Source organism: Pseudomonas sp. MF6755 (assembly GCF_016405635.1).
Classification (GTDB): domain Bacteria; phylum Pseudomonadota; class Gammaproteobacteria; order Pseudomonadales; family Pseudomonadaceae; genus Aquipseudomonas; species Aquipseudomonas haemolytica.
The window spans coordinates 399,923-454,118 of the sequence record NZ_JAEKDA010000001.1; the positions used below are offsets into that span (position 1 = coordinate 399,923).

Genomic DNA, 54,196 nt, shown 5'->3' on the forward strand with positions numbered 1-54,196 from the left:
GCGCTGTACGTCGCCACCGACACCGGCACGACGCCCACCGAAGCCGACTGGCAGAACCTGATCCCCCACAGCGACGAGGTCATGCTCGACGGCGTAAGCCTCAATTCCAGCGCCATGACGTTGAGCCTGCGCATCGGCGGCCTGCCGGTCATCGAGGTGCACCCCGAGAACGTGCCAGCCTATCGCGTGGAATTGCCTGACGCTGCCTACAGCCTCTACGTACAAAACAGCCTGGAGTTTCCCAGCGACAAGATCCGCCTGCGCTATGAAGCCTTGAACCGCCCGGCCCAGGTACGTCAGCTCGAACTGGCGAGCGGCGCCCAAGTCGTGCTCAAGGAAACCCCGGTACTCGGCACATTCAACGCCGATGACTACGTCAGCCAACGCCTGTGGGCCACCTCCGCCGATGGCACCCAGGTGCCCATCAGCCTGGTGGTCAAGCGTAACCAGCTCGGCCAGCCGACGCCGCTGTACCTGTATGGCTACGGTGCCTACGGCCAGAGCCTCGACCCGTGGTTCTCCCACGCACGCTTGAGCTTGCTGGACCGTGGGGTAGCGTTTGCCATCGCCCATGTGCGCGGCGGCGGTGAGTTGGGCGAAGCCTGGTACCGCAACGGCAAGCAGGAACACAAGCAGAACACCTTCAGCGACTTTATCGCCTGCGCCGAACACCTGATCGCCCAAGGCCTGACCACCTCCAAGCAACTGGCGATCAGCGGCGGCAGTGCCGGCGGCCTGTTGATCGGCGCCGTGCTCAACCAGCGCCCGGAATTGTTCCAGGCGGCGATTGCCGAAGTGCCGTTCGTCGATGTGCTCAACACCATGCTCGACCCGGAACTGCCCCTGACCATCACCGAGTACGACGAATGGGGCAACCCCGAGGAGCCCGAGGTGTATGCGCGCATCAAGGCCTACGCGCCGTACGAAAACGTCAGCGCCCAGGCCTACCCGGCCATGCTGGTGATTGCCGGCTACAACGACAGCCGCGTGCAGTACTGGGAAGCAGCCAAGTGGGTGGCGAAGCTGCGTGACACCTCAACCTCCGATAACCTGCTGCTGCTCAAGACTGAGCTGGGTGCCGGCCATGGCGGCATGAGCGGTCGTTACCAGGGATTACGTGACGTAGCGCTCGAATACGCGTTTGTGTTCAAGGCGCTCGCCTTGCTCTAACCCACTGCGCACGGGCAGTTGCTGAATCGACTGTATTAACCGCCGGGTGTCTTCGGCTTGCTGTCGTTCTGCTGCAGGCCAGGGACTGTCTGGTCCTTGGGCGGTGCCGGCAACACGATGGGCGCCAACGGCGGTGAGCCGTTTGTCTTCGGCGTGGTTGGCGGGCTGACTTGGGGGTACAACGTCGGGGTCGGAGTGCCCGGCGCGCCGGGAGTGGGTGCTGGCGCGACCGGTACGGTTTGCAACTCCTGAGCCTGCGCCGTACCCAATGCGAGCGCGCTCAACACAATGACCGTTAGAATGCTGCACTTCATCGATGGCTCCATGGCCTGACCGGAATGTCGTAAGGCTACTCCCAACCGCGCAAGAATGCCCTTCCCAATGAGATTTCCATGAAACGTTTCGTTCTGCTGGACACCACTCCGATCCCCGACAACGGCGGTGCCTTGTGCCTGTTCGAGTACGGCGAAGATTTCGTCATCAAGATCCAGGGCGGTGACGGCGGCCAGTTGATGAACACACGCATGCACGGCTCCGAAGACGCCCTGGCGGAAATTCCCTGCCGCAAGGTGGCAGGTCGCCCGGGTTCACGCGTACTGATCGGCGGCTTGGGCATGGGTTTTACCTTGGCCGCGGCGCTCAAGCATCTGGGCAAAAGCGCCGAAGTGGTGGTGGCGGAATTGGTACCCGGCGTTGTGGAATGGAACCGTGGGCCGCTGGGAGAAAAGTCCGGACGCCCGCTGCTGGACCCGCGCACGGTGATCCGCCAGGAAGACGTGGCCAAGGTACTGCAGGCCGAGCCACAGGGCTTCGACGCGATCATGCTCGACGTCGACAACGGCCCCGAGGGTCTTACGCAAAAGGCCAACAGCTGGCTGTACTCCGCCGGTGGCCTGGCAGCCTGCGCCAAGGCCCTGCGGCCCAAGGGCGTATTGGCCGTGTGGTCTGCCAGTGCCGATAAACTGTTCAGCGACAAACTGCGCAAGGCCGGCTTCAAGGCCGAGGAAGTCCAAGTGTTTGCCCATGGCAACAAGGGCACTCGGCATACCATCTGGATTGCCGAGAAGGTCAAGAGCTGAGTCACGCCAGGCCAGGCGCCGCAGGTCAAATGTGGGAGGGGGCTTGCTCCCTCCCACATTTGGTACTGCTTCAGTCTCTGGATTTGCGGTAATCGATCACGTACGGCACTTTTTTATCGAGGGTCTTTTCCAGCTCATTACGATCCAGCTGAGTCATACCGCCCAGTTGCCGGGCAGTGAAACCGCTATCGCCAACCTGTGACCCCGGCGCCAGGCCGACCATACGCTTGGCCACGGCCTCGATGGCATCCTTATAGCCCCCCTTCTTGTTCAGGTTGAAAGCACCCAGGTCGATCTGCGTGCGCAGCCAGTTTCCCCAATAGAACTCCAGGAATTCCGGTGCAATCGCACCCTCGGTCGGCTTGCCATAGGCGGCCTTGCGGGTGAAATACACCAGGCTGCGGAAGGTATCGTCCTGCAGGCTCTTGAAGCCCAGGTGCGCCGGCAGTTGCTCCGGTGGCAGGGTCTGGCCCTGGTTGTCCTTGAGCCAGACTTTGCGGGCGGCCTCCATGCGCTGCCAGAAGGTGGCGAGGTTCGGGCTGCTGCTGAAATCGTCGGTGACCTTGACCCACATTTTCAAGCGCGGGCCGGCGCCGGGTGTTTCCCACAGGGTGGTGAAACTGTGATGACCATCGGTCAGGTAAAGCTGGCCGCCGGGGCCGACCACCACGGTCTTCATCTCCTCGGGATAAGTGCCGACCGGGTGCTTGCAGGTGAAGCTGGCAGGCCGCAGCAGCTCGGCGTTCTTGGGCACCTGGTCGGCCTCACCCTGGCCGTTGGTTTCGCAGTATTCGTCGAAAGCCTTGGCGGACTTATCGGCGAACAGCCCCAGGCTGTAGTAGATCTGGTCGAAGCCCACCACGGCCTGGGTAGGGTGCAATTGTTCCAGGGCAACCTCGATCACCTGCCCAGGTTGTGGCGTCGAAAACGCCTGGGCCTGCGCGGTGACAACACAGAGCACAAGCCCGATAGTCCATGAATGCAGACGCATGTATTTAAAATCCTTATCAGTCAGTGCAGCAATCCTAGCGGTCATTTACCGCGCAAGCGGCTAGAATCCACCTTATCCGTGAACCACCAAATAGCCAGGAGCCATGATGAGCTCGACCAACCCGCCCTCCCACACCGCCAAGCTCGACCGTATCCTCGCCGATGCCCAGCGCGACCGGGAAATGGGCTACCGCGACAAAGCCTTGAAGATGTACCCCCACGTGTGCGGCCGCTGCGCCCGTGAGTTCGCCGGCAAGCGCCTGAGCGAACTGACCGTACACCACCGCAACCACAATCATGATGACAACCCCCAGGACGGCTCCAACTGGGAGTTGCTGTGCCTGTATTGCCATGACAACGAACACTCGCGCTACACCGACCAGCAGTACTTCGGCGAAGGCTCCACCAGCAGCCCGAGCATTGCCAAGGCTACGCACAACCCGTTTGCGGCGTTGGCGGGGTTGATGAAGAAAGACAGCTGAATTACGCAGCTTCAAGTTTCAAGCAGCAAGCTACAAGAAAAAGCCATACCGCTTTTACTTGCAGCTTGAAGCTTGCCGCTATACTGCTGCCTTTTTAAAGGCACTCCCGTGGGCAATAAACGCTACAGCTGCATCGGTCTGTATAACCCCAAATCCCCCGAAAACGTCGGCTCCGTGATGCGTGCTGCCGGCTGCTACGGCGTGGCCTCGGTGTTCTACACCGGCGTGCGTTACGAGCGCGCCCGGGATTTCATTACCGACACCAAGAAGGTCCACCACGACATTCCGCTGATCGGTATCGACGACCTGAAAAAGATCCTGCCCCTGGGCTGCATCCCGGTTGCCGTGGAATTGGTGGAAGGCGCCCGGCCCCTGCCGGAATACACCCACCCCGACCGCGCGCTGTATATCTTCGGCCCCGAAGACGGCTCCCTGGACAAAGAGATCCGCGACTGGTGCGAAGACGTGGTGTACATCCCCACCACCGGCTGCATGAACCTGGCGGCCACCGTCAACGTGGTGCTCTACGACCGCCTGGCCAAGGGCAACAACACCCGTTCGGGCCCCAAGTACTGATTTTCCGGGAACATCCGGCACCTGCGCGCAGTCAGCTAGTAACACTTGCCCTTGTTGGAGACAGATCATGAGCGACAGCAAAACCTTGCGACCTATCATCGAAGCGACGCCCTTGAAGACTCAACCGACCCAAAACGTGCACGGCTGGGAACGCATCGGTTCCGTGGCCGGTGGTGTGATGATGGTCGGCAAAGGCCTGCGCCGCGGCGGAATTTTCGGCTTGATCCAGGTGGCGATTGGCGGCGTGGCACTGGCCCGTGGCTTTACCGGGCACAGCTCGCTCAAGGACAAGCTGGAACAAGGCCGCCAGGAAATGAACAGCGTGCGCACGAAGATCGAGCGAGCTGGGGAAGAGTTGAAGAACTTGAAGACCAAGGCCGAGATCGCGGCTGAAAAGGCTGTAAAACCCAACGCCTGACCTAAGTCTTGGACATGTTGGAGATTCAAATGTGGGAGGGGGCTTGCCCCCGATAGCAGAGTGTCAGCAGCATACTTTTTGCTGACCCACCGCCATCGGGGGCAAGCCCCCTCCCACATTTTGAACTGCACATGGCTTGGGATCACCGCAGTAGTTTGCTGTCCAGAACAACTGAAGACTCCCCGATCACACTCTCGGCCAACTGCACGAACTCCTTGGTACTAATGCTGTTCGCCCGCATCACCGCCTGCGCCAGATCATCCAGGGAACGCTTGTTGTGGGTCTTCACGCGGATCTCACGGTCCAGGTCCTGCAACACCAGCACCGCCCGCGCCATGCCCGCAGCACCGATTTGCTCGCCCCTGAGGGTGGTGACCGCCTTGCTCTCCTTGGCCAGCCGTGCCTGGATCGCCGCATAGCGCTCATCGGTGAGGCCACCGGCACGCCGCACCAGTTCAATCGCGTAATACTCCCCCAAACCCTCGCTGATCCAGTCACTGCTGTCGTGGTCGTTAAAGCGCCCGATAGCCTGCACCACTTCGCGGAGCAACGGGCTGCTGCCATTTTCGCTGACCAGTGGCGTGCGGCTGTTGATGTAGATCGAATCGCGCGATGAATAGACGCCGCGGCGCATCGGGTCACCGGCACCGACGATCAACAATTTGGCGGGGTGGCGCGGGAACGCGGCTTCCACTTGGGGCCAGACGAATGTCAGCAGGGTCAGCACATCCATGCGACGCATGCCCTGCCCCTTGGGCGAGGCCACGGTGACTTCGGTTTCACCCAGGCGCAGGCGGCGGCTGCCCAGGTTTCCGGCAAGCATCCAGCCGGTGGGCCGGTCGAACAGGCGGGATACGTTGTCGATACGGAATTTATGCTTGCCAATGCGTGGCCAGGCCGTCTCGACGCTCTTCCAGCCGGTGGGCAGCTCAAACATCAGGCGCGAGACCAATTCAATGCCATCTTGCTGGTCAAGGCGCGCAGCCGGCACCAGGTCTTCACCGCGCAGTAACGCCCAGCCAGGGGTGATACGCGCATCATAAACGCCAGGCTTGCGTGCATGGGACAAGCGCACCCGGTAGGTCAGGCTGGCTTTGTCGGCGCTGGGATGCCACAGGCCACGGCTGCCCGTGACCTGCCATTGGCCGTCGGCCTTGAAGTCGCTGTAGTCACCGTCGCGGCCCAGGTCGAAGTCCAGGCTGCGCACCGCCGAGCCTTGGGACAGGCTGACGCGCACCTCGGCCTGGTCGCTCTGAGGGAGCAGCTTGACGTGATAATCCAGGTCGACTTTTTTCGCGCACCAGCCCGGCCCGCTCAGCGCCAGTACTATCAGGCCCGCTGCCAACTTGGCTGCCACCTTCATACACACTCCTTTGTTCAGCCTGCGCGGAAGATCAGGTAATCCTCCCAGTCGTCCTCGGGCACGCTGCCTTCGCTGAGCATGCGCCCGGACTGGGAAATGCGTTCGTGGTGTACTGCGTCACGGTCGCCGCAGACCAGGTGGTGCCAGAGCGGCAAATCCTTGCGCTCGCTGACCAGGCGGTAGCCGCAGGTCGGTGGCAGCCATTTGAATTGATCGGCCTGGCCCGGGGTGAGCTGGATACAGTCCGGCACCGAGGCCCGGCGGTTGGGGTAGTCGGTGCACTGGCAGGTTTTCAGGTCGAGCAGTTTGCAAGCGATGCGCGTGTAATAGACGCTGTTGTCGTCCTCATCCTCAAGCTTTTGCAGGCAGCACAGGCCACAGCCGTCGCACAACGACTCCCACTCCTCCTGGTCGAGGTGCTCAAGGGTTTTGCGTATCCAGAAAGGTTCGACTTTGGCGGCCATGGCTCTACATCAGTATCGGAAGGTGAAAAGGCCGCCAGTCTAGTGCCCAAGCCCGTTACGGCCAAGCGCTTACGACTGACGGTGTTGCAAGGCTTGTCAGGCTGGGGGGCGGCGCAGTAGCTTTGAGTCCCGGTTTCTTCATCAGGATCTGCCCATGAGCGATAACCCACGCGTTGCCGATTACCCGATCCACACTCAGTTCACCGAGCGCTGGTCGCCCCGCGCTTTTACCGGCGAAAGCATCCCGCAAGAGACCCTGCTGAGTTTCTTCGAGGCCGCACGCTGGGCGCCCTCGGCCTACAATTCGCAGCCGTGGCGGTTTCTCTATGCACGCCGGGACACGCCGGATTGGGAGCGCTTCCTGGGCTTGCTGAATGAATTCAACCGCGGCTGGGCGCAACACGCGTCGGCCTTGGTGATCATCGCCTCGAAAACCGACTTCACGGCGCCAGGCGCCACGGAAGAAACTCCGGCACTGTGGCATACCTTCGACACCGGTTCTGCCTGGGGCCACCTGGCGTTGCAAGCCAGCCTCAGCGGCTGGCACACCCACGGCATGGCCGGGTTTGACCAGGAGCTGACCCGCAAGGAGCTGAAGATTCCACAGGGTTATGCGCTGCATGCGGCTGTGGCCGTGGGCAAGCTGGGCGACAAGTCGAGCTTGCCGGAATATCTGCAAGGCCGTGAAGCGCCGAGCCCACGCCGGCCGTTGAGTGAGCTGGTGTCCGAAGGTGACTTCAGCCTGTAAGCCCTGCGCAAATCCAATGTGGGAGGGGGCTTGCCCCCTCCCACATTTTAGATTTATGCATGGCCCAGGATCAGTACCCGCGCTCGAAATCCACTTCACCGCGCAACGCTTGCTTGGCCTGATACGCCCGCACGTTCTGCACAAACAACGCCACCATCATCGATGGCGAAGTCGGCGCCGAGCTGTGGCCGGTCAACAGCAAACCCCAGGCCGTCCAGAACGGGTGGCGCTGCGGCAGCGGCTCCTGGCGGCACACGTCGATCACCGCACCTGCCAGGTGCCCTTCTTTCAGGGCTTCGACCAGATCGGCGTCCACCACCGCCACGCCGCGCCCGACGTTGATAAACAACGCGGTCGGCTTGAATTGCTTGAACAGCGCAGCGTCGTACAGGTCGTGGGTGTCCGGCGTGTTGGGCAACAGGTTGATCACGTAATCCACCTCGCCCACCAAACGGCCCAACTGGTCGAGTTCGGCCACTTCGAGAAACGGCGCTTGTTCCCGGGCTACGCGGGCGATGCCGTACAGCGTGACGCCAAACGGCACGAGGAAGTCGGCCACGCTCTGGCCAATATCGCCGGTGCCGACGATCAGCACTTTGCGCCCCGCCAGGCTCTGGCCCATGCGGTTGTCCCACTTGCGCTCGACCTGGCTGACCAACCGCGCCAGCACTTCACGCTCGTGGCCAAGCATGTAGGTGAGGACGAACTCGGCCATGACTTGACCAAAAATGCCGACGGCGCGGGTCAGGCGGTAATCGCGGGGCAAGCCATCGGCCAGCAGCGGCGTGATGCCGGCCCAGGTCGATTGCAGCCATTGCGGGTGATGGCCCTGGCGCAACAGGGTCGCCAACAGATCGGGCTGGCCCAGCCATACCGGGCAATCGGCGGCCAGGCGCGAGAGTTCGGCCGAATCGCCGCTGGTCAGTACTTCAAGGTCTGGGGCCGCTTCCTTGAGCAATTGGGCGTAGAGCGGGTGATCCTGTTCAGCAATCAGAACACGCATGGTTCAAACCTTTGAAAAAACAGTGCAGACGGCCGCCCGCATCCTTACGGCCACCGTCCTCTAATACGATTCCATTCAAGCCTGTGCCCTGATGCGGGCACTGATCGATCACATCGGGTCGTTGCGGCGCAGCAGCTCTTCGGGCAAGTGCTCGATGTACTCATCCTCGGCCGGCGGCATTTGCAGGTGGTAGCCCTGCTTGTCGAGGTTTTCCAGCACTACCGCGATGTCTTCGCGCGACAGTTTGCGCTCCGGCGTCAGCACCATGTCGAACGCGTGATGCGCCTTGCCGAAGGCCTCCATCAAGGGTTCAGGCACGCGCTCCAGGGCGTCGCTTTTGAGCACGTAGAGGTACATGCCGTCTTTTTTCTTGCTGCGATAGATCGAGCAAATACGTTTCAAGGCTGTTCTCCGGCATTGGCCAGGCTGTCGAGCAGCGCCTGGCCCATCAACTCGCGGCGCCAGCCACGCAGCGAGTCTGGCAATTGGTAAGGCCCATCGGGGTAGCCGCTTTTGACCAGGGCTTCGAGGGTTTTCTTGCGCAGCATCAGTTCCGGCGCCATGTCCAGGCGCTCGGCGAACGTCTGGCCCAGGGCGCGCAGTTGCTTGATCAGCGCGGCGGCATCTACCGGCAAGGGTTCGGCAACAGCGGGAGGCCATTGGTCCATCGGCACGCTGCCGGTACGCTTGATCAGGTCCAGCAGGAACTGCCCATCCTGGCGCACGGTACGCGGGTGCATGTCTTCGATCTTGCCCAGGGCCGCCAGGTTATCCGGCTGGGATTTGGCCAACGGCCACAACGAATGTTCGCGAATGATGCGATTGCGCGGCAGGTCACGGGCACGAGCCTGCTGCTCGCGCCAGGCGCACAGCTCGCGCAGCACGGCGAGTTGGGCACGGGACAGTTTCCATGCGAGCTTGGCGTCGCGGTACACCTCGTAGGGGTCGACTTCGCGTCGCAGGTTGGCAACAAGCTCCGCACCGTCTTCAAGCACCCAGGCGTATTTGTCGTCTGACAATTGCGGGCGAAGCCGGGTGTAAACCTCAGCCAGGTGCACCGCGTCTTCGGCGGCATAGCTTATTTGCGTCTCGGAGAGTGGCCGCTGTAGCCAGTCCGAGCGGGTTTCGCCCTTGGGCAACTCGATATCCAGCACGGCTTGCACCAGGCGCGAGTAACCCATGGAGAAACCGAGGTTGAGGTAAGCCGCGGCCAATTGGGTGTCGAACAATGGCACCGGCAGGCTGCCGGTCAGGCGCAACAGTACTTCCAGGTCTTCGCTGCAGGCGTGCACTACCTTGATCACTGCCGGGTTTTCCAGCAAGGCGGCCAAGGGTTGCCAATTGTCGATGGTCAGGGGGTCGATCAGGTAAGCGCGTACGCCATCACCAATCTGGATCAGCCCGGCAATAGGATAAAAGGTGTCGACCCGCATGAATTCGGTGTCGAGGGCGACGAATGGCAACTGCTGCCATTCGGCGCAATGCTGGCCGAGGCTATCGTTGTCGCAGATCCAGTGAATATCGATGGCCACACGGCTCTCCCTTGAAGAATGGCGCGCAGTATATATCGCGAAAGGGACTTGCGAGCATCCGCAGTGCACATACCATCATGAAAAGCCTGACAGGAGATGAGGAATATTCCGACGAATGGAATTTATCCTCTCTTACGCAGAACGTAGACACACCACAGCGAGGAGCCCGGCAGGAACTCCTGGTAATTCAGGATTTTGAAACCCGCTTGACGAAACTCGTCCTCTACCGGTGTACCTGCATTCACGGAAACGATCACCGTGTCGCGGCTGACGCGATGAAACTCGCGCAACAACATTAATCGCACATCGCTGCCGGGCACATGACGAAACAATTCCAGGCAGAAAATGCAGTCCACCGCATTCGCCGAAAGGCCAATGGAAAACGCCGAGCCCTGGAACGTTTTGACACGCTTGAGCAGCGTTCCCGGATGATGAGTGCGAGCGTGGTCGAGCATGGCCTGGGAATTGTCCGAGGCCAGGATCACCCGGTTGACGTGCTCGGCCAACACCGGCCAGAACCGCCCCGAACCACACGCCAGGTCAAGGATGAGCCCTGGCTCCCCTGCCACCTTCAGTGCATGACGCACCAGCCGCGCATCCCGCCACGCGGCCAGGCGCTGCAACAGCCTGGGCGGACGCGGATCACCGCAGACCCTGGCATGCTCACGGTCACAGCGCTCAGTGAATTCGATCTCGATGGAGGATGGGGGTTGTGGCGACATCACGGGCTCATGTGAGTAAAACGGTAGTGAACGACCTTGATCAGCAGCTTAACCAGTGCAACGTGAAAAAAAGGTCGAAAGCCCCACCACCGTAAAATCGGTCACGCCTGATGCAGGTACCAACGCCAATCCTGCTCGCCGACCTCGCCCATGAACTGGCGGTATTCCTCGCGTTTGACCGCCAGGTACACGCCGAGGAATTCACTGCCGAACGCATCCCGTGCCCAGCTTGAGCCTTCAAGTGCGCGCAGGGTGGTCAGCCAGTCGGTAGGCAGCAACTCCTTGGCCTGGGCGTAGCCGTTGCCTTCCACCGGGGCGCCGGGGTCGCGTTTTTCGCGGATGCCTCGATGGATGCCGGCAAGGATTGCGGCAGCCGCCAGGTAGGGGTTGGCGTCGGCGCCGCAGATACGATGCTCGATATGCCGGGAGTTGGCCGGGCCACCTGGCACGCGCAGGCTGACGGTGCGGTTGTCGACGCCCCAGGTGGCGGCCAGGGGCGCGTAGCTGTTGGCCTGGAAACGCCGATAGGAGTTGGCGTTGGGGCAAAACATCAGCAATGAATCAAGTAAGGTGCTGAGCATACCGCCCACTGCCTGGCGCAACAGCGGCGTGCCGTCGCCAGCCTCGCTGGCGAACAGATTATTGCCTTGGGCATCGGCCAGGCTGACGTGCATATGCATGCCGGTGCCGGCCAGGTCGTCGAACGGCTTGGCCATGAAACAGGCAGTCATCCCATGCTTGTGGGCCACGCCCTTGACCAGCCGTTTATAGCGCACGGCTTCGTCCATCGCCTGCAAGGCGTCAGTGCGATGTTCGAGGGTGATTTCCACCTGGCCCGGGGCGTATTCGGAGATGGCCGTGCGCGCCGGGATCCCTTGCAGCTTGCAGGCGCTATAGAGGTCGGCGAGAAACGGCTCGATCTGCTCCAGTTCGCGCAGGCCGTAGACCTGGGTCGAGCGTGGGCGATTGCCGTCCGCATCCCGCGCCGGTTGTGGGCGGCCGTTGCTGTCGGGTTTCTGGTCGAGCAGGTAGAACTCAAGTTCCGCCGCCATCACCGGGTAATAACCGTCGGCCTTGAGCCCATCGATGACCTTGGCCAGCAAATGCCGGGGGTCGGCTACAGTGGCGGGTAAACCTTCGGTGGGGTGCATGCTGACTTGCACCGCAGCGGTTGGGATCAAGCGCCAGGGCATGCGCTGCAAGCTGCCGCTGATCGGGTAGGCACGGCAGTCGATATCGCCTACTTCCCACACCAGCCCGGAGTTTTCTACGTCATCACCATTGATACTCAGGCCGAGGATGGTGCTGGGCAGTGGCCGACCACTTTCGTATACCGCCAGCAGCTCGTCGCGGTGCAGCAACTTGCCGCGCGGTACGCCGTTGTTATCGAGAATAAACAGCTCGAACATGTCGATATCGGGGTTCTGCTCAAGGAACATCTGGGCTTCGTGCAGGCTGGCAAAAATACTCATGGGGATTTCTCATACGTTTGGGTCAGGCAGATGCGCGCAGACGCGCCATCCATGGAATAGATCAACGTAGGAGAGAGGTATCTGGCGGGCGTGCGTGTCGGCAATGGAACAAGGCCCAGAACGCAAGCGCTGACGGCAATGTCGCGGTGTGGGTATCGGGGTAACCGTGCATGCGCGAATCACAGTGATAGAGACATCTGAGCGTCACACGCCTGGATACGCGATTAAATCCAGGCTTGACGGAGTTTGGTTACCGTTCGGCTAAACATTCAGCGCCTTGCCACACTGCCCGGCGCTGGAAATAATGAACGCCCCCGACCGTGCCCCAAGGACTCGACCGCATGAAAGCTCCTCTGGCCCTCTGTGTACTGGCAAGCCTGGCAAGCATCGCCCAGGCCGACACGACCCCATCACGCCTTGACGATGTGATCCAGCGCGGCACCCTCACCGTTTGCACCACCGGCGACTACAAGCCCTACACCTCCCTGCGCGCAGACGGCCGCTATGAAGGCATCGACATCGCCATGGCCGAGTCGCTGGCAAAGAGCCTCAACGCCAAGGTCAACTGGGTACCCACCACCTGGAAAACCCTGATGCCGGACTTCCTCGCCCAACGCTGTGATATCGCCGTGGGCGGTATTTCCGTGTCTTTGGAGCGGCAGAAAAAAGCCTTCTTCAGCCAATCCCTCGGGGTCGACGGCAAGATCCCGCTGGTGCGCTGCGCCGATGTGCAGCGCTACCAGACGGTCGAACAGATCAACCAGCCCCAGGTGCGGGTGATCGAGCCGGCAGGCGGTACCAATGAAGTGTTTGCACGCGCCCATCTGGCCCAGGCGCAGATTCGCCTGCATGACAATGTGACGATTTTCGACGAGTTACTGGCGGGTAAGGCCGATGTGATGATCACCGACGCCAGCGAGGCGCGCTACCAGCAGAAGCTCAAGCCGGGGTTGTGTGCGGTTAATCCGGAGCAGCCGATGCAGTACAGTGAAAAAGCCTTTCTGTTGCCTCGCGATGATGTGGCCTGGAAGAGTTATGTGGATCAGTGGTTGCACTTGAGTGTGGCGACCGGTGGGTATGCGGGGATTGTCAGCCAGTGGCTGGCGGCGCCATGAACGAGGCCGGGCCGGATGATAATCGGGTAGATACCTAAGCCTTGATCAGCTCAACAAACGCCGCACACGCCGCACTTCGATAAGCGCCCTTACGACTCAACAATGCCGCAGTACGCTGCGGCAGCGGTGGGTCGATAGCCACGGCGTGCAGGCCCGCCTGGGCCTGGGCCAGTGCTCGCGGCAGGATCGTTGCCAATGGCGTGCTGCGTACGATCTCGATAATCGCGCTGATGGAATTGGCCTCCATCGCGATGCGCGGTTTCACCCCTTGCTGACGGCAGTAATCATCGATGTAGCGGCGGGTGGCGAAGCCCGTGTTCAGCAGCACCAGCGGTTGCTCGAGCCAGTCCAGGCGATTCAATTCGGGATGTGCTGCACCTACGACCACACTCAGTTCTTCGACAAACAACGCCTCACACTCGATATCCGGCCCGTGTTCGCCGGTAAACCCGATGCCAATATCCAGCAGGTCTTCGCCCAGCGCCGCTTCGATACGGTCCTGGGTCAACTCCTCGACGCTGAGGGTGATGCCCGGGTACAGCGCATTGAACCGTGCCAGCAGTGGGCCGATCAGGTAGGCGGTAAAGGTCGGCGTCATGGCCAGGCGCAAATGCCCGCGGCTGAGGTCTTGCACATCGTGCATGGCGCGGGTGCCGGCCTGTAGGTCCTGCAAGGCCAGCCGGGCAAAACGCACGTAGGCTTGCCCCGCATCGGTCAGGCTGATGCTGCGCCCGGAACGGTCGAGCAGTGGCGCGCCCAGGGTTTCTTCAAGTTGCTTGATCTGTTGCGACAAGGTCGGCTGCGACACATGCAGCGCTTCGGCGGCACGGGTGAAATTGCGATGTTCGGCAACGGCCAGCAAATAACGGATATGACGCAACAGCATCGACAACGCTCCAACTATAGGCATGACTTATAGAAAGCATAATAAACCGGTCTTGGACGCTATAGCCGAAAACTTCCATCCTTGCCCCATCAGCGACGCAAGGAGAACCACCATGCAGCATCTCATCGACGGCTTTCGCAAATTTCAAAATGAAGCCTTTACCCAACGCAGCGACCTGTTCAAACACCTGGCAACCACGCAAAACCCCGGCACCTTGTTCGTGTCCTGCTCCGACAGCCGCGTAGTCCCGGAGCTTTTGACCCAGCAGGAACCCGGCGATCTGTTCGTCATTCGCAATGCCGGCAACATCGTGCCGTCCTACGGCCCAGAGCCGGGCGGCGTGTCGGCTACGGTTGAATATGCAGTGGCAGTACTCGGCGTCAGCGACATTGTGATCTGCGGGCATTCGGACTGCGGTGCAATGACCGCGATTTCCACCTGCAAATGCCTGGACCACTTGCCGGCCGTTGCCAACTGGTTGCGCCATGCCGAGTCGGCCAAGGTGATCAACGCTTCGCGCCAGCACGTCTCGGACGCTGCACGCCTGGATGCATTGGTGCGCGAAAACGTGGTCGCCCAACTGGCCAATCTCAAGACCCACCCCAGCGTCGCCCTGGCCATGGAACAAGGCCGGATGAACCTGCACGGCTGGGTATACGACATCGAAACCGGCGGCATCGACGCGTTGGACGGGCGCACTGGGCGCTTCGTCTCCCTGCTCGACCATCCGGCCACCTGCGCCCACGCCGCCTGAACCTGACTTAAACCAAGAGGACATCACCATGTTGCAATCCCAATTCGCCCAAACCCCACGCCTGGCCCTGGCCGACACCGTTATCGACCTCAAGGCGCGCAAGAACCTGTCGTGGCAGGACCTCACCGACGGCACCGGGCTGAGCCTGGCTTTCGTCACCGCTGCCCTGCTCGGCCAGCACCCGCTACCCAAGGACGCGGCCGACATCGTGTGCGACAAACTCGGCCTCGACCAGGACGCCAGCCGCCTGCTGCAAAGCGTGCCGCTGCGCGGTAGCTTCCCAAGCGGTGTACCGACCGACCCGACCCTGTACCGTTTCTACGAAATGCTGCAGGTCTACGGTTCTACCCTCAAGGCCCTGGTGCATGAGCAATTCGGCGACGGCATCATCAGTGCCATCAATTTCAAGCTGGACATCAAGAAAGTCGAAGACCCGGACGGCGGCTCCCGTGCAGTCATCACCCTGGACGGCAAGTACCTGCCGACTAAACCCTTCTGATTGCGCGATGACCGTCTACGCTCTTGTCACATCAACAAGATCGAGGGACGGGTACATGAACACACTGCTCCGACTCACCTGGCTGCTGCTGTTGTTATGGGGCAGCCAGGTGCATGCCCAAAGCGCTCAGGAAGCAGACGCGCAAGCCGCCAAGGCCCTGCTGGAAAAGGCCTTGGCGTACTACCACAAGCAAGGCGACAAGGCCCTTGCGGCCTTCAGTCGCCAGGGTGAATTCATCGACCAGGACCGCTACGTGTTCGTGGTCGATACCCAGGGCGTGCTGCTCGCCAGTGGCGGCCCCTCCTCCGCGCTGATCGGTCGCGATGTGTCCGAGGTGCTCGGGCCAGACCTGCAAGCCTCGTTCAAACAAGCGCTCAGCGTGCCCGAAGGCCAGGGTATCCAGCAGGCCGACTATCGCTGGCAGAACTGGAATGACGGCAAGGTCGAGCACAAGCATGTGTTTTATCAGCGAGTGGGCCAACGCATCCTGGCGGTGGGTTATTACCTGCCACGGGCCACGCCGGAACAGGCCCGGGCTCTGCGCAACAAGGCGGTGGACGCGCTGATGAAGGATGAAACCGCCACGCTGAAAGCGATCAACGCCTTGCAGGGCGGTTTCCTGCAGGATGACCTTTATGTGTTTGTGGTCGACCTGGATACCCATCGCTATGTGGCCCACGGCACCAACCTGCGATTGGTCAACACCGACTTCGGCAAGATCAAGGACCCGGACGGCAAACCGGTGGGCGAGCCGATCCTCAAGCTGATGGCCGAGCAGGACCAGGGCGAATACAAATACCGCTGGAAAAACCCGGTGACTGGCAAGGTCGAGAACAAACACGCGTACCTGCGCAAGGCCGGCCATTTCATGGTGGCGGTGGGTTACTACAGCCCATGATCTAAATTGGAATGCAATCAAACTGTGGGAGGGGGCTTGCCCCCTTCCACATTTCGATCTCCTACATTTGGTTTATCAGGGTGCCAGTTAACGCGCCTTGTCTTCACGACCGCGCAACACTCGGTTCGGCATCGCTATCGCCGCCGCCAACCCAAGCAGCGACACCGCCGCACTCACCATCAGCAAATGCCGGAATGTCACCGCCAACTCGCCGCGCAAGGCATCCTGCGCCGGGCCGGGCGCGGCGTTGAGGCCGTCGAGCAGCACGTTGCCGGAACTGCCTTCGCCCACCAGCGCGCCGCTGCCCAAGTGCACAAAACTGGCATCCTGCAACAGTGCCAGCAACAGCGCCGACATACACGCCACCCCCACGGCCCCGCCCAGGGAGCGGAACAGGTTGGTGGTGCTGGTGGCGACGCCGATGTCCCGTTGCTCCACCGAATTCTGCGTGCCTACCAACGAGGTCGGGAACTGCATACCGGCGGCAATCCCGCACAACAGCATGAACACAGCGGTGATCCCCACCGCCTGGGGCGCGCTGTAGGCCATGCCGAGAATCGCCAGCGGGCTCAATAACGCGCCACTGAGGATCATCGGTTTATAGCGGCCGGTCACCGAGGTCATGCGCCCGGCAAAATAAGCCCCCATCGGCAAACCCATCGCCAGCGGCAGCAGGTGCAGGGCGGCGCTTTCGGCGCCGGAGCCGGTCACGGTCTGGTAACGCAGGGGCATCAGCACGGTCAGGGAAATCGCCTGGAAGCTGGTGACGAAAATCGTGCACCAGCACAACACCGCGCTGCGGTTGGCAAACAGGTGCATGGGCAGCAACGGTTCGCGGGCACGGCGTTCGTGCCATACAAACACGCTCAACGCCAGCAACGCGCAAGCGAGGAACCCCAACACTTCAGTGTCACGCCAATGATGGCCCTGGCCGATTTCCGTGACGCCCAGCAGCAAGGCAGTCAGGCCGATGATCATCAGCACGGTGCCCAGGTAATCAATGATCGGCTTGCGCTGCGGCACCGGCAGCCCCACCAGGGTGCGATGGGCCAGGTACCAGGCGCCAGCGCCCAGCGGCAGGTTGATCAGGAACACCCAGCGCCACGACAGGTACTCGGTCATATAGCCGCCCAGCACGGGCCCGGCCACGCTGGCTACCGCGTACATGCTGCTGAAGTAACCCTGGTAACGCCCACGCTCACGGGGTGGGATGATGTCGCCGATGATCGCCTGGCTGACCGAGATCATCCCGCCAGCACCGATGCCCTGGAGAATCCGTGCCAGCACCAATTGCTCCATGCTCTGCGCCATGCCACAGAACAGCGACGCCAGGGTGAACGCGCCCATGCCGATCAGCATCATTGGCCGTCGCCCATACAGGTCGCCGAGCTTGCCATAGATCGGCACGGCCACCGTCATCGCCACCATGTAGCCGGAGATCACCCAGGCCAACAGGTTGACGTCATGGAACTGCGCGGAAATGGCCGGCATGGACACGGCGACAATGGTCTGGTCCAGGGCCCCCAGGAAGATCGCCATCATCAGCGCGGCAAGGATACTGCGCACGGCGGGAACGGTTGGAGCAGGCTGATTGAGGTGAGTCACGGCGGAACCTTCGAGCAGGGCCAGCAGGCAAAGATCGCCTGCGGGAATGCTCGATACGATAGCAGGCTATTCGATAGGCTCGTATGGAAGCCCGACGTAATTTTCTGCGATGGTTATGCGCCCGGCGTCCGAGTGAATGAAATAGTCCAGCTCGCTCTCGGCAATGCGCTGGCTGAAGCCGTCCGCCTGGGGGAACTGGTGCAGCATCGAAGTCATCCACCAGGAAAACCGCTCGGCTTTCCACACCCGCCGCAGACAGATCGCCGAGTATTTTTCCAGTAGGTCCAGGCGCCCTTCTCGATACACCTTGAGCAAGATCCGGAACAACGTGCTTACATCGCTGGCCGCCAGGTTCAGGCCCTTGGCGCCGGTGGGCGGGACAATGTGCGCGGCGTCCCCTAGCAGGAACAGGCGCCCGTGCTGCATCGGCTCCACCACGAAGCTGCGCAGCGGCGCGATGCTTTTCTCAAGCGACGGGCCGGTCACCAGCTGTTCGGCCAATGCGCTGGGCAGTCGCGTTTTCAGCTCATCCCAAAAACGTGCATCCGACCATTGCTCCACGACCTCGTCCTGCGGCACTTGCAGGTAATAGCGGCTGCGCGTCGGTGAGCGCATGCTGCACAGCGCAAAGCCTCGCGGGTGCTTGGCGTACACCAGCTCGGCATGTACCGGCGGCGTGTCAGCGAGCACTCCCAGCCAACCAAAGGGATAAACCCGTTCGAACACCTTCAACGCCTCGGCCGGAATCGATTGGCGGGCTACGCCATGGAAGCCATCGCAACCGGCGATATAGTCGCACTCCAGGCGACAGGCTTGACCTTCATGCTCGAACGTCAGCCAGGGCTGCTCACCGTTGAGGTCGTGGGGCTGTACATCGGACGCTTCGTACAGGGTGCAAGCGCCAGCGGCTGCGCGGGCCGCCATCAGGTCGCGGGTCACTTCGGTCTGGCCGTAAATCATCACCGACCGGCCACCGGTCAGGGTCTTGAGGTCGATAGGGATGAGCTGCTCATTGAGCGCAATTTCAAAACCGTCATGCACCAGCCCTTCAGCATCCATGCGTTGGCTGACCCCAGCCTCGCGCAGCAGGTCGACCATGCCCTGCTCCAGCACGCCAGCTCGGATGCGGCCTTGCACGTAATCAGCGCTCTGGCGCTCTAGAATAAGGGTTTGGATGCCAGCGTTGTGCAACAACTGGCCGAGCAGCAATCCGGATGGACCGGCGCCGATAATGGCGACTTGGGTTCTCAGGGTTTTCATTATTTTTATGGCCTTCATGCTTCACCCGAACGGATAGAGTGAAAGAGTTGTCATTCGTCTTGTGGCTGACATTTTTCACTTGAGCGAGCAGCATAAGAAGGTGAAAACTGCGTCAAAGCCTGCGCTTTTCGCCAATCGGGGCGATTACCGAACCACTATCCTGAGTATCGGATTGAAACCATGACCAAAACCGCGATTCCGGTCTTCAAGCTTTACGGGGAAAGCCAGCAGTGGCCGACTCCCGATTTGTTGCACTGCGAAACCATTTCCCGACGCAGTCGGGAATACCAGTGGGAAATCCAGCCCCACCGGCACGCGGATCTGTGCCAGTTACTGTATGTACACAAAGGCCAGGCACAGCTGGAGATCGAAGGCCAGCGCACCACGCTCAACGAGTCGAGCCTGCAAGTGCTGCCCCCGCTCTGCGTGCATGGCTTTCGTTTTTCCGAAGATGTGCAAGGTTACGTGGTGACCCTATCGGCGCCGCTGGTCAGCCACTTGCAGGCGCAACTGGGCGATACCATCGATGGCCTGCAAACCCTGGGCAGTTACCCGGCGGGCAAGGACAGCGATTACTTGAACAACCTGTTCGCCCGCTTGCAGGACGAATACGCCGACGAGCAACCAGCCCGGGACATGATGTTGCACGCCCTGGTCAGCGTGCTGCTGGTGTGGGTCAGCCGCCAGGCGATCCAACGCCGTCATCCACGGGCGCCGCGTGGTCGTGAGTATTTTCGGCGCTTCACCCAATTGGTCGAACAGCATTACCGCGAGCACCCAAAGATTGAAGACTTGGCCCACAAGCTGGGCATCTCGGTCTCACATTTGAACGGGACATGTCGGGAATTGGGCGGGCAGCCTGCGTTGCAGATCATGCATGACCGCCAGTTGCTGGAAGCCAAGCGCCTGCTGACCTACACCAGCATGACCATCAATGAGATGTCCGAGGTGCTGGGTTTTTCCGATCCGACCAATTTCTCGCGGCTGTTTCGCCGTCGAGTCGGGTTTTCACCCAAGGCTTTTCGCGAGCAACTTAAAGCCGATCAGCCTACCTGAGCGCGCTGAAACTGCCGGTGCGCGGAACGCATTGGCCTTGATGGCAGCTGAAGGCGAAAGCCGCCGGCTGCATGCGGGTTTGCTCAACGCGGTAAGCGGCAGTCCCGTACAGCGCCGTAGCCAATGCGCAGAGGGTAAAAATCGTCAGGTACTTTCTGGTTTTGATGCTCATGGCACAGACCTCTGAACGGATCTACAGGGTGCTGTTTAAAGCATAGGTCAGTCAGGGCGAGTTGCCATTATTGGGCGCCATTCAACAGATTTATGTCGGCCTAGAGACCGACATCCCACACAGGCTCCTCGGGAAACCGCAGCACCAGAAAATCCAACAGGCTGCGCAGCGCCGAGGGCATGTGTTTGCGCGAGGCGTACACCGCGTAGATGTTCATCTGCCGCGGCTCGGCGTCGGGCAGCAAACGCACCAGTTCACCGCTGCGGATCAAGTCACCGGCCTGGTAACTGGGCAACATGGCCACGCCTGCCCCGGCCAATGTCAGGCGCAACAAGGTGCTGGCCTCGTTGGCGGTGATATTGCCGTGTATCGGCACCGACACGTGTTCGCCGTGCTCTTCGAAATGCCACAGGCTTTTGCCGAAGTAAGAGTGGGTCAGGCAGTTATGCCGGGCCAGGTCTTCGACTTTTCGCGGGGCCGGGTGCTCTGCCAGATAGGCCGGGGTTGCGCACACTACCGAACGGCAGACCGTCAGGCGCCGGGCGATCAGGTTCGGGTCCAGGTCATTGCTGGTGCGAATGGCCAGGTCAATACGTTCATCCACCAGGTTGACGGTACGGTCGAGCATTTGCAGATCAACCGTCACCAAGGGGTAGCGTTTGACGTACTCAGCGATAACCCCGGCCAACTGCGACTGACCGAACGAGGTGCTGACACTCAGCCGCAGTTGCCCGCGTGGCGCCTCATCCGGTTCGCTGACGGCGGCCTGCATATCGCAGCACAGCTCCAGCAATTGCCGGCAGCGCGGCAGGGTTTCACCTCCTGCCGCGGTGAGGCTGAGCTTGCGCGTGGTGCGGTGCAGCAGGCGTGCACCAACCCAGTCCTCCAGCTCGGCCAGATAGCGCGAAACCACCGGTCGCGACAGGTCGAGGTGGTCGGCAGCAGCGGACTGGCTGCCCAGGTCCACCACGGTGACAAACACGCGCATTGCTTGAAGACGATCCATGATTTGCCCGATTTCAGAAACAAACTATGTCCAAGCATCGCATTTTTTGTTGTGTTTTATGCAACTAAGCTCTGTTCACCCCTTACCCATGGCAGGAGCTGCCCGATGTTCTCGACCCTCAAACGCTTGACCCTGGCCACTGCTGCCCTGGCCTTCGCCGCCCACGCCGCAGCGGCAGAGCTGAAACTTGACGTCTACAACCCAGGCGAAGCCGCAATCTTCCCGGTCAGCTCGGTGCTGGTGAGCGGCGCGAAAGACGCGATCCTGGTGGATGCGCAATTCGGCAAAGGCCAAGCCGAACAACTGGTACAGAAAATCCGCGCCAGCGGCAAGCACCTGACCACCATCTACATCAGCCATGGCGACCCGGACTACTACTTCGGCCTCGACACCCTGACCGCCGCATTCCCCGATGCCAAGGTACTGGCCCCGCAACCGGTGGTCGACCATATCAACGCCACCGTCGCCGGCAAGCTGGAATTCTGGGGCCCGAAAATGGGTGCCGACAAGCCCGCCAAGACCATCGTGCCGCAGGTACTGCAAGGCCATAGCCTGACCCTTGAAGGGCAACAACTTGAAGTAGTGGGGCTGGACGGCCCGCAGCCGGATCGCAGCTTCGTGTGGATCCCCTCCATCAAGGCCGTGGTCGGTGGTGTGGTTGTTGCAGAAAACATCCACCTGTGGATGGCGGATACCCAGGGCGCGCAATCCCATAAAGACTGGTTGGCGACCCTTAAGCGTATTGAAGAGCTGAAGCCGAGCACCGTGATTCCGGGCCACTACCTGGGCACGCCTTCGCTGGCCTCGGTGAAATTCACCGCTGACTACATCAAGGCGTTCGACATCGAGACCGCCAAGGCCAAGGATTCCGCCGCCCTGATCGCGGCCATGAAAAAGCGTTACCCCACCCTCGCCGACGAGAGCTCGCTGGAACTGAGCGCCAAAGTTGCCAAGGGCGAAATGAAGTGGTGATTGGTTTTAAACCCTAACCCTGTTGGAGAACGTCATGAGCAAGATCGCAATCATTGGTGCCACCGGGCGTGCCGGTAGCCAACTGCTGGAAGAAGCGCTGCGCCGTGGGCACACCGTCACCGCCATCGCCCGCAATACCGACAAGCTAGGCGTACGCCCGGGCGTCACGCCCAAGCAAGTCGACGCACTGGATGCCGATGCCCTGCAACAAGCCATCAGCGGCAGCGACGTGGTGATCAGCGCTGCGCACTTCGCCACCTTGCCAGCCAGCGCCGTGATCGGGCCGGTGAAACAGGCCGGCGTGAAACGCTTGCTGGTGGTGGGTGGTGCAGGTTCGCTGCTGCTACCGGACGGCAGCCGGGTGATCGACAGCCCGGGCTTCCCGGCGGAATACAAGGCCGAGGCCAGTGCGGGGGCTGAATTCCTGGAAACCCTGCGTCAGGAAAAGCAATTGGATTGGACGTTCCTGTCACCCTCTGCCCTGTTCGATGGAACCGAGCGCACCGGTAAATTCCGCCTGGGCCAGGATGATCTGCTGGTGAACGGTGATGGCAAAAGCTCGATCAGTTTTGCCGACTTTGCCATCGCGTTGATTGATGAAGTGGAGACCCCGAAGCATTCACGTAAGCGCTTCACCGTCGGTTACTGATACAACGCGGTTCAAAAATTGTGGGAGGGGGTTTGCCCCCTCCCACATTCGTGCCTGGCTGACCAGCCAATCCATCAGGGCCAACAACCCAGCAGAAGGCACCGTCCCCGGCGGATACACCAGGTAATACCCCATCCCCGTCGGCACCCGCAGCTCAAACGGCGTTGCCAGCCGCCCTGCCTTCAGATCCTCGCCAATCAACGCACGATCACCGATCGCCACGCCGGAGCCTTGTGACGCCACCGTCATCGCCAGGTCCAGTGTTTCGAAATGATGCCCCTGGCTGAGATTAGTCAGGTGCGTATCCGCCGCCTTCAACCACAGCGCCCAATCCCGTTCATCCCGCGTGGGATGCAACAGCACCTGTTGCTGCAGATCAGCCGGCGTGTGCAAGCCCTCCAGCAGCGCCGGCGCACACACCGGGGTCAGTTGTTCATCGAACAGATGCCGGGCCTCGGCGGCCTGCTCAGCGATGGGCGCATAGATCACCGCCGCGTCGAATGGCTCGCGGCGAAAGTCCACGGTATAGGCCACGGTGGTGGTGAGTTCCACTGGCACATCCGGGCGCTCCTTTTGCCATTGCAGCAAGCGCGGCAGCAGCCAGCGTATGACGCAGGTGGACGCCTTGAGTTGCACGACCCCACGGCGGCTGCCGATCTGCTCTACGGCCTCGCCGATCAAGCCGAACACCCGCTGCACCCGCAGTGCCCACTCGCGACCTTCCTGGGTCAGGCTCAAGCCCCGCGCCTGGCGCAGGAACAAGGCATAGCCCAAATGGTTTTCCAACCCGGCGATCTGGCGGCTCACCGCGCCCTGGGTGATGTGCAGCTGCTCGGCGGCACGCGTGAAGTTGCAGCACTGGGCGGTGACCCAAAAGGTATGCAACGCGGGCAACGGCGGAAGGCGTTTCATCGGGGCGCAGCCATGATGTGGGGACATGGCTAGTATGACTTTTTATCGATTGTTGCCGCTACCGGCCTGCCGCTCCAATAGCGCCTCAACCCCATAACAAGAGCGACATATATGGCGACCTGCGGCGAAGTATTGGTCAACCTTCTGGAAAGCTATGGCGTGGACCACGTGTTCGGCATCCCCGGCGTACACACCGTGGAGTTGTACCGCGGTTTGGCGCGTTCCAGTATCCGTCACGTTACCCCACGCCACGAACAGGGCGCCGGCTTTATGGCCGACGGTTATGCGCGCACCAGCGGCAAGCCCGGCGTGTGCTTCATCATCACCGGGCCCGGCATGACCAACATCGCCACGGCCATGGGCCAGGCCTATGCCGACTCGATCCCGATGCTGGTGATTTCCAGCGTGCAGTCGCGCAGCCAGTTGGGTGGCGGGCGCGGCAAGTTGCATGAGTTGCCCAACCAGAGCGCACTGGTGGCAGGCGTGGCGGCGTTCTCCCATACCTTGATGTCGGCGGCGGAGTTGCCCGGCGTGCTGGCGCGGGCATTTGCGCTGTTCCAGGCGGGCCGGCCGCGCCCGGTGCACATCGAGATCCCGTTGGATGTGTTGGTGGAAAACGCCGATGCGCTGCTGGGCAGTGAGCCGGTCAGCGTGGCCCGCGCCGGTGCGGCACCGGCGGCGGTCAAGCAGATGAGCCGCTTGCTCGGCGCCGCCAAGCGCCCACTGATCCTGGCCGGTGGCGGTGCCATCGATGCCGCGCCCGAATTGACCCGCCTGGCCGAAGCCCTCGGTGCACCCATGGCCCTGACCATCAATGCCAAAGGCCTGCTACCTGCAGCACACCCACTGTTGATCGGCTCGACCCAAACCCTGGTGGCCACCCGCGCCCTGATCGCCGAGGCCGATGTGGTGCTGGCCATCGGTACGGAACTGGCGGAAACCGACTACGACGTGACCTTCGCCGGCGGCTTCAAGATTCCCGGCGCGCTGCTGCGTGTCGATATCGACCCGGACCAGACCGTACGCAACTACCCGCCCCAGGTAGCGCTGGTGGCCGACGCACACATCGCCGCCGAGGCCTTGCTCACCGAACTCAACCGCGAGCCGCTGGCGCCGCGCAATACCGAGTGGGGCGCAGCTCGCGTCGCCCGTTTGTGGGCCGAACTGGAGCCCACCTGGGATACCGCCACCCGCATACAAACGCGGTTGCTCAACACCGTCCTGGATGAACTGCCCGGCGCCGTGCTGGTGGGCGACTCCACCCAGCCGGTGTACAGCGCAAACCTGGCCCTGAACCTCGACCACCCACGCCGCTGGTTCAACTCATCCACCGGCTACGGCACCCTGGGTTATGCCCTGCCCGCGGCCATCGGCGCCTGGCTCGGGCGCGGTGACGGGCAACCCGTGGTGTGCCTGATCGGCGATGGCGGGCTGCAATTTACCCTGCCGGAACTGGCCAGCGCGGTGCAAGCGCGTACACCGGTGATTGTGCTGTTGTGGAATAACCAGGGCTATGAAGAGATCAAGAAATACATGCTCAACCGCGCCATCGAACCCGTAGGCGTGGACATCTACACCCCGGATTTTATCGGCATAGCCAAGGCGATGGGTTGTGCGGCAGAAAGCATCAATGGCATCGAATCTCTGCGCGCGGCATTGCGTACCGCCGCTGATCGCCAGGGGCCGACGCTGATTGAAATCGACCAAGGGCTGTGGGAGACGGTATGCCCGGCATCTGCAATTTTTAAATAACCCCTGCGACTTTCTGATTTGCTCCGTGCGCCCATGCATGGCCTGATCCGCCCTTGTTCACTCAAGGCAGACCCATGGAAAACGTTCAGGCAAAACCCACCACCGCTGTCTGGCTGATGATCAGCGTGGTGCTGGTCGCCCTAAACCTGCGGCCGTCGATGGCGGCCGTGGGGCCGTTGTTGTCGTCGATTCGTGCGGATGTGCCGTTGAGTTTCAGCAGCGCCGCCTTGCTGACCATGTTGCCGGTCATGGCCATGGGCCTGGCGATGTTCTTTGGCATGGGCCTGGCCAAGCGTTGGGGCGAACATCGCAGCATTGTGCTGTCGCTGTTGGTCATCGGCGTGGCGACCTTGTCGCGGCTGTTCCTGGATTCGGCGCTGGAGCTGATCGTCAGCGCCATTGCCGCGGGTATCGGTATTGCGCTGATCCAGGCGCTGATGCCGGCGCTGATCAAGTCACGGTTCAGCGCTAACGTTTCGCTGTTCATGGGCCTGTATGTCACCGCCATCATGGGCGGCGCCGCGCTGGCTGCGTCGTTCTCACCCTTGGTGCAAGTGCAAACCGGCAGTTGGCGCATCGGCCTGGCAATCTGGGCGGCGCTGGCGCTGCTGGCCCTGATGTTTTGGTATGCGCAGCGGGCGGTCTTGCCGCCATTGCCCCAAGCCGGTTCAAGCGCGCAGGAATCATTCTTCGGCAATCGCCGCGCCTGGTTGCTGGCGATCTTTTTCGGTCTCGGCACCGCGTCCTACACCTGTGTGTTGGCCTGGCTGGCGCCGTACTACGTCGAGCAGGGCTGGAGCGAACAGAGTGCAGGCTTGCTGCTGGGCTTTTTGACTGCCATGGAAGTGGTCTCCGGGCTGGTCACCCCGGCGATTGCCAACCGCCGCCAGGACAAACGCGGTGTGGTCGCGGTGCTGCTGGTGCTGATCATCCTGGGGTTCTGCGGCCTTATTCTCAGCCCGCAACACTGGAGCCTGCTATGGCCGTGCCTGCTCGGCCTGGGTATTGGCGGCCTGTTTCCGATGAGCCTGATCCTGTCCCTCGACCACCTCGATAACCCGCGCCGCGCGGGTGGCCTGACTGCGTTTGTGCAAGGCATCGGTTACCTGATCGCCGGCCTCTCGCCACTGATCGCCGGCATGATCCGCGACCAACTGGGCAGCTTTGAATGGGCCTGGTGGTCATTGACGGCGGTGATCGTGCTGATGCTGCTGATCGTCCTACGCTTTGATCCGAAGCATTACGCGCAACATATCCGCTGACGTCGTGTTGTAAACATTTTTTGTCCCACACGAAACATTGAATGGTCCTACAGAGCTTTCTATTGGCACGAGCGTTCCGTTAACATTTTGCCCAGTCTTGTACTGAATTCGGTACAAAGGGTTTACGGACGAAACCGATGCTAAACAGTAACTTGCTCAGAAAGCTCGATATGCAGGATCTGATGGTGTTCATCGCCGTCTACGACCAGAGCAGCGTTACCGATGTGTCAGAGACGCTGTTCGTCAGCCAGTCCACCGTGAGCTACAGCCTGAAGAAGCTGCGCACCAGCTTTGAGGATGAGCTGTTTATCAACACGCGGGCTGGCATGCGTCCGACGTACAAGGCCACCACCATGTACGGGCATGTGCAGAAGATCCTGGAAAGCATCAACCTGTGTCACGCCGGTGGCCAGACCTTCGACCCGACCCAGCAGGCCGTGACCTTCAATGTGTGCGCCCCGGAATACTTCGAACAACTGATCCTGCCGCGCCTGCTGAAGCACTTCGACCACGCCGACCTGCCGGTGATCGTCAATGTACAAAAGCTGGAAACCGACATCCCCGCCGACGACCTGCGTGAAGGTCGCCTCGACTTGGTGATCTGCTTCGGCCCGCACTTTCACCGCGCCCATAAAGACTTCAAGACACAGATGCTGCTCGAAGACGACCTGGTCTGCGTGTTTGACCAACGCTCGGCCCCCCGGGAACCGGCATTCAGCCTGCAGTCCTTCGTCGAGCGTCGCCACGTATTTCCCACGCCGTGGAGCTCCGACACCAACATGATCGACGGCTGGCTCGCACGCCAGGCCCGCAAGCGCCAGGTGATCGCGCGGGCCAACAGCTACAGCGCGGCATTGAAGATGATTGCCGGCACCGACTTCATCGTCACCCTGCCCCGCCGTGTGCAGAAGTTGCTGGCGCCGACACCGGTGTTCGGTGTGTGCGAGGCCCCCAACGGTCTGCCGGGATTCACTCTGGATATGCAGTGGAACGAAACCAGTGGGCAGGACAGCGCCAATACCTGGTTTCGCGAGCAAGTGGTGAGAGTGTGCGCAGATCAGGGCTTGCTGTAGGAACCGAGCTTATATGCAAGCCACCAGCACGGGGTTCAGGCGCAACACAGCATTGTCGGCCTCATTATCAAATGGCCAGTGATGCGCGGCGCTTAGTGACAGTCTGCGACGCGTCATCCCGAGCAACTTGATAATCGGCATGACAGCCAGCTATCACCTTGACCATCCATGCCAGAAACTTTTTTACGGCTCCTGAACGTTCACGCCCTGGAACGCATACGGCTGAAAACTGCGCGCCAGGAATCTTGATGTCCGGTCTATAAGGAATCAGCAATCCATTGGCAACGTAGTCTGCCGCCAGGACCGTGCTCGCCAGCGTCAAACCATGCCCGGCAATAGCGGCCTGGAGTGCAAAATGTTCATCGTTGTACTCACGCAAGACAGCTTTTGCGAGCCAACCTTCATGATTCGCAGCTGCGCACCAAGCGGCCCAACTAATTGAAGCGGGCGATGACGTAGCCCAACGTATATTTATAAGTTTCAGCGAAGTTTCAACTTCTTCTTCCTTCCAGTGAGCGTGGGAGAACACGCCAAACTGCTCGCGCATCAGCGCTTGACTGTACAAGTCTGGAAAATCGCGAAATCCACAACGAATAGCCAAGTCCACAGATGAGTCACGGAATAAATCGACCACTTCATTACTGGTTTCAATACTTACATGAATGTCAGGATGTTCACTATAAAACTTAGCCAGCCGAGGGATCAGCCATAACGAGGCGAACGCCGGCGTGGTTGAAACTCGGAGTGTATTGGTGTCGGCCGGGGGCTTCAGCGTCGACATACTACTGCTTATATCCAAAAAAGAAAGATGCACCTTTGAATATAATCTCTCACCGTTATCGGTGAGTTTGACACCGTGGGGAGTTCGCACAAAAAGCATACTACCCAGCAAGTTTTCGAGTGTTTTTATTTGTTGTGATACCGCCGCCGGGGTAACAAACAACTCTGCGGAAGCTGCTTTAAACCCACCCAGTCGTGCGGCGGATTCAAACGCTCGAATGGCTGTCAACGGCAATTTTGCGAACATTAAGTCATCCCCCTTCCATGGTGAAAAAAACTAAGCCAGGCTTACTTTATCTGATTTGCCTCGGCTTTCATAGAAGGGAATTCTAGGCTACGCCACCCAGCCTGTAAGAGCAGACATGGCGACTGCGGATCGTCGAGTACTTGTGACAACGCTTGCGGGTTGGCGGAGTTCCTTATTCTAAATAAATGACACTGGCCTATTTACGGCCTATCCCTGTCTGCGCATTTCAGCACTCATGGATTAGGTCTTTTTGCGCCTTTTTTAGAGCCAATGGTGCCGCTATGGAAAAAAGCATACCCATAATTGACGTCGGTAGTTTGACGCAGGGAACAGATATATCACCGCACCTAGTTAAGGCGATCGACACTGCGTGCAGGGAAGTCGGATTCTTCACAGTCGTTAATCACGGCGTAGATAACACACTTATTTCGACAGTGTTCTCTCAGATTGAGTCTTTTTTTGACCTGCCTGTTCAAACCAAGGAAAAAATCGAAATCCATAAATCTGCGTATATGCGTGGCTACTTCAGCGAAGGCGCAGACAAGTCGGATGGTATATTAGGCGATGTCAAAGAGGGATTTGACATGGCCACGGACTTGCCACTTGACGACGAGTTTGTAAAAGCGAAATTGCCTTTTTACGGCCCCAATGTATGGCCAGAGGAATTGCCCGGCTTCAAGCTGGCAATGACGGAATATCACTCGCAGATGCTCGCGTTTGGAAAAAAGCTGCTTAACGTATTTGCCCTTGCGCTGAATATGCCTATCGATTACTTCGACGATAAATTCAAGAAACCGATGGCTCAACTACGGGTTCTACGCTACCCCTCCACTCAATATACGCATGGCGAGCCAATGGGCGCTGGAGAACATACAGACTTCGGCTGGATAACCATGATCTCGGAAAATGATACAGGCGGATTGGAGGTGCAAAGTGCGGATGGCGCCTGGATCAAAGTCAAGCCCATTCCAAATGCCTTTGTGGTCAATGTCGGTGATTTAATGTCCCGCTGGACGAATGACCGCTACAAGGCAACCTTGCACAGGGTGATAAATACCTCTGGTAAATTGCGCCACTCGGCGGCGTTTTTCATGGATCCAGACTACACCGCCAAGGTGGAATGCCTGCCAAGTTGTTGCGCAGACGACAGTCCTGCGAAATATGGCGCGATTGTGGCCGGAGAGTACATGGACCAGCGCTTCCTGGAAACGACTACGTTTCGCGAACTTGAACCCAGTTAGTAGGAGCATTGAACGTGCTAGGTAAAGAATACACATTCTATCTATCAGCGATCGTAGCGATACTCGGGACTGTGGGCTATCACATGCTCATGAAGAAAATACCGTCTACGATCAACCCCTTGGTTTCAATTGTCAGTATTTATGTGGCGATTGTTATTCTGTCTACGTTGATGTTGCCGTTCTTTTTGGGTAGCGGGACTTTGCTGGCCGGGCTGAAGCAAATGACATGGCTTCAGGGAGGCATCGCATTTTGCATCTTAATGATGGAAATCGGTTTCTTGATGATGTACCGCAGCGGATGGGACCTCAGTACAGGCAATATCGTTACCGGCGCGATTATCAATATTGCCCTTGGTTTCATTGGCGTATTTCTTCTTAAAGAAGGACTGTCCTATTTGAACATTGCTGGGGTGTTGTGCTGCATCGTCGGCGTGATACTGATCGGCTACAAATCAGATAGCGGGGATCAACACCTGGCCCCGGATACTAACGCAGCAGTCTCGGTTGCCTCTCCATCGATGGCGCCAGACGCAGCAGTGAAAGATCAGTAGCCACCAGAATAAGTGCAACACTTTCGCTTTATGTTGCGCGCGTACATACCCGAGCCTCGCCGTCATTTCCACGTGCGCAACTAAGTGATTACGCCTGCTTGAGGCATGATCGATTGTTCAATGCTAGCCCCCACACCAGCTAAAAAGCTTGAGAGGCGTTAATGTCTTTACTTTATGCTGAACACTATCTGCGCGCTATCAAAGACGTTAACGCGAAAAACCTACTTATTTCAATAGCTAAAGAGCGAAGGTTACTGCCCTCTGTGATGGTGCTGGGTGCGATAGTGGTATTGACTGCCTCCGGTATATTCCTGGCATGCATTGAGCAAATTGTTGCGGTTCTAGGCGCTGTTCTCCTCATTGCCCTTGCAAAAATCTGGTCGTGGTACCTGAGCCACGATTGTGCACATAATGCTGTATTCAAATCGAAGAAAAGCAACTCTATAGTTGGAGAGTGTTTGTCTTTCCTCAACGGTCTCTCCTTTTTCTCGTTTGATGCCTATAGAAAAGACCATGTCCGCCATCATGCCGAAAAAATCGATATTGGCGGGTTCGATAGCGTCAGTTTTTCTATCGCTTACCCAAGACTATTTAGGGTGATCGCCTTTGCGGAACACATATACATTCCAGCCTTCTACTACCTGATCAAGATAATCAATATCTACCATGTGATATTCAGTGGAAGCAGGCGCGAGGCAACCAGGGGTGTAGGCAGCCTTTGCATTTATGCTGTCGCATACGTCACGTTTGCCCGGTCTTCGCTGATGCTTGTGCTGGTATGGCAAGCCTCCTCCTTCATCAGAATACACGTAGTACGTTTCGTCGACTGTTTCCAGCATTCTTTTCAGCAGGTGTATGTGGATGGGGAAAAGCTTACCCATGGAAAACTCTATGAAATCCAGAATACATTCTCGGTACCCGTGGCTAGAAAGTTCACCTTTCTCAATCTGATTATTTTGAATTTTGGTTACCATACGGCGCACCACTGCTTTCCAACCTGCCCTTGGTACATGTTGCCAAAACTGGAAAGTGCAATAATCGAACAACTCAGACTCTACGGGGTATCTGACGCGAGAGAAGAAAGTATCACCTTCTTCAATTTTCTGGATGCCTATCATCGTGGGCGGTTATCAAGAGTCGTCAGCACCGATGAAGGACAGCCATATGATGCTGACGGTAAGTTTAGTACCCATCAGTTTACCGGTGCATACACGGACAAACTCTTAGGCTAAGTGGCACGCTCGTTTCGCCCGCATCAACAGGATAACTGACAGTGAGCCGAGAGTCCCTCCTCGGAACTGTTTAGCAATGGTCTCAGAGATGACCAACTTCAGCACCTGGCGCCAGTCATTTAACTATAACTCCAGCCATGAAAAATCAATTAGATCTTTAGAAGGAGCGTGTGTGGACGATTCATGTGGAGCTTCCAATAGCTTCTGGCTCACAGCCGTTGAAAAAGAGAGTGTTCGGGACGCGCTTATAGACATTTGCTACGAACCGACGGGAGGGCGAGACTATATCCATCTGATTCGCATGACAGCCTATCAGAAGTTCCCCCAGCGCCTTCTGAAGAAGCTGGAATCGCTCAAAGATAACGATGCATCTTACTGTGTATTTGAGAACCTTCCTGTTGATGACGCCTTTGGCAGTCCGCAAGGCGACGCCGACAGCTTAAACTTCAAAAGTGGTTATCTCTCTGAAAACGTATTGGTCGCCCTGGGCAGTTTGATAGCGGAACCCTACTCTATCAAACACGAGGGGCCGAAACTGGTCAATGATTTAGTGCCGCATCCGGAGGCAGTAGGCGAGTATACCGGCAATGGTTCGGATCTGGAGTTGGACCTGCATACTGAAAACGCCTTTCAGGCTCATGACTCACGTGGCGACACGTCGCCACTGGCGCTTTTGCTTCTCGGCGTGCGAGGTGATCCTTGCGGTGTCGGCCCGAAAACCTGGGTTGCCGATGCAAGGGAAGCACTTCAAGTTCTAGAACAAGTGGATATTGAACTGCTGTATGGCAAACATTTTATTATTCGTCAGCCCTACCGCTGGAGGAACAGTTCCACTAGAACTAAAGAGACTCATGTATACCCTATTCTGAGCGGACCGCTGACTCATCCTCGGGTCACTGCCGCATTTTACCCGGACATGGTTATTGCCGCTGATGACGAAGCGCAGAATAGCCTGTTGAGGTTTTACGACGCGCTTAAAAGTGTGGCGCGCCCATTGGATATTCAACCTGGCAAATTGGTGTACATCAATAACCGTTTCATGCTCCATTCGCGTGACAGTTTTACCCCCACTTTCGATCCAGAGGGGCACGCGTACCGTTGGGTCCAGCGTTTATTCATAACTAATAACTTGTGGAATTTTCGATCGTTCAATACCGCTGGCGGGCGAATCTTCGAACCCGTTACTCGGTGATATAACAGGTCAATAAAATGTCGAACCTTAAGTCATATACATCCATCATTCATAATATAGGCACTTTCCTGACGGGGGATCTCGCAGCACCACTCGTTGATGCAGACACACTGGTCAGTGTTGACGGAATGATCACGTACGTCGGTCAGGCTGTCGAAGTGGACTTTTCAACTGCAGATCTGGTGATTGACGCGAAACAGAGCACTGTCATGCCGGGCTTGATCGACAACCACACTCACCCGACCCTGGGTGAATACAGCCCACGCTCCGGCAACCACAATTGGATCTGGCACTCATTGCAGGGCGGCGTAACGACCATGATTTCTGCCGGGGAGGTGCACGTTCCAGGGCTACCGACCGACAGGGTCGGCACTATCGCAATGGCAATTGCTGCCCAACGCTCTTTCTCCAATGCGCGCCCTTGCGGGGTAAAAATGGAAGCAGGTGCACCACTGCTCAATGACGAGTTTTCGGATCAGGACTTTGCCGAAATGGTTGCCCAAGGCATCAACCAACTGGGAGAGGTCGGGATAGGCCCTGTCAAGTCAGTCAGTCGTGCAGCTGAATTGGTCAAGATGGCTCGCAAGCATGGCATGACGTCCATTACCCACACGGGTGGTCCTTCGATTTCTACCTCGCAGAGAATGGGTGCAGAAGAGATCCTTGAAATTGCGCCCGACATCATTGGCCATATCAATGGCGGTTATACCGCACTGGCACCAAGCCAGATCAGGTGCCTGTGTGAAGGCTGCCTGGGCGCCTTGGAAATCGTGCATAACGGGAACGAGTTCGCGGCAGTGACCACACTGAATTACGCACGAGAAATGAACCAACTTGATCGCATAGTCATTGGAACAGATTCTCCAGCCGGGTGCGGCGTTCCTGCGCTGGGCATGCTCAGAGCAATTGCCTTGCTCAGTAGTTTCGGCGACGTCCCCCCGGAAAAGGCCGTCTGCTTTGCCACGGGTAACACTGCAAAGGTACGCAAGTTGAACCGCGGGGTTCTAAAGGTCGGAAGAGAAGCCGACATTCTGATCGCGTGTGGGCCGCTCGGTGGAGCAGAGCCCAGCGTACTGGGCAGTTTCAGCAGTGGTGACCTTCCAAGTATCACCTCGGTCCTGATTGATGGACGCCTGGTAGTAAGACAATCCAAGAACTCACCACCGCCCTCTGTCACACCTGAAATAACGCTGCGTAACTAAATAGAAGCGTCCCGAGAGGGACGCCGCCTCGAGAATCCCATATATGCATAGAATCCTGCCCGAAATCACGCGCAGAGGGCCTACCGTACTCGCCTGCGGTTGCGCGATTGGATTGGCTATCCCCTATCTGGCAGATTTGGCGAGACCGTTGCTCCCCGTCATGGTCTTCATATTCGTTCTAGGCACGCTCCTGCGCATCAACAACGCTGAAGTCATCACTGCGGCAAAAAACTTGAAAATATCCCTGATATTTCCAGTCTTGATGGTGGTTGCTTGCCCTTATCTTTTCGGAATGCTTTCGCTTTACCTCAGCGGTAATCAGGAACTGTCCCTTGCGATAGCTATCGCTGTTGCCGCCCCGCCGGCCAGCGGAAATGCAGCAGTCGCGAGAATGCTTGGGCTTGACCCTTCGATGTCACTGGTGACTGCGCTCTGCTCAATGGCAATTATCCCTATCACCGCTCCCCTGATACTCCACCTATTCGCAGACGGCCTTTCACTCTCTTTAAACCCTATTGATCTGGCGATCAGACTGGTCGTGCTGATAGGAGGCGCCGAAGGGGCCGCGATATTGATACGCCGCTTTTCGCAAACGTTCGTCGCCACACACGGCTTGGCTATCGACGGTATTGTCGTGATCGCTCTTTTCCTCTTTGCAGTAGGAACGATGGCGGGCATGCAGCAGGTTATTCTGGAGACCCCTTCGTTGGCCATTTCAATGATCGCCATCGCCTACGGCATAAACGTTTGCCTGCAACTGCTCATGGGCTGTTTATATCCCGGGTCACTGATGTCGAAGTTCACCATGGCACTCAACGGCGGCAATAGAAATGTTGGCCTATTGTGGTCTGCTCTTGGGGTCAGTCTCTCCCCTACCATGGCGTTGTATTTCGCATGCTGCCAGCTGCCTATCCACACCATGCCGAAGATACTGCAGTTTGTTTTACCTAGAATTGAAAGTTGTTTGAACAAACTGGTTCTAAGCAAAAATCGAATCTGAGTTATTACCGTCTGGAACTGCATAAAATGATACTCACACCCGACCATATCAGGCAGATCGCCGAACGCTCTTCGTCGGAGTCTACTGCCTGCGCGTGTATTCGAGGCTTGTCGCAGGGGTGGGAGACCTTGCCCAAGGTACTCGAGGCGAGCAACCTTTTGCGCTTCATAGGCGAAATCACGATCGATAAAGATCAAGACCCCAGCCTTGATGAATACCATCCGGACGGTACCCATTTCTGGTCTGAAGACGCCCCTGTCTGCCTTGAATTCTTTCCCTATAATATTTCAAGCATTTGGGGCTGTAAGCGATGCTCGCGAGCATTCCTGAGATTTACGGAAGCAGGTGCATATCATTCCGAGCAACGCATCCGTATTTTGCGTACGCCCCTCATTAGCAACCCCGCTCAAGAAACGCATTTGCAGAATTAGCGGTTTTTAAGCAGGCCTGCAGGGAAAGCTTCAGGCTTTGTTCACCAGCCCTCGATCACTCATGAAAGCCTCCAACCGCGACCGCATCCAGCGTTCCGCCGGGTCGGTGTCGACGTGGCTGAGCCAGACCATCGACAAGTCCAGGGTCGGGGTTTCGAACGGAAACGGCTCGCAGAACAGGTTCCCGCTGGCAGCCATGGCCTGGGCGGTGTAGTCCGGCAGGCTGGCGATCATGTCGGTGCCGGCAAGCAGCGCCGGCAACGAGCTGTACTGCGGCACCGACAGCACCACATGGCGTTTGCGACCCACCTCCGCCAGCCACTCATCGGCAAACCCGGCCACGTTGGCAGTATGGGACACCAGCACATGGGGCCGTGCGCAATATTCGTCGAGGGTCAGCGGCGTGTCCGATGCATCTGCGCGCAGCAGGCAGGGGCGGATATGTCGCAACAGCTTGCGCTTGGCATTCGCCGGCAGGCCGCGGGTCTGGGTGATGCCGACGGTGATATCGCCGGAAGCCAGCAGGTCGGGGATGCGCCAGTAATCCACATGCTGCACCACGAACACCACCTGCGGCGCTTCCTGGCGCAAGGCCCGCAGCAACGGCGGCAGCAAGCCGAACTCTACGTCATCGGACAAGCCGATGCGGAAGGTCATGGTGCTGATGGACGGATCAAAATCGTGGGTCAGGCTCAGGGCCGAAGACAGGGAGTCCAAGGCCGGCGACAGATGTTGGATAATTTCCTCGGCGCGAGCCGTGGGCTCCATGCGATGGCCGACGCGAATGAACAGCGGGTCGTTGAACAATGTGCGCAGGCGGTTGAGGGCCGAGCTGATGGTCGGCTGACCGAGAAACAGCTTCTCCGCCACCCGCGTCACATTGCGCTCGAGCATCAGTGCTTCGAAGACCACCATCAGATTGATGTCGGCCTTGCGTAATTCATTGCGATTCATCTGCACCTGCCCCTTTCCCCAAGACAAGCGGCAGTTTAGAAAGGCCGCAGGGCTGCGTCTATGTGCGCACTGTTCATCCAGCGGCTTTGGGACTATAAATCAGCTCTTGAAGGTTACAGGTACACCATTGTGCTGGTCATTTTCGCCCTTAGCCTGCTGCTCAGCGGGGTTTTGTTCTGGGCCATCAAATACATCGTCCACCCTACCGCCAGGACATTGTTGCGGGTTTTTGTCGGTCTATGCCTGGCGGCGGTAGTGGCTTACCTGGTACTGGCTTCCGGGTTTCCGACCTCGTTGCTAGTGTGATGGGTCTCCAGGTCTCTGGCGCAGGCGTTTGCCCAGCTTTTTCGGATAGGCTCCCACAATTTGACCGCGTTTGTCCTGATACTCAGGGTTTCAGCGGGCGTTCCTGATCCCGTTCTGAAAGCTCTGTCCCATCATCAGGATGCTTCCAGGTTTGCGGTTTTTCATCCTCACGTTGTTGCCGGGTCTGTTCATGCTCCGACTCGTCGTGCTGCTTCTGCTCGTTCCCCATAGCCACCTCCCATCCGTAAGAATTGGACACAGCCTCAAGCATAGATCAAGGCAGGGCTTTTGAAAGATGCACCGATTGATAGCCAATGCGCATCAATCTATCCAAATTTTTCACTTATCATTTCTAAATGTGTCAGCCACTATCCCAAGTCTTAAGCGAAACAAGCACTTTAAAAAGAACGCTGGAGACACAAAACCATGACTAGCCCTTCCCGGCCCGACTCTGCCCGCTCGAAAATCGGTGCGGTTTTCCGCGTCACTTCGGGCAACTTCCTCGAACAGTTCGACTTCTTCCTGTTCGGTTTCTATGCCACCTACATCGCTGCTGCATTCTTCCCGGCCGCTAATGAGTTTGCGTCATTAATGATGACCTTCGCCGTGTTCGGTGCCGGCTTCCTGATGCGGCCATTGGGCGCAATCATTTTGGGTGCCTACATCGATGATGTCGGTCGCCGCAAAGGCTTGATCGTGACCTTGTCGATCATGGCCAGCGGTACGCTGCTGATCGTGCTGGTACCGGGTTATCACACTATCGGCCTGTGGGCGCCGTTGCTGGTGCTGCTGGGTCGCTTGCTGCAAGGCTTCTCGGCCGGTGCGGAACTGGGCGGTGTGTCGGTTTACCTGTCCGAAATGGCCACTCCGGGCCGCAAGGGGTTCTACACCAGTTGGCAGTCGGGCAGCCAACAGATCTCCATCGTGGTCGCCGCTGCCCTCGGCTATGGCCTGAACGTGTGGATGGAGCCCGCGGTGGTAGCCGACTGGGGCTGGCGTATTCCCTTCGCCGTCGGGTGCGTGATCATTCCGTTTATCTTCGTGCTGCGTCGCAACCTGCAGGAAACCGAAGAGTTCGCCAACCGTAAACATCGCCCGACTATGCGCGAAGTGCTGGCGACGCTGGTGAAAAACTGGACCGTGGTGATCGGCGGCATGCTGATGGTGGCCATGACGACCACAGCGTTCTATTTGATCACTGTATACGCCCCGACCTTCGGCAAGACCGTACTGCAACTGAGCACGTCCGATGCTCTGCTGGTGACCTTGCTGGTGGCCGTTTCGAACTTTGTCTGGCTGCCGATCGGTGGCACCCTGAGCGACCGTTTTGGCCGCAAACCGGTGTTGATCGCCATGACGGTGCTGACCGTTCTGACCGCTTATCCAGCGTTGTCCTACGTGGTGAACGCGCCGAGCTTCGGCCATATGCTGGAAACCCTGCTGTGGTTCTCCTTCCTCTACGGCATGTACAACGGCGCGATGATCCCGGCACTCACCGAAATCATGCCGGTAGAAGTGCGCGTGGCGGGTTTCTCCCTGGCCTATAGCCTGGCGACGGCGATCTTCGGTGGCTTCACCCCGGCGATCTCCACTTGGTTTATTCACATTACCGAAGACAAGGCTTCGCCGGCCTACTGGATGATGTTTGCCGCGCTGTGCGCCCTGTGCTCGACCCTGGCGCTGTATCGCCGCGCCAACACCCGTGGCCAGGTGATGCAGGAGGCGGCGTGATGAAGCCATTGCTCAAGACGTTGACGGCACTGACCCTCGGCGCCCTGGCGCTGGCGGCCCAGGCCGAAGAGCTCAAGGTAATGACCTCTGGAGGTTTCACCGCCGCGTATAAGTTGCTCGGCCCGCAATATGCCCAGCAAAGCGGCGACACCCTCGACACGATCCTGGGGCCGTCGATGGGCAAGGCGCTGGAAGCGATTCCCAACCGCCTGGCCCGTGGTGAACAGGCGGATGTGGTGATCATGGTCGGTTATGCCCTGGAGGAGTTGATCAAGCAGGGCAAGGTCGACCCCGCATCGCGGGTCGAGCTGGCGGATTCACGAATCGGCCTGGTGGTGAAGGACGGTGCGGCCAAACCTGCGATCGGTACTGATGCCGAACTCAAGGCAGTGCTGAGCAAGGCCAAATCCGTGGCGTACTCGGACAGCGCCAGCGGTGTTTATGTCGAGAAAGAGCTGTTCAAAAAACTCGGCATGCCGGCCAAAGGCACCATGATCGAACGCATCCCGGTGGCCGAACAGGTCGCCAAGGGGGAATACGAAGTCGGCTTGCAGCAGGTGGCAGAATTGCTGCCGGTGAAGGGCGTGACGTATGTCGGCAAGATCCCGGAAGATGTGCAGTCTGTTACGCGCTTTGCGGCAGGCGTTCCGGTAAACGCCAAACACCCGCAAGAGGCCAAGGCGCTATTGCAGTTCATGGCCTCGCCCCAGGCCCAACCCGTGGTGCAATCCACCGGCCTGGACTCGGTATCACGCTGACCGAAACGGCATTTCCCGCACCAAACGCTCCAACTCCAGCGCTGCCGGTGGCAACGTCCGCCCGCGGCGCTTGATCAAGCCCACATTGCGCATCACTTGCGGCTCCACCAAGGGCACACTCATCAGGATCGGGTGATCGCCCGCCGGCATCGCAATTGACGGTACCATCGCCACACCTAAACCCGCCTCCACCAGCCCGATCATCGTGGTCACGTGATGGGTCTCGCAGATACTCGGCTTTTTCACCCGAACGCCCCGCAACGCCTGGTCGAGCAGGAAACGGTTACCCGAGGTTTTGTCCACAGTGATGTAGTCGTGCTCATAAGCCTCGGCCCAGCTCACACTCTCGCGCTCGGCCAACGGATGATCACGACGGCAAGCCAGCACATAACGCTCCTGCAACAACAATTCAAACTCGACCTCGTCCGCCAGGCTGCCGCTGAAACTCACGCCAAAATCCGCCTCGCCACTCTCCACCGCATTGCACACTTCACCGGCGCTGGCATCCAGCACCCGCAGGCGAATCTTCGGGTACAGCTTGTGGAATTCGGAAATCACGTGGGGCATGAAGTAGTACGCAGTGGACGGCACACAGGCGATGGTGACGTTGCCCATGCGCGTGGACGCGACGTTACTGATGCCCATCAAGGCGATATCGAGGTCGTCGAGCATACGTTCCACCTGGGGCAGGAACGCGCGGCCGACCATGGTCAGGCTGACACGCCGCGTGGTGCGCTCGAATAGCTTTACGTCGAGGGCGGATTCGAGTTTTTCGATACGCCGGCTGAGGGCCGGTTGCGAGATTCGGATTGCCTCGGCGGCGCCACGGAAGCTGCCCTTGTCTACCACGGCGCGGAAGGCCTGGAGGTCGTTGAGGTCGAAGTTGATGATCACGGGAGGCGGGCCAGAGTGGTCGGGATGGTGGGCATTATCGTATGGGTGGAGACGGGGCGCCATGCATGCCGGCCAAGACGCAAAAGCGTCACATCGATAGCACTGATGATTACTATCGAAACGGTCGCCTGCGTGATGGCCAGTGCGGGTTAATATAATCGCCTGCCATTTCTCCCGCGCCTGTCTTCAGGCGACATCCCCCTTGGAACCCAACACCATGCCAAGTGCCAGCCAGGCCCCGCGCGGCCACCCCGAACATAGTCAACAGAGTGTCAAACAGCAGTGGTTGGCGATTCTTTCGGTCGCCGTAGGCGCTTTCGCCCTGGTGACCAGTGAGTTTCTACCGGTGGGCGTACTCAACGACGTCGCCAGCGACCTCGGCATCAGTGCCGGCCATGCCGGCCTGATGGTGACCCTGCCCGGCATCATGGCCGCCCTCGCCGCGCCGCTGCTGTCGGTCGGCATTGGCGCCATGGACCGTCGCTACCTGCTGATCGGCCTGACGCTGATCATGATCATCGCCAACTCGGTCGTGGCCTTCGCCACCGACTTCAGCCTGCTGCTGTTTGGCCGCGTATTATTGGGCATCAGTATCGGCGGTTTCTGGGCGACGGCCATTGCCCTCAGCGGGCGCCTGGCGCCCAAGGGCGTGGGCGTAGCGAAGGCCACCTCGATCATCATGATGGGCGTGACCCTGGCCACCGTGCTGGGCGTGCCCGTAGGCACCTGGCTCAGCGGCTTGATGGGCTGGCGCATGACCTTCCTGGTCACTGCGCTGGTGGGCGTGCCGGTGCTCCTGGCGCAAGTCTTCCTGCTGCCCCGCCTTGACCCGGAAAAGGCCATTCAGATCCGTGACCTGCCGGCGTTGTTTATCAACTCACAAGCGCGAGTTGGCTTGATCGCGGTACTGCTGATCGGCCTGGCGCACTTTGCCGCGTACACCTATGTCGCGCCGTTTTTCAAATACAGCGCTGGCTTCGACGGGCCAACCATTGGTTCGCTTTTGCTACTCTTCGGCGTAGCGGGAGTATTCGGTAATATCTTTGCCGGTTTCGCCGCCAACCGCAGCGTGCGCCACACTCTGCTGCTGGTTGCACTGATGATCGGCACCAGCACCGCGCTGTTCCCCTACTTTGCCACCGGCATGACCGGCGCCTCGATGCTGATCGCACTCTGGGGCTTCGCCTTCGGCGCCTTCCCGGCCTGCGCCAGTATCTGGATGTTTGTCGTCGCGCCCAAGGATGTCGAACGCGGCATGCCACTGTTCGTCGCGTTGTTCCAGGTAATTATCGCATTGGGTTCGTTCTTCGGCGGCCGGATCGTCGACCAGATGGGCAGCGCGGTGCTGTTGAGCCTGGCTACGGCGCTGGTGGGGTGTGGATTTGTGACGGTACTGGTGCTGGGCCGTAATGTGAGTAATAGCTTGGTGGCGCAGCCGGGCTGAATCCAAAACTACAGAAACGAAAAAGCCCCGTAGCTTGTTCAGCTACGGGGCTTTTTCTATGTGAAAATTTTACTCATTTGAAGCGGCCGTGGGCGTCTTCGGCCGAGAACCTCGAGCGGATACATCAATGAACCCAGGCTTGAAAAAAAGTAGTTACAACTCATCGGATGCAGGTTGGCCTGCGCAGATTTAGCATTGCCGACTACTAAGCCAATGGCGTACATTAGCTATGATTTTCATCGAGACTTCGGGCTTCACCCGTCGCGTCAAAGAGCTTATCGACGACGATGCTTATCTCGCGTTTCAGAGCATGCTGATCGTGAACCCTTCAGCCGGTGATGTCATCGAAGGTACAGGCGGCGTTCGTAAGATACGGATTGCCGCCAGAGGCCACGGCAAACGTGGCGGAGCACGAGTGATCTACTACCACTTCGTCTCGGCATCACAGATTGTTTTGTTGATGATCTACCCCAAAAATGAACAGCAAGACCTTTCCGCTGACGAGCGTAAATCGTTGAAAGCTGCGATCGAGCACTGGAGATAGCTATGAGCAAGTTTTTTGATGAGCTGATGGAAAGCGTTCAGGAGATGAACGAAGTCCTGCGCGGGGAACGTGAACCTTCCCGCGAATTCCATGTTGATGCGATGCAGGTTAAAGAAATTCGTAAAGCAACAGGGCTGACCCAGGCCAAATTCGCAGCCTTGATTGACGTTCAACTCGGCACGCTACGCAATTGGGAACAGGGCCGTCGCGATCCAACAGGGCCAGCAAAGGCATTGTTGAAGGCCATTCATAACGACCCGGTGCATGTTCTGAACGCTTTGGCCACTTAAGCCATGCGAAGCGTACGGTTATGCATGACCTGCAACCTCTGCGCAATTACACAAACCGTCATTTTCTCTGACACCTTATCGACTAAAAAGCCTGCTGAGCATTAAGTTCAGCAGGCTTTTTCAGTTTCAGATGCAGGTGATTACTTGACTGGTTTATCCGCCGGGAAATTATGCCCCAGCACCGCGTCCACCAGCACCTGTGCATTCTCGATCAATTGCGCCAGGCCCATGATCACGGGTGAGTGCGTGCTGTCGGGATCTTCGGCGCACTGGTGGCGGTTTGGAGTGCGGATGAGAGGATTTCGGAGGCGTTGGCCAGGGCTTCTTCGGTGCCGACGTCGGCGCCTACGTGGAAGATTTCGCGCGGAGGAAACTCGGAATCTGAATCGAGGTTGCTCATGTTCAATGTGTAGCTCCTGTATGCAATGGGAGCTGTCACATCCTGCTGTCAAACAGGAACAGGTGGCAGCTATGCGCGGGTTGACAGACCGGTATACAGGACCCGGCGCACCCGAAGATGCCCCACGCACAGCCGCCATAAAACAACATCACAGCGCAAGAAGCCTGTAATCGTATGGAGGTCGTACACCTGTAAATCAGTCTGTCAAAACCGGTCGCCATGAGGGCGACGGCGGATGGTTAGCGCCCTGCCTCACCCAGCGCAACCCTGGATGGAAACTGAAGAGCCTGGATAACGGCAAGCGAGTTTTTTTGAAATGCTTAGTAATGAGAATTCGCAGAATGAGGCGTGTGTAGCCAATCCTCTGAACTAGCCTCGATAGGGTCGCCATCGTGGCGACATCTTTCAAATCAATTGATTGAGACATGCCACCCTCGAACTGAGAGAGCGAAAATGAGTGTAAAACGCAGCTTTTTGATGACTTACTCCGTAACAGCATACTCGGAGTCAGACAGATCTTTGACTGACCGCGGTCGACGTAAGATTGCCGATATGCAAACAACGGGATGGGGCAAAATTGATGATCTAGAAACGGCTTTTAGCGGTACGCTAACCCTGACCGAAATATTTATTGAAGGGCAACGCAATCAGGCAGAAACCCAAGTTCGTGAAGTCATTAGGGATCTGATGACGCAAGCTGAAGCGTATGCGGAATGCCAAGTCACCGTTGCAGTTTTGGTGGATGGACTCGGCCCCCACATCTCGCTGGTTATCTGACCTTTCAAAGTGATTGTAAAGGCATCTCAGAAATTGGTGCTTTGCCCTAAGCTGCCTTAAGTCAGAACTCCATAAACGCCTAAGCCCCTGAAATGTTCGACCATTTCAGGGGCTTAGGCGTATTCAATAATGGCGGAGAGATAGGGATTCGAACCCTAGGTACCGGTGAAGGTACAACGGATTTCGAATCCGTCCCATTCGGCCACTCTGGCATCTCTCCAACGGCGCGCATCATAACAGTGTGTTTCACGGAAGCAAACCCCAAAGGTGATTTTTTTCCGTGCTATCAGATGCTTGCGTCGATTACAGCGGTACGCCGAGACGATTGGCGACTTCTTCGTAGGCTTCGATCACGTCACCGAGGCCCTGGCGGAAGCGGTCTTTGTCCATCTTCTTCTTGGTGTCCTTGTCCCACAGGCGGCAGCCGTCTGGGCTGAATTCGTCACCCAGGACGATAGAACCGTCGTGGAACACGCCGAATTCGAGCTTGAAGTCCACCAGCAAGAGACCTGCGTCGTCGAACAGTTTGGTCAGCACGTCGTTGACCTTGAGGGACAACTCCTTCATGCGCGCCAGTTGTTCAGCGGTGCCCCAGCCGAAGGCCACGACGTGGGATTCGTTGATGAACGGGTCGCCCTTGGCGTCGTCCTTCAGGAACAGTTCGAACGTGTAAGGGTTGAGCTTGAGGCCCTCTTCCACGCCCAGGCGCTTGACCAGGCTACCAGCGGCATAGTTACGCACGACGCATTCGACCGGGATCATGTCGAGCTTCTTGACCAGGCATTCGTTGTCACCCAGCAGTTTGTCGAACTGGGTCGGGATACCGGCCGCTTCGAGTTTCTGCATGATGAAGGCGTTGAACTTGTTGTTCACCATACCTTTGCGATCAAGCTGTTCGATGCGCTTGCCGTCGAACGCCGAGGTGTCGTTGCGAAACAGCAGGATCAGGCGGTTGGCGTCGTCGGTCTTGTATACCGACTTGGCTTTGCCGCGGTAGAGTTCTTCACGTTTTTCCATGATGGGCTCCGCTTTCAGTAAGGTGGGCTAGGCGATGTGTCGCCAGTCGAGCCCTGAATCTTGATCGGCCAGTTGCAGCCAGTCCGGGTCGCACCCGAGGGTGTCGACAAAACATTGCCGGGCAAGCGTCGGCAGGTTGTTCTTGCTGCTCAGGTGGGCCAGGACCAAGTGTTGCAGGTCTTGCCAGCCCAACTCATACACCAGGTACGCCGCCTGGTGGTTGTTCAAATGCCCCAGCTCGCCGCCCACCCGCTGCTTGAGAAAGTAGGGGTAATGACCGCGTGCCAGCAAGTCTCGGCAGTGGTTGGACTCGATCATCAAGGCATCGAGATTCCGGTAACCATCCAGCACTTTGGCGCAATAGGAACCCAGATCGGTCAGCACGCCGAAACGCCGCTGGCCGTCACTGAATACGTATTGCGTCGGCTCCTGGGCATCGTGAGCGACCGCAATGACATCGATGCTCAAGGCACCGATTTGCAGTTGCTCGCCACCCGCCAGAAAGCCTGCAGGTTCAATGGGTTTGCGCATCCCGCGCAGAGTGCCGCGACTCAAGTACACCGGCAGATTGTAGCGACGAGACAGCAAACCCACGCCATGCACGTGGTCGGCATGTTCGTGGGTCACTAGAATCGCGCTCAACTGCGTGGGGTGAACCCCCAGGCGCAGCAGGCGTCGCTCGGTTTCCCGCAGGGAGAAACCACAATCCACCAGCACGTATGTGTCGTCATGGGCGACCAGCGTACCGTTCCCTTGGCTACCGCTGCCGAGAACGGCAAAACGCATCGGATCAGCCCAGGTTGTCTTGAATCACGCCCAACACTTTGCGCGCCGTTTCAGCTGGCGCAACGGTGTTGATGTTCTTCTCGACGGTGACTTGTACGCTCTCGCCAACCTTGCTCAAACGAACCTGGTAACGCTCGGCACGGGTTTCGACTTCTTCCTTGGTCGGCGTGCTGCCGAACAATTTGCCGAAGAAACCTGGCTCGTCGTCTTTCTTCTCGGCCTTTTCAGCCACGTTGATGTAGTACAGGCCCAGGCTGCGGTTGATGTCTTCAACGCGCCAAGGGCCCTGCTCCAACGCGCGACCGACACTGGCCCAGGCACGGTCGAGGTCTTCACCCAGGTTCAGCACCACGTTACCGCTGCCATCTTCGGTGAGGCTGACGCGGTTAGGCGTATCGTAATCACGCGCGGCAAGCAGGGAAACGGAACCGCCCTTCTCGGAAATACGGCTCATGCTAGCCAGCATCTCGTCGACCAGCGCGGCGTCGACGCCGGTGTTGACCGAACGTGGTGTGAAATCGACGTTGGCTGTGCTGCCCGCAGGACGCTCGGCGCTGACCACATAGACTTCACTGGTATTGCGCTGCACGCCTGGCTCTATGCGCACACGCACACGGGCTTCGCTGTCGGCGGCTACACCACCGGCCAGCAGGCGCTGGGCCATGTTGGCGGACAGTTCGCGGCCTTGCTGCCACGCCGTGGTGAACTCACCGGTCTGCGGGCGTTGCTGGTCGAGGCGGAAACCGTTGTCCTGGAAGAACTGCACGGCCACTGGCCAGACTTCGGCAGGTGGGCGCTGGGCCACGATCCAGCGGTTGTCGCCGCTTTTCTGCAGGCTGTAGTCGCTGGCATCCGCCACTGCCGTAATTGGCTGTGGGCGCGGCACCACGTATTCACCCTTGACAGTGTCATCGGCAACATTGCGTGGGATCGGCAGCAACGGGTCAAGGCGCTTGGCGACATTGACATCCGGCGGCAATTGCATCGGTTTGGTTGCTTGTGCTTCCAGGTAATCGCTGCCGCGGTCACGGAAGTAGCCTTCCGGGCCCCAAATCCAACCGCAGCCACTGGTGCTGGAGATAATCAAGGCAAGTGCGGAAAGTCCGGCCAATCGCTTCATGCGTAGTGCTTCCTCAATTAAACCAGGACGCCGGACTGGCGCAGGGCCTGTCGCAGCGGTTCGTGACAGGCTTCGCTGAGCCGGGTGAGCGGCAGACGGATACCGTCCGGCATCAGGCCCATCTCAAACAGCGCCCACTTCACGGGAATAGGGTTGGATTCGATAAACAATGTCTTGTTGAGCGGCATCAGCTTCTCGTGAATGCCACGGGCAGTCACGGCGTCGCCGGCGATGGCGGCGGCGCACATTTCGCTCATGGCGCGCGGGGCCACGTTGGCGGTCACGGAGATGTTGCCTTTGCCACCCAGCAGGATCAGCTCGACGGCCGTGGCGTCATCACCGGAATACACCAGGAAGTCGCTGCTCACGCCGGCCAGGATGTCCTTGGCGCGCTGCAGGTCGCCGGTAGCTTCCTTGATGCCGATAATGTTCGGCACGGTGGACAGGCGGATCACGGTCTCGGCCTTCATATCGCACGCGGTGCGACCCGGTACGTTATAGAGGATCTGCGGGATGTCGACGGCTTCGGCAATGGTACGGAAGTGCTGGTACAGGCCTTCCTGGGTCGGCTTGTTGTAGTACGGGGTTACCAGAAGACAGGCGTCGGCGCCGGCTTTCTTGGCATTCCTGGTCAGCTCGATCGCTTCACGCGTCGAGTTGGCGCCCGTACCGGCGATCACGGCAATGCGGCCCGCAACGCGCTTGACCACGAATTCGATCACCTGGATGTGTTCTTCCACATCGAGGGTGGCCGATTCACCTGTAGTGCCGACCGCCACGATGGCGTTGGTGCCCTCTTGCAGGTGGAAGTCCACCAGTTTGCCCAGGCTGTCCCAGTCGAGACGACCTTGTGCATCCATGGGTGTGACCAGTGCCACCATACTGCCCGCAATCATGCAACCGCTCCTGCCGGAAAAAGAGAGCCGTAATGGTACTGGCGCCAAGATGCTTGTACAAGCGAAGTACCGCGTGAGGACGCGTTCTGGACCAACTAAACGTCGGGCGATGCCATCATTGGGCCAAAGTACCGCCTGAGGTCGACCGATCACGCAATGAAAACGCCACCTCCTAGCCCTTGGCGACGGTTTTCGCTACCCTTCATCCTTTGATCGATACGGCCCACACGGTATCGACCGCTCATCGCTTTAGGAAGGCTGCATGTCCACCCCCACAGTTCGCGAACAATTCCTTGTTATCAGTGCCCTCGGCGCCAACCCCATGGAGCTGACCAACGTCCTGTGCCGCGCCAGCCATGAGAACCGCTGCGCCGTCGTGACCTCCCGCCTGACCCGCCACGGCGAGTGCAGCGCGCTGGTCTTGCAGATTTCCGGCTCCTGGGACGCCTTGGCGCGCCTCGAAACCGGCCTGCCGGGCCTGGCCAAGAAACACGATTTCACCGTCAACGTAGTGCGCAGCGCCGCCCTGGAAAATCGCCCGCAGGCCCTGCCTTATGTAGCGTATGTCAGCTCGGCCTACCGTTCTGATATCGTCAACGAGTTGTGCCAGTTCTTCATCGACCACAACGTCGAGCTGGAAAACCTGACCTGCGACACCTACCAGGCCCCGCAAACTGGCGGCACCATGCTCAACGCGACATTCACCGTGACCCTTCCGGCGGGCGTACAGATCAGTTGGTTGCGCGACCAGTTCCTGGATTTCGCCGATGCCCTGAACCTCGACGCACTGATCGAGCCATGGCGCCCACAGAACCCAATGTAAGGAAGTACTCCATGCCGGTAGCCATCGACAAACCCGTGGCCGATTTCGAAGCCCAGGCCACCAGCGGCCAGACCTTCAGCCTCGCAGCCCTCAAGGGCAAGCAAGTGGTGATCTACTTCTACCCGAAGGACAGCACCCCGGGCTGCACCACCGAAGGCCAGGGTTTTCGTGACCAGTACGCAGCGTTCAAGGCCGCCAACACCGAAGTGTTCGGCGTGTCGCGTGACAGCGTAAAGTCCCACGAGAACTTCAAGGGCAAGCAGGAATTTCCCTTCGAGCTGATCAGTGATAAAGATGAAGCGGTTTGCCAGCTGTTTGATGTGATCAAGCTGAAGAAGCTGTATGGCAAGGAATACCTGGGCGTGGATCGCAGCACGTTCCTGATCGACAAAGATGGTGTACTGCGCCAGGAATGGCGCGGCGTGAAAGTGCCGGGGCATGTAGATGCGGTTTTAGCGGCGGCGCAGGCGCTGAACAAGGCCTGATCTTGCGTCGACAAGGTCGTCAGGCCTTGCGCAACCAATAACGGTAAACACCGGCAGCCTCTTCTTCCTTGACCAGCGTATGGCCGGCCAGCTTGGCAAAGGTCCGGAAATCACGCTGGGAGCCTGCATCCGTGGCGGTCACCTTGAGCACTGCGCCGCTGGCCAAACGATTGAGTTCCAGCTTGGCCTTGAGCAAGGGCAACGGACAGTTGAGGCCGCTGGCATCGAGTTCGGCGTCAAAGGCTACAGCGTCGGTCATGGTGTTACTCCAGGCAAACATTTGGGCTGCTTAGAATATCTGGTCCGAAGCGCAGTGTCCGGCTACAGTAAGCTCTTTGTCGAAAGGCTTTGTGCATGACTTTTTTGCGCCCTACCCTGCTGACGCTGGCCTGCCTGCTGGCCTCCCCGGCCTTCGCTGACGAGCTGCCGTCACTTGGCGACGCCAGTTCTGCCATTGTCTCGCCACAACAGGAATACCAACTGGGCCGCGCATGGTTGGCCTACCTGCGCGGTCAGGTCTCGCAGCTCAATGACCCGCAACTCAAGGATTACGTCGAAACCAGCGTGTACAAACTGGTGGAGACCAGCCAGGTCAACGACCGGCGCCTGGAATTCATCCTGATCAACAGCCCCCAGCTCAATGCCTTTGCCGCACCCGGTGGGATCGTCGGGGTCAACGGCGGCTTGTTTCTCAATGCGCAGACCGAAGGTGAATATGCGTCGGTACTGGCCCACGAACTGGCTCACTTGTCCCAGCGTCACTTTGCCAGGGGCGTGGAAGCACAGTCACGCATGCAACTACCGATGATGGCTGCTCTGCTCGGCGGCATCATCGCCGCCGCCGCAGGTGCCGGCGATGCGGGTATCGCCGCGATTGCCGGCTCACAAGCCGCAGCGATCCAGGAGCAGCGCCGGTTCTCCCGGCAGAACGAACAAGAGGCTGACCGTATCGGCATCCTCAATCTGGAAAAAGCCGGCTACGATCCGCGTTCCATGCCCACCATGTTTGAACGCCTGATGCGCCAATACCGCTTCGACGCCAAGCCACCGGAATTCCTGCTGACTCACCCGGTGACGGAATCGCGGATCGCCGATACCCGCAACCGCGCCGAGCAGGCCAAACCCGGCGGCAAGGAAGACAGCTTGCGCTATCAACTGATTCGCGCACGGGTGCAATTGAAGTACGAAGACACGCCAGGTCTCGCCGCCAAGCGCTTCCAGGCCCAGTTGGACGACAACCCTAAAAACGACGTGGCGCGATATGGCCTGGCCATCGCCCAGATCAAAGGTACCCAACTCAAGGAAGCACGGGAGAGCCTGGCGCCGCTGCTGGCCAAGGCGCCCAACGACATCACCTACAATCTGGCGCAGATCGAGCTGGATATCACCAGCAATCGCATGCCGGATGCACAGCAACGCACTGACCGCATGCTCACGCAATATCCCAGCAACTATCCACTGAACCAGGTGCGGGTTGACTTGTTGCTTAAACAGAACCGCACTGCTGATGCTGAGAAGGCGCTGGACGGGTTGCTCAAGTCCCGCCCGGACGATCCAGACGTATGGTATCAAGTCGCCGAAACGCGCGGCTTGTCCGGCAACATCATCGGCCTGCATCAGGCTCGCGCCGAATACTTCGCACTGGTGGGTGATTTCCAGCAAGCCATTCAGCAGTTGGACTTTGCCAAGCGCCGCGCTGGCAACAACTTCCCTCTGTCCTCGCGCATCGATGCCCGTCAGCGCGAGCTGATCGAGCAGGAACGCCTGGTGAAAGGGATGATGAGCTAAACCCATCGCCCACAAAAAAGCCCCGCTATCGTTAACCGACAGCGGGGCTTTTTTGTGGGCTAGCGAATTACTCTGCCAGCTTGAAGGTAATGAAGCTCGCACGACCTTGACGCAGGACGCGCATCGACACCGAGCGATTCTTCGGCAACGCCTTGGCGATGTCGGTGAATTCCTTGGTGGTGTCGATCGCCTGGTTGTTCAGGTGAGTGATCACGTCGCCAGGCTGCAGGCCGATCAAGGCGGCCGGGCCGTCCTGCACTTCCTTGATCACGACACCGCTCTGCAGGTCGAAGGTTTTCTTCTGCTCGGCGGTCAGTTCAACCACGGCAATACCCAGGCGGTTGCTGCTGCGCTCGGCACCTGGCTTGGCGTTGCCCAGGGCATCAAGGGTCGCGCCTTCCTCCGGGATGGCGCCGACGGTCAGTTCAACGGTCTGGCGCTTGCCATCACGAATCACTTCCAGCTTGGCTTTGCCGCCGGCCTTGAGCGCACCGACCAGATGAGGCAAGTCGGCCGACATGACAATCGGCTGACCGTTCATGCTAAGGATCACGTCGCCGACCTTCAGACCGCCTTTGGCCGCAGGGCCATTATCCTGAATCTGTGCAACCAGGGCGCCAGCCGGCTTGTCGAGACCGAAGGACTCAGCCAGGTCTTTGTTCACTTCCTGGATCACCACGCCCAACCAGCCACGGCTGACCTTGCCACCGCTTTTCAACTGATTGGAAACGTCCATGGCCACGTCAATCGGGATCGCGAAAGACACGCCCATGAAGCCCCCGGAACGGGTGTAGATCTGCGAGTTGATCCCCACCACCTCGCCGGCCAGGTTGAACAGCGGGCCACCGGAGTTGCCCGGGTTGATCGGCACGTCAGTCTGGATGAACGGTACGTAGTTTTCGTTCGGCAGGCTACGACCGATGGCGCTGACGATGCCCTGCGTAACGGTATGATCGAAGCCGAACGGCGAACCGATTGCTACCACCCATTGGCCGGCCTTCAAATCCTGGGATTTACCCAGCTTGAGCACCGGCAAGTCCTTGCCATCTATTTTCAGCAAGGCTACGTCGGAACGCGGGTCGGTGCCGATCAGCTTGGCCTTGAGTTCACTGCGATCAGCCAGGCGTACGAGAATCTCGTCGGCATCGGCAATCACGTGGTTGTTGGTGAGGATATAGCCGTCAGGTGAAATGATGAAGCCGGAGCCCAGGGACTGGGCTTCTCGCTGGCCACCACCACCGCGAGGGGTACGTGGTTGCGGCATGCCTCGCTCGAAGAACTCGCGCAGCATGGGCGGCAAGCCTTCCAGATCCGGCATCTGCTGGTTCGAGACTTTGCGATCCGGCAGTTTCTGCGTGGTGCTGATGTTCACCACCGCAGGCGAGGCCTGCTCCACCAGTTGGGTGAAGTCAGGCAGCTCGACTGCTTGCGCAGGCAAGGCCTGACCCAGCACCAGTACCGTGGCGACTATGGATAGGTAAGACTTCAAACGTGGTATCGACATACAGCTCCCGTTACGACGAGCAAGGTTGAGCGACAGGGTTCAATAAACGCCGAATATTGCGATCGGCATTTTTGTTCCGCGAACAAAACAAGGCCAGAGCCAACAAACCCTGACCTATAAAAAACATGAGGAATTTTTGCAAGTGAAAATGCTGATCCAGAAATTTCATACGTTCAGCACCTAACCAAACTTGGGCACAGATTGAAAGATCAGGATGAACATTAGATTAACCATCTCACGGCTTGGCAGCGGCCTTCTCACTGCGCAGCGACAACGCGATACGCTCAGCAGTGCCGATAGGAATTTCACCCACGACCGTCACCATCATTTCACCCTCTACCGTATTCAAGCGCCGGGATACGGCTACGGTGGGGCCTACCTGAGTGCGGGTTTCATTGACGTCCGCGTCGTTGGTTGACTCAAGAAACACAGAAAAACGCGCCAGCCCATCATCGTACATCAAGCTGTCGACTGTTGATTTCGTTTGGGGATTTTTGCGTGTGTTGCTGCTGATCTGTTGAAAACCTGTCGGCAGCCAATCCAGATGCCACGCCTGGGCGGCAGGCATGTCCGGCTCTTTACGTGTAGAAACGGCTACCGGCGAGCATTCGTTGCTGGGCTGCAAGTCATGGTCGGAGGGAGCTACCGAAGTTTCCAGCCGAGTGAACTGAAAGCGCTCCAACAACTGCCCCTGGTCATTAAGCAGCAGGGATTTGAGCGGCAGCGCGGTCTCACGGTCCAGGTGCAATTCAAAGCCATAGCGGTATTGATCTCGCGGCTTGATCGACACAATCACTGCATTACGCCCGGCCACGCGGGATTTACCAATGACGGCGAGTTCATAGAGTTGAGTGAGTTTTTGTGGATCAAATGCACGCGAAGATGCATCAGGAGAGTTACTGAGGCCAGCAACCAGGGCGCCACTGACGCACTGCGTCCGGCCATCCACTCGTACGGCTTCCTGAGCCGAGCCATCAAGCTGCAGCAACCGTTCACGGACATGACCATCCTGGACACGATGCCAGATGTCATGAGTAGAAAAACTGCCATTACGTTCGTAGACAAACGTACCTTCGAAGCTTTGCTGCTGCTCTGCACGCCCAAGTCGAATCAGCCAGTCTTGGGCTTCATCGGCATGGGCGGGTAGTGCAAACCAACTACTGAGCAAAAGCGTAAGGAGCGGTATGGCGCGCATAGGGCTCCTTAGCGGATCAGCGGTTTTCCTGGCTTGCTGCTCGAGCGTATGGCAGAGCGCTTTCGGCGCCTTTCGAGGCCGATTCCTGTGCGTGTTGACGCAGGTAGCCTGGAAGACGCTGGTCCTGCCAGCCGGATTGCCCTTGAAGTACACCATTAGCCATAGGGCCGGTGGTATCGGAGCTTTCCTTGTAGCCTGCCAGTACAGCCGGGCCTTTGACTTGCGGGCCGGCCATGACCGGTTGCTGAGTCTGTTGCGCCAACTCGTTACCCGCAATCTCGTCCTGGTTGTACAGGCGAACCCCGGCCAGTACAGCGACGGTTACCGAAGCAGCCACTGCCAGGCGACCCAGGCTACGCCATGGACCCCGTGCAGCTTTTGCCGGAACGGCTTCATCAGCAAGCGCAGCAGAAACGGCCGCAGCAATATCCAGACGAGGGATTAGAAGATCCTTATGCATCACCGCCCGAGCGACTTGGTAACGAGACCAGGTATCACGGGTTTCGGCATCATCAAATGCGTTAAGCACTCGACGAAGTTCCAGTTCATCCGCTTCGTTATCCATCACTGCGGACAGCGATTCCTGCAGGGCATCACGACTCATGGCGGTTCCTCTCTTGGCTGTCGCCGCTGTCTTTAGTTTTCCTGCAACAATGGTTGCAGGGCTTTGTCGATGGCTTCCCGGGCCCGGAAAATCCGTGACCTTACAGTCCCCACC

60 protein-coding genes and 1 tRNA gene (2 of these 61 cut by a window edge) are annotated in these 54,196 nt (G+C 58.8%); 32 read left to right on the forward strand and 29 right to left on the reverse strand.

Annotated features, from left to right (window positions below; all coding sequences use genetic code 11):
* Nucleotides 1-1,170, forward strand: the 3' portion of a protein-coding gene (locus tag JFT66_RS01850; protein ID WP_198858646.1) for a S9 family peptidase. Its footprint begins 873 nt before the window's first position; only the last 1,170 of its 2,043 coding nucleotides appear in the window; its start codon lies off the left edge, out of view; the stop codon is at nt 1,168-1,170.
* A 35-nt stretch (nt 1,171-1,205) separates the two neighbouring features.
* Here the strand turns inward: JFT66_RS01850 and JFT66_RS01855 are convergent, their stop codons facing one another.
* A complete protein-coding gene (locus JFT66_RS01855) occupies nt 1,206-1,484 on the reverse strand; it encodes a hypothetical protein (RefSeq protein WP_034118666.1) in 279 nt (92 codons plus the stop codon).
* Nucleotides 1,485-1,562: 78 nt separating this feature from the next.
* Between JFT66_RS01855 and JFT66_RS01860 the strand changes: the two genes are divergently transcribed.
* Nucleotides 1,563-2,249, forward strand: coding sequence for a spermidine synthase (locus JFT66_RS01860; protein ID WP_034118665.1), 687 nt, complete (start codon nt 1,563-1,565; stop codon nt 2,247-2,249).
* 70 nt (nt 2,250-2,319) lie between these two features.
* On the opposite strand, the gene JFT66_RS01865 is transcribed toward JFT66_RS01860, so the two are convergent.
* Entirely contained in the window at nt 2,320-3,240 is a 921-nt protein-coding gene (locus JFT66_RS01865) for a ParB/Srx family N-terminal domain-containing protein (RefSeq protein ID WP_198858647.1), read from the reverse strand.
* A 106-nt stretch (nt 3,241-3,346) separates the two neighbouring features.
* Here JFT66_RS01865 and JFT66_RS01870 point away from each other — a divergent pair, with 106 nt between their 5' ends.
* The 3 genes from JFT66_RS01870 (at nt 3,347) to JFT66_RS01880 (ending at nt 4,715) form a co-directional block, all read left to right on the forward strand.
* Nucleotides 3,347-3,721, forward strand: coding sequence for a YajD family HNH nuclease (locus tag JFT66_RS01870; RefSeq protein ID WP_034118663.1), 375 nt, complete (start codon nt 3,347-3,349; stop codon nt 3,719-3,721).
* Between the two features lie 108 nt (nt 3,722-3,829).
* Nucleotides 3,830-4,297, forward strand: a complete 468-nt coding sequence (locus JFT66_RS01875) for an RNA methyltransferase (RefSeq protein WP_003189607.1) — start codon at nt 3,830-3,832, stop codon at nt 4,295-4,297.
* Between the two features lie 67 nt (nt 4,298-4,364).
* Nucleotides 4,365-4,715 carry a YgaP family membrane protein gene (locus tag JFT66_RS01880; protein ID WP_153870466.1) on the forward strand — a complete coding sequence of 117 codons (351 nt, stop codon included), beginning with the start codon at nt 4,365-4,367 and terminating at the stop codon, nt 4,713-4,715.
* Between the two features lie 142 nt (nt 4,716-4,857).
* On the opposite strand, the gene JFT66_RS01885 is transcribed toward JFT66_RS01880, so the two are convergent.
* Together JFT66_RS01885 and JFT66_RS01890 are read right to left on the reverse strand one after the other, a co-directional pair.
* Nucleotides 4,858-6,078: a hypothetical protein gene (locus tag JFT66_RS01885; RefSeq protein ID WP_034118661.1), complete on the reverse strand. Its 1,221-nt coding sequence runs from the start codon at nt 6,076-6,078 to the stop codon at nt 4,858-4,860.
* 14 nt (nt 6,079-6,092) lie between these two features.
* Entirely contained in the window at nt 6,093-6,542 is a 450-nt protein-coding gene (locus JFT66_RS01890) for a YcgN family cysteine cluster protein (RefSeq protein WP_003172524.1), read from the reverse strand.
* Nucleotides 6,543-6,696: 154 nt separating this feature from the next.
* Between JFT66_RS01890 and JFT66_RS01895 the strand changes: the two genes are divergently transcribed.
* Nucleotides 6,697-7,290 carry a nitroreductase family protein gene (locus JFT66_RS01895; protein ID WP_153837727.1) on the forward strand — a complete coding sequence of 198 codons (594 nt, stop codon included), beginning with the start codon at nt 6,697-6,699 and terminating at the stop codon, nt 7,288-7,290.
* A gap of 70 nt (nt 7,291-7,360) precedes the next feature.
* On the opposite strand, the gene JFT66_RS01900 is transcribed toward JFT66_RS01895, so the two are convergent.
* From JFT66_RS01900 to JFT66_RS01920, 5 genes are all read right to left on the reverse strand, one after another.
* Entirely contained in the window at nt 7,361-8,293 is a 933-nt protein-coding gene (locus tag JFT66_RS01900) for a D-2-hydroxyacid dehydrogenase (RefSeq protein ID WP_198858648.1), read from the reverse strand.
* Nucleotides 8,294-8,401: 108 nt separating this feature from the next.
* The gene (locus JFT66_RS01905; RefSeq protein WP_003189597.1) at nt 8,402-8,695 is read right to left on the reverse strand and encodes a YcgL domain-containing protein; all 294 of its coding nucleotides are present in this window, start codon (nt 8,693-8,695) and stop codon (nt 8,402-8,404) included.
* The gene (gene rnd, locus JFT66_RS01910) at nt 8,692-9,825 is read right to left on the reverse strand and encodes a ribonuclease D (RefSeq protein WP_034118658.1); all 1,134 of its coding nucleotides are present in this window, start codon (nt 9,823-9,825) and stop codon (nt 8,692-8,694) included. Before rnd ends, JFT66_RS01905 begins: the two co-directional genes overlap by 4 nt.
* A 122-nt stretch (nt 9,826-9,947) precedes the next feature.
* Nucleotides 9,948-10,547, reverse strand: coding sequence for a class I SAM-dependent methyltransferase (locus JFT66_RS01915; protein ID WP_198858649.1), 600 nt, complete (start codon nt 10,545-10,547; stop codon nt 9,948-9,950).
* Nucleotides 10,548-10,648: 101 nt separating this feature from the next.
* Nucleotides 10,649-12,019: a glutamine synthetase family protein gene (locus JFT66_RS01920; RefSeq protein WP_198858650.1), complete on the reverse strand. Its 1,371-nt coding sequence runs from the start codon at nt 12,017-12,019 to the stop codon at nt 10,649-10,651.
* Between the two features lie 341 nt (nt 12,020-12,360).
* Here JFT66_RS01920 and JFT66_RS01925 point away from each other — a divergent pair, with 341 nt between their 5' ends.
* A complete protein-coding gene (locus JFT66_RS01925) occupies nt 12,361-13,134 on the forward strand; it encodes a transporter substrate-binding domain-containing protein (RefSeq protein ID WP_153837715.1) in 774 nt (257 codons plus the stop codon).
* A 34-nt stretch (nt 13,135-13,168) separates the two neighbouring features.
* Here the strand turns inward: JFT66_RS01925 and cynR are convergent, their stop codons facing one another.
* A complete protein-coding gene (gene cynR / locus JFT66_RS01930; protein WP_034118654.1) occupies nt 13,169-14,020 on the reverse strand; it encodes a transcriptional regulator CynR in 852 nt (283 codons plus the stop codon).
* A gap of 112 nt (nt 14,021-14,132) precedes the next feature.
* On the opposite strand from cynR, the gene JFT66_RS01935 reads away from it, so the two are divergent.
* The 3 genes from JFT66_RS01935 to JFT66_RS01945 are packed head-to-tail and all read left to right on the forward strand — an operon-like array spanning nt 14,133 to nt 16,171.
* A complete protein-coding gene (locus tag JFT66_RS01935) occupies nt 14,133-14,774 on the forward strand; it encodes a carbonic anhydrase (RefSeq protein WP_034118653.1) in 642 nt (213 codons plus the stop codon).
* Nucleotides 14,775-14,802: 28 nt separating this feature from the next.
* Nucleotides 14,803-15,273: a cyanase gene (cynS, locus tag JFT66_RS01940; protein ID WP_034118652.1), complete on the forward strand. Its 471-nt coding sequence runs from the start codon at nt 14,803-14,805 to the stop codon at nt 15,271-15,273.
* Nucleotides 15,274-15,328: 55 nt separating this feature from the next.
* A complete protein-coding gene (locus JFT66_RS01945) occupies nt 15,329-16,171 on the forward strand; it encodes a cache domain-containing protein (RefSeq protein WP_198858651.1) in 843 nt (280 codons plus the stop codon).
* An 87-nt stretch (nt 16,172-16,258) separates the two neighbouring features.
* Here JFT66_RS01945 and JFT66_RS01950 read toward each other — a convergent pair whose 3' ends face one another.
* Both JFT66_RS01950 and pobA read right to left on the reverse strand, forming a co-directional pair.
* Entirely contained in the window at nt 16,259-17,776 is a 1,518-nt protein-coding gene (locus JFT66_RS01950) for an MDR family MFS transporter (RefSeq protein ID WP_198858652.1), read from the reverse strand.
* 66 nt (nt 17,777-17,842) lie between these two features.
* A complete protein-coding gene (gene pobA / locus JFT66_RS01955; RefSeq protein WP_198858688.1) occupies nt 17,843-19,027 on the reverse strand; it encodes a 4-hydroxybenzoate 3-monooxygenase in 1,185 nt (394 codons plus the stop codon).
* Nucleotides 19,028-19,216: 189 nt separating this feature from the next.
* Between pobA and JFT66_RS01960 the strand changes: the two genes are divergently transcribed.
* A complete protein-coding gene (locus JFT66_RS01960; protein WP_034118648.1) occupies nt 19,217-20,092 on the forward strand; it encodes a helix-turn-helix domain-containing protein in 876 nt (291 codons plus the stop codon).
* On the opposite strand, the gene JFT66_RS01965 is transcribed toward JFT66_RS01960, so the two are convergent.
* Both JFT66_RS01965 and JFT66_RS01970 read right to left on the reverse strand, forming a co-directional pair.
* Nucleotides 20,085-20,264, reverse strand: coding sequence for a hypothetical protein (locus JFT66_RS01965; RefSeq protein ID WP_198858653.1), 180 nt, complete (start codon nt 20,262-20,264; stop codon nt 20,085-20,087). The genes JFT66_RS01960 and JFT66_RS01965 overlap by 8 nt on opposite strands.
* Before the next feature lie 100 nt (nt 20,265-20,364).
* Nucleotides 20,365-21,270, reverse strand: a complete 906-nt coding sequence (locus tag JFT66_RS01970) for a LysR family transcriptional regulator (protein WP_153870458.1) — start codon at nt 21,268-21,270, stop codon at nt 20,365-20,367.
* A 105-nt stretch (nt 21,271-21,375) separates the two neighbouring features.
* Between JFT66_RS01970 and JFT66_RS01975 the strand changes: the two genes are divergently transcribed.
* Complete coding sequence (locus tag JFT66_RS01975; protein ID WP_034118645.1) at nt 21,376-22,242, forward strand: MBL fold metallo-hydrolase; 867 nt, start codon at nt 21,376-21,378, stop codon at nt 22,240-22,242.
* A 34-nt stretch (nt 22,243-22,276) separates the two neighbouring features.
* The gene (locus JFT66_RS01980; RefSeq protein WP_198858654.1) at nt 22,277-22,891 is read left to right on the forward strand and encodes an NAD(P)-dependent oxidoreductase; all 615 of its coding nucleotides are present in this window, start codon (nt 22,277-22,279) and stop codon (nt 22,889-22,891) included.
* On the opposite strand, the gene JFT66_RS01985 is transcribed toward JFT66_RS01980, so the two are convergent.
* Entirely contained in the window at nt 22,862-23,803 is a 942-nt protein-coding gene (locus tag JFT66_RS01985) for a LysR substrate-binding domain-containing protein (protein ID WP_233096984.1), read from the reverse strand. The genes JFT66_RS01980 and JFT66_RS01985 overlap by 30 nt on opposite strands.
* 111 nt (nt 23,804-23,914) lie before the next feature.
* On the opposite strand from JFT66_RS01985, the gene JFT66_RS01990 reads away from it, so the two are divergent.
* From JFT66_RS01990 to JFT66_RS02000, 3 genes are all read left to right on the forward strand, one after another.
* On the forward strand, nt 23,915-25,555 hold the full coding sequence (locus JFT66_RS01990) for a 5-guanidino-2-oxopentanoate decarboxylase (protein ID WP_198858655.1): 1,641 nt from the start codon (nt 23,915-23,917) through the stop codon (nt 25,553-25,555).
* Nucleotides 25,556-25,629: 74 nt separating this feature from the next.
* Nucleotides 25,630-26,817, forward strand: a complete 1,188-nt coding sequence (locus JFT66_RS01995; protein ID WP_198858656.1) for a cyanate transporter — start codon at nt 25,630-25,632, stop codon at nt 26,815-26,817.
* Between the two features lie 137 nt (nt 26,818-26,954).
* A complete protein-coding gene (locus JFT66_RS02000) occupies nt 26,955-27,890 on the forward strand; it encodes a LysR family transcriptional regulator (RefSeq protein WP_198858657.1) in 936 nt (311 codons plus the stop codon).
* Between the two features lie 67 nt (nt 27,891-27,957).
* Here the strand turns inward: JFT66_RS02000 and JFT66_RS02005 are convergent, their stop codons facing one another.
* A complete protein-coding gene (locus JFT66_RS02005) occupies nt 27,958-28,917 on the reverse strand; it encodes a LysR substrate-binding domain-containing protein (protein WP_198858658.1) in 960 nt (319 codons plus the stop codon).
* A gap of 281 nt (nt 28,918-29,198) precedes the next feature.
* Here JFT66_RS02005 and JFT66_RS02010 point away from each other — a divergent pair, with 281 nt between their 5' ends.
* The 6 genes from JFT66_RS02010 to JFT66_RS02035 all read left to right on the forward strand — a co-directional run bounded on the left by JFT66_RS02010 (nt 29,199) and on the right by JFT66_RS02035 (nt 35,335).
* Nucleotides 29,199-30,158 carry an isopenicillin N synthase family dioxygenase gene (locus JFT66_RS02010; protein WP_198858659.1) on the forward strand — a complete coding sequence of 320 codons (960 nt, stop codon included), beginning with the start codon at nt 29,199-29,201 and terminating at the stop codon, nt 30,156-30,158.
* A gap of 14 nt (nt 30,159-30,172) precedes the next feature.
* Nucleotides 30,173-30,709 (forward strand): hypothetical protein, encoded by a 537-nt coding sequence (locus tag JFT66_RS02015; protein WP_198858660.1) that lies wholly within the window; start codon nt 30,173-30,175, stop codon nt 30,707-30,709.
* Nucleotides 30,710-30,870: 161 nt separating this feature from the next.
* Nucleotides 30,871-31,941, forward strand: coding sequence for a fatty acid desaturase family protein (locus JFT66_RS02020; RefSeq protein ID WP_198858661.1), 1,071 nt, complete (start codon nt 30,871-30,873; stop codon nt 31,939-31,941).
* An 88-nt stretch (nt 31,942-32,029) separates the two neighbouring features.
* Nucleotides 32,030-33,133: a TauD/TfdA family dioxygenase gene (locus JFT66_RS02025; protein ID WP_198858662.1), complete on the forward strand. Its 1,104-nt coding sequence runs from the start codon at nt 32,030-32,032 to the stop codon at nt 33,131-33,133.
* 17 nt (nt 33,134-33,150) lie between these two features.
* The gene (locus JFT66_RS02030) at nt 33,151-34,335 is read left to right on the forward strand and encodes an amidohydrolase family protein (protein ID WP_198858663.1); all 1,185 of its coding nucleotides are present in this window, start codon (nt 33,151-33,153) and stop codon (nt 34,333-34,335) included.
* Nucleotides 34,336-34,378: 43 nt separating this feature from the next.
* Complete coding sequence (locus JFT66_RS02035) at nt 34,379-35,335, forward strand: hypothetical protein (RefSeq protein ID WP_034118636.1); 957 nt, start codon at nt 34,379-34,381, stop codon at nt 35,333-35,335.
* A gap of 461 nt (nt 35,336-35,796) precedes the next feature.
* Here the strand turns inward: JFT66_RS02035 and JFT66_RS02040 are convergent, their stop codons facing one another.
* The gene (locus tag JFT66_RS02040) at nt 35,797-36,720 is read right to left on the reverse strand and encodes a LysR substrate-binding domain-containing protein (protein ID WP_034118634.1); all 924 of its coding nucleotides are present in this window, start codon (nt 36,718-36,720) and stop codon (nt 35,797-35,799) included.
* 129 nt (nt 36,721-36,849) lie between these two features.
* On the opposite strand from JFT66_RS02040, the gene JFT66_RS02045 reads away from it, so the two are divergent.
* The 3 genes from JFT66_RS02045 to JFT66_RS02055 all read left to right on the forward strand — a co-directional run bounded on the left by JFT66_RS02045 (nt 36,850) and on the right by JFT66_RS02055 (nt 39,515).
* The gene (locus JFT66_RS02045; protein WP_198809584.1) at nt 36,850-37,026 is read left to right on the forward strand and encodes a hypothetical protein; all 177 of its coding nucleotides are present in this window, start codon (nt 36,850-36,852) and stop codon (nt 37,024-37,026) included.
* Between the two features lie 426 nt (nt 37,027-37,452).
* Nucleotides 37,453-38,757 carry an MFS transporter gene (locus JFT66_RS02050; protein WP_153837696.1) on the forward strand — a complete coding sequence of 435 codons (1,305 nt, stop codon included), beginning with the start codon at nt 37,453-37,455 and terminating at the stop codon, nt 38,755-38,757.
* The gene (locus JFT66_RS02055; RefSeq protein WP_198858664.1) at nt 38,757-39,515 is read left to right on the forward strand and encodes a substrate-binding domain-containing protein; all 759 of its coding nucleotides are present in this window, start codon (nt 38,757-38,759) and stop codon (nt 39,513-39,515) included. The genes JFT66_RS02050 and JFT66_RS02055 overlap by 1 nt, the downstream gene beginning before the upstream one ends.
* Here the strand turns inward: JFT66_RS02055 and JFT66_RS02060 are convergent.
* Nucleotides 39,507-40,409, reverse strand: coding sequence for a LysR family transcriptional regulator (locus JFT66_RS02060; RefSeq protein ID WP_034118629.1), 903 nt, complete (start codon nt 40,407-40,409; stop codon nt 39,507-39,509). The two genes, JFT66_RS02055 and JFT66_RS02060, sit on opposite strands and share 9 nt — an antisense overlap.
* Before the next feature lie 217 nt (nt 40,410-40,626).
* On the opposite strand from JFT66_RS02060, the gene JFT66_RS02065 reads away from it, so the two are divergent.
* The 3 genes from JFT66_RS02065 to nadS all read left to right on the forward strand — a co-directional run bounded on the left by JFT66_RS02065 (nt 40,627) and on the right by nadS (nt 42,687).
* Nucleotides 40,627-41,853 (forward strand): MFS transporter, encoded by a 1,227-nt coding sequence (locus tag JFT66_RS02065; RefSeq protein ID WP_198858665.1) that lies wholly within the window; start codon nt 40,627-40,629, stop codon nt 41,851-41,853.
* A gap of 229 nt (nt 41,854-42,082) precedes the next feature.
* Nucleotides 42,083-42,397 (forward strand): type II toxin-antitoxin system RelE/ParE family toxin, encoded by a 315-nt coding sequence (locus JFT66_RS02070; protein ID WP_034118627.1) that lies wholly within the window; start codon nt 42,083-42,085, stop codon nt 42,395-42,397.
* A gap of 2 nt (nt 42,398-42,399) precedes the next feature.
* Nucleotides 42,400-42,687, forward strand: coding sequence for a NadS family protein (gene nadS / locus JFT66_RS02075; RefSeq protein WP_034118626.1), 288 nt, complete (start codon nt 42,400-42,402; stop codon nt 42,685-42,687).
* A 232-nt stretch (nt 42,688-42,919) separates the two neighbouring features.
* On the opposite strand, the gene JFT66_RS29715 is transcribed toward nadS, so the two are convergent.
* The gene (locus tag JFT66_RS29715; protein ID WP_233096985.1) at nt 42,920-43,093 is read right to left on the reverse strand and encodes a hypothetical protein; all 174 of its coding nucleotides are present in this window, start codon (nt 43,091-43,093) and stop codon (nt 42,920-42,922) included.
* A gap of 447 nt (nt 43,094-43,540) precedes the next feature.
* Here JFT66_RS29715 and JFT66_RS02085 point away from each other — a divergent pair, with 447 nt between their 5' ends.
* Nucleotides 43,541-43,864: a hypothetical protein gene (locus JFT66_RS02085; RefSeq protein ID WP_198858666.1), complete on the forward strand. Its 324-nt coding sequence runs from the start codon at nt 43,541-43,543 to the stop codon at nt 43,862-43,864.
* Between the two features lie 130 nt (nt 43,865-43,994).
* On the opposite strand, the gene JFT66_RS02090 is transcribed toward JFT66_RS02085, so the two are convergent.
* The 5 genes from JFT66_RS02090 to dapA form a co-directional block, all read right to left on the reverse strand.
* Nucleotides 43,995-44,084, reverse strand: a tRNA-Ser gene (locus tag JFT66_RS02090).
* 83 nt (nt 44,085-44,167) lie between these two features.
* Entirely contained in the window at nt 44,168-44,881 is a 714-nt protein-coding gene (gene purC, locus JFT66_RS02095; RefSeq protein WP_005786030.1) for a phosphoribosylaminoimidazolesuccinocarboxamide synthase, read from the reverse strand.
* Nucleotides 44,882-44,908: 27 nt separating this feature from the next.
* On the reverse strand, nt 44,909-45,667 hold the full coding sequence (locus tag JFT66_RS02100) for an MBL fold metallo-hydrolase (RefSeq protein ID WP_153837692.1): 759 nt from the start codon (nt 45,665-45,667) through the stop codon (nt 44,909-44,911).
* A gap of 4 nt (nt 45,668-45,671) precedes the next feature.
* Nucleotides 45,672-46,787 (reverse strand): outer membrane protein assembly factor BamC, encoded by a 1,116-nt coding sequence (bamC, locus tag JFT66_RS02105; RefSeq protein ID WP_034118623.1) that lies wholly within the window; start codon nt 46,785-46,787, stop codon nt 45,672-45,674.
* A 17-nt stretch (nt 46,788-46,804) separates the two neighbouring features.
* Nucleotides 46,805-47,683, reverse strand: coding sequence for a 4-hydroxy-tetrahydrodipicolinate synthase (gene dapA / locus JFT66_RS02110; protein ID WP_034118622.1), 879 nt, complete (start codon nt 47,681-47,683; stop codon nt 46,805-46,807).
* A 262-nt stretch (nt 47,684-47,945) separates the two neighbouring features.
* Here dapA and JFT66_RS02115 point away from each other — a divergent pair, with 262 nt between their 5' ends.
* Nucleotides 47,946-48,506 (forward strand): glycine cleavage system protein R, encoded by a 561-nt coding sequence (locus JFT66_RS02115; RefSeq protein WP_003189463.1) that lies wholly within the window; start codon nt 47,946-47,948, stop codon nt 48,504-48,506.
* Between the two features lie 11 nt (nt 48,507-48,517).
* Nucleotides 48,518-48,991 carry a peroxiredoxin gene (locus JFT66_RS02120; protein ID WP_198858667.1) on the forward strand — a complete coding sequence of 158 codons (474 nt, stop codon included), beginning with the start codon at nt 48,518-48,520 and terminating at the stop codon, nt 48,989-48,991.
* Nucleotides 48,992-49,010: 19 nt separating this feature from the next.
* Here JFT66_RS02120 and JFT66_RS02125 read toward each other — a convergent pair whose 3' ends face one another.
* Nucleotides 49,011-49,250, reverse strand: coding sequence for a sulfurtransferase TusA family protein (locus JFT66_RS02125; protein ID WP_153837690.1), 240 nt, complete (start codon nt 49,248-49,250; stop codon nt 49,011-49,013).
* A 95-nt stretch (nt 49,251-49,345) separates the two neighbouring features.
* Here JFT66_RS02125 and JFT66_RS02130 point away from each other — a divergent pair, with 95 nt between their 5' ends.
* Entirely contained in the window at nt 49,346-50,779 is a 1,434-nt protein-coding gene (locus tag JFT66_RS02130; RefSeq protein WP_034118619.1) for a M48 family metalloprotease, read from the forward strand.
* Between the two features lie 67 nt (nt 50,780-50,846).
* Here JFT66_RS02130 and JFT66_RS02135 read toward each other — a convergent pair whose 3' ends face one another.
* From JFT66_RS02135 to rpoE, 4 genes are all read right to left on the reverse strand, one after another.
* Nucleotides 50,847-52,283, reverse strand: coding sequence for a DegQ family serine endoprotease (locus JFT66_RS02135; RefSeq protein ID WP_153837689.1), 1,437 nt, complete (start codon nt 52,281-52,283; stop codon nt 50,847-50,849).
* 235 nt (nt 52,284-52,518) lie between these two features.
* Nucleotides 52,519-53,478: a MucB/RseB C-terminal domain-containing protein gene (locus tag JFT66_RS02140; protein WP_198858668.1), complete on the reverse strand. Its 960-nt coding sequence runs from the start codon at nt 53,476-53,478 to the stop codon at nt 52,519-52,521.
* A 16-nt stretch (nt 53,479-53,494) separates the two neighbouring features.
* Nucleotides 53,495-54,082: a sigma-E factor negative regulatory protein gene (locus tag JFT66_RS02145; protein WP_034118616.1), complete on the reverse strand. Its 588-nt coding sequence runs from the start codon at nt 54,080-54,082 to the stop codon at nt 53,495-53,497.
* Between the two features lie 32 nt (nt 54,083-54,114).
* A protein-coding gene (rpoE, locus tag JFT66_RS02150; protein WP_003172477.1) for an RNA polymerase sigma factor RpoE crosses the window boundary here: on the reverse strand, nt 54,115-54,196 show its 3' portion. The gene runs 500 nt beyond the window's last position; the window shows 82 of its 582 coding nt (coding positions 501-582); the start codon falls outside the window, past its right edge; its stop codon occupies nt 54,115-54,117.

What these genes read in the sequence shown, in the direction of transcription:
- JFT66_RS01855 (WP_034118666.1), bottom strand. Translation starts at nt 1,484, where the DNA reads ATGAAGTGCAGCATTCTAACGGTCATTGTGTTGAGCGCGCTCGCATTG.
- JFT66_RS01860 (WP_034118665.1), top strand. Translation starts at nt 1,563, where the DNA reads ATGAAACGTTTCGTTCTGCTGGACACCACTCCGATCCCCGACAACGGC.
- JFT66_RS01865 (WP_198858647.1), bottom strand. Translation starts at nt 3,240, where the DNA reads ATGCGTCTGCATTCATGGACTATCGGGCTTGTGCTCTGTGTTGTCACC.
- JFT66_RS01870 (WP_034118663.1), top strand. Translation starts at nt 3,347, where the DNA reads ATGAGCTCGACCAACCCGCCCTCCCACACCGCCAAGCTCGACCGTATC.
- JFT66_RS01880 (WP_153870466.1), top strand. Translation starts at nt 4,365, where the DNA reads ATGAGCGACAGCAAAACCTTGCGACCTATCATCGAAGCGACGCCCTTG.
- JFT66_RS01885 (WP_034118661.1), bottom strand. Translation starts at nt 6,078, where the DNA reads ATGAAGGTGGCAGCCAAGTTGGCAGCGGGCCTGATAGTACTGGCGCTG.
- JFT66_RS01890 (WP_003172524.1), bottom strand. Translation starts at nt 6,542, where the DNA reads ATGGCCGCCAAAGTCGAACCTTTCTGGATACGCAAAACCCTTGAGCAC.
- JFT66_RS01895 (WP_153837727.1), top strand. Translation starts at nt 6,697, where the DNA reads ATGAGCGATAACCCACGCGTTGCCGATTACCCGATCCACACTCAGTTC.
- JFT66_RS01900 (WP_198858648.1), bottom strand. Translation starts at nt 8,293, where the DNA reads ATGCGTGTTCTGATTGCTGAACAGGATCACCCGCTCTACGCCCAATTG.
- JFT66_RS01915 (WP_198858649.1), bottom strand. Translation starts at nt 10,547, where the DNA reads ATGTCGCCACAACCCCCATCCTCCATCGAGATCGAATTCACTGAGCGC.
- JFT66_RS01920 (WP_198858650.1), bottom strand. Translation starts at nt 12,019, where the DNA reads ATGAGTATTTTTGCCAGCCTGCACGAAGCCCAGATGTTCCTTGAGCAG.
- JFT66_RS01925 (WP_153837715.1), top strand. Translation starts at nt 12,361, where the DNA reads ATGAAAGCTCCTCTGGCCCTCTGTGTACTGGCAAGCCTGGCAAGCATC.
- cynR (WP_034118654.1), bottom strand. Translation starts at nt 14,020, where the DNA reads ATGCTGTTGCGTCATATCCGTTATTTGCTGGCCGTTGCCGAACATCGC.
- JFT66_RS01935 (WP_034118653.1), top strand. Translation starts at nt 14,133, where the DNA reads ATGCAGCATCTCATCGACGGCTTTCGCAAATTTCAAAATGAAGCCTTT.
- cynS (WP_034118652.1), top strand. Translation starts at nt 14,803, where the DNA reads ATGTTGCAATCCCAATTCGCCCAAACCCCACGCCTGGCCCTGGCCGAC.
- JFT66_RS01945 (WP_198858651.1), top strand. Translation starts at nt 15,329, where the DNA reads ATGAACACACTGCTCCGACTCACCTGGCTGCTGCTGTTGTTATGGGGC.
- JFT66_RS01960 (WP_034118648.1), top strand. Translation starts at nt 19,217, where the DNA reads ATGACCAAAACCGCGATTCCGGTCTTCAAGCTTTACGGGGAAAGCCAG.
- JFT66_RS01965 (WP_198858653.1), bottom strand. Translation starts at nt 20,264, where the DNA reads ATGAGCATCAAAACCAGAAAGTACCTGACGATTTTTACCCTCTGCGCA.
- JFT66_RS01970 (WP_153870458.1), bottom strand. Translation starts at nt 21,270, where the DNA reads ATGGATCGTCTTCAAGCAATGCGCGTGTTTGTCACCGTGGTGGACCTG.
- JFT66_RS01975 (WP_034118645.1), top strand. Translation starts at nt 21,376, where the DNA reads ATGTTCTCGACCCTCAAACGCTTGACCCTGGCCACTGCTGCCCTGGCC.
- JFT66_RS01980 (WP_198858654.1), top strand. Translation starts at nt 22,277, where the DNA reads ATGAGCAAGATCGCAATCATTGGTGCCACCGGGCGTGCCGGTAGCCAA.
- JFT66_RS01985 (WP_233096984.1), bottom strand. Translation starts at nt 23,803, where the DNA reads ATGAAACGCCTTCCGCCGTTGCCCGCGTTGCATACCTTTTGGGTCACC.
- JFT66_RS01990 (WP_198858655.1), top strand. Translation starts at nt 23,915, where the DNA reads ATGGCGACCTGCGGCGAAGTATTGGTCAACCTTCTGGAAAGCTATGGC.
- JFT66_RS01995 (WP_198858656.1), top strand. Translation starts at nt 25,630, where the DNA reads ATGGAAAACGTTCAGGCAAAACCCACCACCGCTGTCTGGCTGATGATC.
- JFT66_RS02000 (WP_198858657.1), top strand. Translation starts at nt 26,955, where the DNA reads ATGCTAAACAGTAACTTGCTCAGAAAGCTCGATATGCAGGATCTGATG.
- JFT66_RS02005 (WP_198858658.1), bottom strand. Translation starts at nt 28,917, where the DNA reads ATGTTCGCAAAATTGCCGTTGACAGCCATTCGAGCGTTTGAATCCGCC.
- JFT66_RS02010 (WP_198858659.1), top strand. Translation starts at nt 29,199, where the DNA reads ATGGAAAAAAGCATACCCATAATTGACGTCGGTAGTTTGACGCAGGGA.
- JFT66_RS02020 (WP_198858661.1), top strand. Translation starts at nt 30,871, where the DNA reads ATGTCTTTACTTTATGCTGAACACTATCTGCGCGCTATCAAAGACGTT.
- JFT66_RS02025 (WP_198858662.1), top strand. Translation starts at nt 32,030, where the DNA reads ATGACCAACTTCAGCACCTGGCGCCAGTCATTTAACTATAACTCCAGC.
- JFT66_RS02030 (WP_198858663.1), top strand. Translation starts at nt 33,151, where the DNA reads ATGTCGAACCTTAAGTCATATACATCCATCATTCATAATATAGGCACT.
- JFT66_RS02035 (WP_034118636.1), top strand. Translation starts at nt 34,379, where the DNA reads ATGCATAGAATCCTGCCCGAAATCACGCGCAGAGGGCCTACCGTACTC.
- JFT66_RS02040 (WP_034118634.1), bottom strand. Translation starts at nt 36,720, where the DNA reads ATGAATCGCAATGAATTACGCAAGGCCGACATCAATCTGATGGTGGTC.
- JFT66_RS02050 (WP_153837696.1), top strand. Translation starts at nt 37,453, where the DNA reads ATGACTAGCCCTTCCCGGCCCGACTCTGCCCGCTCGAAAATCGGTGCG.
- JFT66_RS02055 (WP_198858664.1), top strand. Translation starts at nt 38,757, where the DNA reads ATGAAGCCATTGCTCAAGACGTTGACGGCACTGACCCTCGGCGCCCTG.
- JFT66_RS02065 (WP_198858665.1), top strand. Translation starts at nt 40,627, where the DNA reads ATGCCAAGTGCCAGCCAGGCCCCGCGCGGCCACCCCGAACATAGTCAA.
- JFT66_RS02070 (WP_034118627.1), top strand. Translation starts at nt 42,083, where the DNA reads ATGATTTTCATCGAGACTTCGGGCTTCACCCGTCGCGTCAAAGAGCTT.
- nadS (WP_034118626.1), top strand. Translation starts at nt 42,400, where the DNA reads ATGAGCAAGTTTTTTGATGAGCTGATGGAAAGCGTTCAGGAGATGAAC.
- JFT66_RS02085 (WP_198858666.1), top strand. Translation starts at nt 43,541, where the DNA reads ATGAGTGTAAAACGCAGCTTTTTGATGACTTACTCCGTAACAGCATAC.
- purC (WP_005786030.1), bottom strand. Translation starts at nt 44,881, where the DNA reads ATGGAAAAACGTGAAGAACTCTACCGCGGCAAAGCCAAGTCGGTATAC.
- JFT66_RS02100 (WP_153837692.1), bottom strand. Translation starts at nt 45,667, where the DNA reads ATGCGTTTTGCCGTTCTCGGCAGCGGTAGCCAAGGGAACGGTACGCTG.
- bamC (WP_034118623.1), bottom strand. Translation starts at nt 46,787, where the DNA reads ATGAAGCGATTGGCCGGACTTTCCGCACTTGCCTTGATTATCTCCAGC.
- dapA (WP_034118622.1), bottom strand. Translation starts at nt 47,683, where the DNA reads ATGATTGCGGGCAGTATGGTGGCACTGGTCACACCCATGGATGCACAA.
- JFT66_RS02115 (WP_003189463.1), top strand. Translation starts at nt 47,946, where the DNA reads ATGTCCACCCCCACAGTTCGCGAACAATTCCTTGTTATCAGTGCCCTC.
- JFT66_RS02120 (WP_198858667.1), top strand. Translation starts at nt 48,518, where the DNA reads ATGCCGGTAGCCATCGACAAACCCGTGGCCGATTTCGAAGCCCAGGCC.
- JFT66_RS02125 (WP_153837690.1), bottom strand. Translation starts at nt 49,250, where the DNA reads ATGACCGACGCTGTAGCCTTTGACGCCGAACTCGATGCCAGCGGCCTC.
- JFT66_RS02130 (WP_034118619.1), top strand. Translation starts at nt 49,346, where the DNA reads ATGACTTTTTTGCGCCCTACCCTGCTGACGCTGGCCTGCCTGCTGGCC.
- JFT66_RS02135 (WP_153837689.1), bottom strand. Translation starts at nt 52,283, where the DNA reads ATGTCGATACCACGTTTGAAGTCTTACCTATCCATAGTCGCCACGGTA.
- JFT66_RS02140 (WP_198858668.1), bottom strand. Translation starts at nt 53,478, where the DNA reads ATGCGCGCCATACCGCTCCTTACGCTTTTGCTCAGTAGTTGGTTTGCA.
- JFT66_RS02145 (WP_034118616.1), bottom strand. Translation starts at nt 54,082, where the DNA reads ATGAGTCGTGATGCCCTGCAGGAATCGCTGTCCGCAGTGATGGATAAC.